Raw genomic sequence first — 57,671 nt, 5'->3', positions numbered from 1 at the left:
ATCGCCGATCCGCTTGGGGTTGGCATAGGGGGCGTGGCGCAATGTTTCCGCCATGGCCACCTCGGCCTTGTTGCCCTGCATCTTCACCGCGACTTCGAAGATCGTGTATTCGCACATCACCTTCTGTTCGTGCTGATCGACGATGAATTGCGTAACTTCGGGGCGGGCGCCCTGACGCTCGAAACGGGCGCGGAAGGCGGGCGGATAGTGCTTCATGAAGATGCCCATGTCGGGCAGGATGCCGAGGTGCTTGGTGCCAAGGCGATCGGCAACCTCGATGGTGCGCAGGATCCAGGCGTGCTCCAGATGCCACGGCGCATGAACCTCGACCCCCATATGCACATCCAGCTTTTCCGCCATGGGCACACATTTTTCGAGAATGTCGGGGCGCACGAAGATCAGGATGCGCATGTTCCTGATGCCAAGGCGGTTGCACAGGATCAGGTCGCGGTGGATGCTTTCGACCTGCTCCTCGTCCGTCATCAACCGGTCCTTGCGGCGCTTGGTGTCGAGGAACATGTCATAGCAGGTGAAATGCGCGCCGTGGCGGGCCAGCATATCGCGCCATTCGCCAACTTGGCGGTCGCTGATGTTGGGGAAGGTCGGCATATTCTGTTCGGGCAGGATTTCGATGCCCGGCGCGCCGATGCTGGCGCCAAAGGCCACGCAATCCTCGACGGTCATTTTGCCGAGGAACATCTCTTCCTGAAAGCTGTAGAGGCTGACGCCCCGTTTGATCTTCGATGTCATGATTTTACGCTCCGGTGGGGGCTTTTTCGCGCCCCGAAACAACGATCAGCACCAGAATGGCGCAGACGAGGCCAAACACCCCCGCCGCCACAAAGGCGCCCTGCATATGGCCGAAATGCTCGCGCAGCAGGCTGACCAGCAGCGGCGAGGAGAATTGGCCGAAGAAAAAGCACGCGGTCCAGATGCCCATGCCCCGCCCGCGATGGGCAAAGGGCAGATGGCTTTGCGCCCATGCCACAAGGCAGGGCACGGCCATGCCCGCGCCGGTCTGCTGAATGGCCATGCCCACGACCATGCCGCGCCAGTCATGGATCAGCCCGATGGTGACCAGCCCCGCGCCCAGCAGCGCAAAGAGCGAGAACAATTGCCAGCGCGGCCCCATCTTGCCCGTGAACCAGAACACGCCCGCGCCCACCATCACGAACAGGCTGGGGATGCTGGTCATCCGGCCGATGGCGGCGGGATCCTTCACCCCGATTTCCTGCCACACGATGCCGCCATTGATGATGAACACGTAATAAAGCGCGCTGCCCAGCAGGGTGACGCCCGCATAGGTCAGCACATTGCGCCATGGGAAAGGTTCGGCGCCTTTATCCATGCCCAGCATTTTGCGGGCGGTGGCATCACTGGCCGGTTCATAAAGAAAGGCCGCGCTGGCGAGGAAGGCGGGAAAGCCGACGGCATAGACGAGGAAGATCCCGTTCCATTGCACCGCCGTCAGATAGCCCGACAGAAAAATCACCGCGCTGCCCAGAAACGGCCCGGCAAGGCCCTGAATGGTCAGCCAGAAGCGGCGGTCCTTCTCGTCCCAATAATCACCCACCAGCGTGTTGAGCGTGGTCAGGATCGCGGCCTCGGCCACACCAAGGGCAAGGCGCGAGACATAGATCTGGTCAATCGAGTCGAGGAAGAAGGGCGCCACCCCCACAAAGCCGTAAAGCGCGGTGGACACCAGCAGCAGCCTGCGCCGCCCGAAACGGTCGACCAGCAGCCCGGCAATCAGCGCCAACAGGGCAATCGTCAGCCCCGGCGCGGAAACCATGGCGGGCACTTTGGCGATGGCGGCCGGATCGCGTGCGGCGAAATGTTCGATGATCGCGGGCACGGCCGGAAACATCGAAACGATCGCCACGATGGGCAAAAAGGCCACGGTGACCAGCGTTATGCCCTGCGCAGGACCCGCCTTGCGCGGGGCGATGGATTGGACGCTCAAGACTCTCTCCCGATTGCGGCATGACACCGGGCCGCCGCAGACTTTAATTAGAACTCTTGTTCTGAAAGTTAGAGCGGGGCGCAGCGCCTTGTCAAGATCGTCCGCCAGATTGGCTAAGCGTGGAACGCAAAATTCCGCAGGATTGGGGTGCGACTCCGGCACCGGTGGCGGTATCGGATCGGTGCATCAACAGGATCTATGAAACAGCCCATATTGCCATCAATGATTCGTTGCAAAAAAGCATCTAAGCCACCAAAATTGGCGCAAATGGGCCATTTCAGAGCAGACGCGGTGATAATCATTCTCGGCCATCTTGCATCACCGCGCTCTATTGGTTTTTCGGGCAAAATTGGCCCCACGGGGCCTCAGGCGGGCTGCGGATCGGGCGCGCCGGCGGCGCGTTTGTTGCCTGTCTGCAACGCGGCCCTTTGCGAACCATATTGACAGGGGATCGGAACGCTCATTATCTAGAACAAGAGTTTTAATTTTGCAAAAAGCCGAATGCCTCTTCGGCCATCTGGGAGAATTGCCATGAACCGCGGTCTTGCCGCAGCGCTTTGCGCATCCGTCAGCCTTTTCGCCATGCCCGCCCATGCCGCGGATCAGGCGCCCGCCGGCGATTCGGCCAAGACCGGCGGCCTTTCCGAAATCGTCGTCACCGCCAGCCGCGTGGAAACCACCTCGCAAAAGACGCCCATTGCGCTGACCGTCTATTCGGGCGCCGATCTGGCGGCCAAGGGCGTGACGAACATGCAGGCCCTGTCCAGCATCGACGCCAGCCTGAACATCACCACCAGCACGGGCGCGGCCTATGTCGCGGTGCGCGGCATCGCGTCCACCGACGTGACCGAAACCGGCGACCCTTCGGTGCCGATCGCGCGCGATGGTTTCTACACCAACCGCTCGTTCAACATTCAGTCCTCGATGTATGACGTGGCCCGCGTCGAAGTGCTCAAAGGTCCGCAAGGCACGCTCAACGGGCGCAATTCAACTGGCGGCCTTGTCTCGATCATCACCAACCGCCCGAATGCCAAGACCGGCGGCTATGTCACCCTCGGCACCGGCAATTACAATGCGTTCGACGCCGATGCGGGCGTGAACATTGCCGTTTCCGACCGGTTTCAGGTGCGCGCTTCGGGCACCTATCATTCGCATGACGGCTATCGCAACCTGACCGGCCTCTACAACGGCGCCGCGCTGCGCGGCGACGATCAGAAGGTCGGCTCGGGCCGTTTCCAGGCCGCGTGGAAGCCGGTGGACGGGCTCAAGCTCTGGGCCTCATATCAGCATGACGAGGTCGACAATGTCGGCGACGTGACGATGGATTCGGCCATCGGCGTGCGCCCCGATTTCGGCAATGCCAAGAGCTTTGCCAACACCGCCCCCTCTTCCACCAAGCTGACCGGCGACCGCGTGCGTTGGGAGGCGGTCTATGACGCGCTGCCCGCCGGGCTCTCGCTGATCTACTCGGGCGGCTATGACAAGAGCAGCTTCCGCCGCCACACCGATGCCACCGGGCCGGTCTATCCGGCCGTGCGCCAGTTCATCCAGGGCGAAGACCCCACCACCTGGAACCACGAAGTGCGCCTGTCGAACAATGCGAACAGCCGCGTGTTCTTCCAGCTTGGCTGGTTCAACTTCAAGGAAACCAATGTCATCAATTCGGGCCTGTACAATGTGCAGATGACCGGATTGTTCGCTCCGGGCGGGCCGCTCTCGGCGCTGGGCCAGCCGGGCGTCTATGGCATCAAGTTCGATTACAACATCGCCACCAAGTCGAACGCCGTCTTCGGCCAGATCGCTTATCGCGTGAATGATCAGATCAAGATCACGCTGGGCGCGCGCAACACCTGGGACAGCAAGTTCCGCACCGGCAATGCCGTGCTCTTCCTGCCCGCGTTGGGCAGCCCCTTTGCGCCGGGCCTGACGCTCACCACGCCGGGCAATGGCAACATGAGCACCAGCCAGCCGACCTATCACATCGGCGTCGACTATCAGGTCACGCCGACCAGCCTGCTCTATGCCAAGTTCGACACCGGCTATAAGGCGGGCGGGTTCAACTCGAACGGCTCGGCAGCCTCGGTGGCCTATGCGCCCGAAAAGCTCTCGGCATGGGAAATCGGCTCGAAGAACCGCTTCTTCGGCAACAATCTGCAGGTGAACGCGGCGGCCTTCTACTTCGACTATCGCGGCTATCAGGCCTCGCGCAGCACCGACGCGCTCTCGGGCGGCTCGGGCATTTTCAACGTGGGTTCGGCCAAGATCATGGGCGCCGAACTGCAGACCGTCGCGCTGGTTCAGGGCTTCCGCCTCGACAGCAACATCGCGCTGCTGCACACCGAATTCGGCAAGGGCATCACGGTGCTCGACGGCGCGGGCAACAACCGCGACATCAGCGGCCACCGCCTGCCCAACGCGCCCGATTTCGTCGCCACCTTTGGCGTGGAGCGTCCGATCGAGGCCGGTTTCGGCACGTTCACCCCGCGCATCGACGGCAAATATTCGGCCGCCTTCTACTATGACGTGTTCAACGATGCCGACACGCGTTCGGGCGCCTATGTGACGGGCAATGCCTCGATCAACTTCAAGCCCGCCAAGGGCAATTGGCAGATCGACGCCTTCATCCGCAACTTCACCGACAAGGTGGTGCTGGCCTATGGCGCGCGCAATTATGTGGCGGGCAAGAACACCTATCAGTTCCAGCCGCCGCGCACTTTTGGCGTGCGCGCCAGCCTGAAGTTCTGATGGATCGGCACTTCTGATCTCTCCGATGGCGGGGCGGGCATGCATGTCCGCCCCGCTTTCATTATTATCGATTCTGATCTATCGCCTTTCCCATAAGCAGAGGAACGGCATACCATGCGCTTCAAACAGCTCGACCTGAACCTGCTGGTCGTTTTCTCCGCCCTGATGGAAACGCGCAGCGTCACCCGTACCGCCGAACGCCTCGGCCTCACGCAACCGGCCGCCAGCGCCTCGCTGCGCCGGTTGCGCGCCTATTTCGGTGATGAACTGCTGGTGCAGGTGGGCAAAAGGATGCACCCCACGCCCTTTGCCGAGTCCCTGCACCCCCAGATCCAGCGCAGCCTGCAAAGCGTCGAACAGGCCATCGCCACCCCCGCCGGTTTCGATCCGGCCACCTCCACGCGACGGTTCCGCATCAACGCCTCGGACTATGTGATGGTCGCGGTGCTGGTCGCTCTGGCGCAGCGAGTGGCCGCCGCCGCGCCGCAAATCCAGTTGGAGGTGATGCAGCCCACCGAGCGCAATGCCGACGATCTGGAGGGCGGCAAGATCGACCTGCTGATCGCACCCGAACAATTGCTGGCTCCCTGGCATCCTTCTGAATTCCTTTATGAAGAAGAGCAGGTCGTGGTCGGCTGGGCGGGCAATCCGATCTTTGCCTCGGGGCTGAGCGCAGATGAATTCTTTGCCGCCGGCCATGTCGGCGTGGCGCTGGGCACGCGCCGCGCGGCCACCTTTGCCGACACGCAGCTTGCCCGCATGGGGCGACAGCGGCGGATCGACATCGAGGTCGCCTCCTTTGCCAGCGTGCCGTGGTTTCTGCAAAACACGATGCGGCTTGCCGTCTTGCACAAACGCCTTGTGCGCGCGATGATGCCGCAATTCGATCTGGCCTTTGCGCCCATGCCGTTCCCTTTCCCCCGCCTGCGCGAAATGGCGCAGTTTCACGAGGCGCGGCGTGATGATGCGGGGCTGGTCTGGCTGCGAGAGCAATTGCGATTGGCGGCCCAGACTACATCATAAAAAAAATTTATGGACATTGATCCAGACAATGACTTTTACAGATTGGCCCGCACACGGGTAAATATCCCCATCAACGCGCCCCACGCGGCGCATGGGGAGAGCATATGCGCCAGCACTTTGGCGCCGCGCACGAGGCGCGGCCATGAACAATCTCGACATTCTCGTCATCGGCGGCGGCATCGGCGGCCTGACCAGCGCTATTGCCCTGTGCAAGGCAGGCCATAGCGTCACCGTCATCGAACGCGACCCCAACTGGTCGGTTTACGGCGTCGGCATCATCCAGCAATCGAACGTGCTGGCCGCAGCCCAGCAACTGGGCATTCTCGAAGGCTATCTGGCCTCGGGCGTAGGCTTTGACGCGGTGGAGATCTATCTGCCGCATGGGCAAAAGATCGCGCGCATTCCCGGCCACCCGGTCGCGCCCGGCCTGCCCGCCAATATGGGCATCGGCCGCCCCGCGCTGCACAAGCTGCTGGGCGATGCGGCCAAGGATGCGGGCGCGCAGATCCATCTTGGCATCACCGCGCAGTCGATCGAAGACACCGGCGATGCCGTCAACGTCACCTTCTCGGACGGCAGCACGGGCACCTATGCCATCGTGATCGGTGCGGACGGCGTCTATTCGCAAACGCGCCAGACCATCATGCCCGACGCGCCCAAGCCGCAGTTCACCGGGCAGGCGGTGTGGCGCTACAACTTCCCGCGCCCGGCCGATCTGGACGCGCTGCATGTCTATAACGGCCCGACCGGCGTGGGCCTCGTGCCGATCAGCGAGACGCTGATGTATATGTATGTGACCACGCCCGAGCCGGACAATCCGTGGTATCCCAAGGAAGGCATCGCCGCCGTCATGCGCGGCAAGCTGGCCGGAACCGCGCCCGCCATTCAGGCGCTGGCCGAGCAGATCACCGATGACGAAGGCGTGGTCTATCGCCCGCTCGAAGGCATGATGCTCTATGGCGACTGGCACGTGGGCCGGGTCGTGCTGATCGGCGATGCCGTCCATGCCACCACGCCGCATCTGGGCCAGGGTGCGGGCATGGCGGTGGAGGACAGCATCGTGCTGGCCGATGAAATCGCCAAGGCCGCAACGCCGGAGGAAGCCTTCGCCGCCTTCCGCAATCGCCGCTTTGAACGCTGCCGGTTCATCGTCGAGAAGAGCCTCGAGATCTGCCACGGCCAGATCGGCAAAGGCCCGCCCGTCGACAATGCCAAGGCGACGCAGGAAATGTTCGCCGTCGTCTCGCAGCCCATCTGATCCAAGGAACACAAGAATGAGCCGAGTTACCGAAATCCGCTATGTGGGCTATGGCGTCACCGATCTGGACGCCGAGGCCGCCTTTTACACCGATGTCTGGGGTCTGGAGCCGGTGGCTTCGAGCGACGGAATGCGCTGGTTCAAGGCGCAGGGCCATGACGAGCATCACGTGGTCCGCCTGCGCGCAGCAGAGGAAAACCGCGTCGATGTCATCGCCCTGTCGGCCGATACGCGCGCCGATGTTGATGCCCTGGCCGCCAAGGTCGAGGCCGCAGGCGGCCAGATCGTCCACGCCCCGCGCGAGCTGACCACGCCGGGCGGCGGCTATGGCTTCCGCTTCTTCAGCCCGGACGGGCTCCAGATGGAAATCAGCGCCGATGTGGCGCGCGGCGAAAAGCGCGAGATCGCACGCTGGGAAGGCGTGCCCGTCAAGATCAGCCATATCGTGCTGCATTCGCCCAACCACAAGGCGCTGGTCGCGTGGTTCTGCGATGTGCTGGGCTTCAAGGTTTCGGACTGGCTGGGCGATTTCATGTGCTTCCTGCGCTGCAACAATGCCCATCACCGCTTTGCCATCCTGCCCGGTCCTGCCTGCCTCAACCATGTCGCCTATGACATGGAAGGCGTCGACGGCATGATGCGCGGCGGCCACCGCCTGAAGCAGAAGGGCTTTGACATCCGCTGGGGTCCGGGCCGTCATACGGCGGGCGACAACACCTTCTCTTATTTCGTCACGCCGGGCGGTTTCGTCACCGAATATACCGCCGAGCTGGAAGAAGTGGACTTCGAAACCCGCGAAGCCACCGTCTACACGCCTGCACCGATGGTCATGGACCAGTGGGGCATTGGCGTCGGCGGACCGCAGACCATGCCGCATCCCCATGAAAACGCGGGTCTCTTTGTGGCGGTCGACGCATAATGCGCGGGCGCGTCCTGCTGGCGACGGTCCTCGCTCTGGCGCCTGTCGCCGCGCAGGCGCGCCCCGCTTCAACCACCGAGCGCAATCGCGCCATCATGGCCGATTTCGCGCATAAGTTTTACGATCTGCGCGATGTGCGCGGGGCGTTCATCGATCATGTCGCCCCCGATTACATCCAGCACAACCCCGGCATCGCCGATGGCCGCGAGGCCGCCATCGCCGCCCTGGAACCGATGTTCACCCGCCCCGGCTCGCGCTTTGTCATCAAGCGCATTCTGGTCGATGGGGATCAGGCGGTGATCCACCTGCATGGTCGCACCGGGCCGGAAGGTGAAGGCGGCACGGTGGCCGATTTCTACCGGCTGAAGAATGGCCGGATCGTCGAGCATTGGGACGTCTTGCAGCCCATTCAGACCAAGACCGTCAACCCGCATCCCTATTTCTGAACGGAACCCCCATCGTGGCGCTTTATTCCCCCTTTCCCAACTATATCTGGAACCTGTCGGTCGCCATCGCTCTGGAAAGCGGCGGGCAGATCGGCGAGATCGTCGATATGTGCCAGCCGATCATCGATGCCGCCGCCGGTGGTGGCGATGCCGGAACCCCGGCCTTCATGAAGCAATGGGCCGCGATGGGCGACAGGCTGGTGGAGCTGGCCGCCGAGGATGAGGCCAAGGGCCGCGGCTTTTCGGCCAGCGCCAAGCTGGAGCGCGCCTCGCTCTATCTCTTCGTGGCCGAACGTATGCAGGGCCATGGCGCGCCGGGCCGCAAGGAAACCTATGCCAAGGCGATGGCCACTTTCGAGAAATCGACGAAGCTGGGCAAGATCAACCGTGAACGCGTGGAAATCCCGCTGAGCACCGGCACGATGCCCGCGCTTTACACCCGCGGCGAAGGCGAAGGCCCGCGCCCGGTGGTCGTCTATTGCAACGGTCTGGATAGCTGCAAGGAGCTGCTCTACTGGAGCCGCCTGCCCGAGGCGCTGGCCAAGCGCGGTATTTCAACCCTCTGCGTCGATCAGCCCGGCAGCGGGGAGGCGCTGCGCCTGCAAGGTCTGCCCGTCGATCCGCACAGCGAGAATTGGGCGAGCAAGGCGGTGGACTGGCTGGAGACCCAAAGCGACGTCGACCCCAAGCGCATCGGCATGACCGGCATTTCGCTGGGCGGCCATTTTGCCCCGCGCGCGGTGGCCTATGAACCGCGCTTTACCTCGGGCGCCTGCTGGGGCGCCAACCACAACTGGCGCGAGGTGCAGGGCAAGCGCATGAAGCGCGAGGGCGAAAACCCGGTCCCGCATTACTGGGCGCATGTGATGTGGGCCTTTGGCGCGGAAACGATGGAGGAATTCCTTCAAAAGTCCGAAGCCATGAACCTCAACGGCCATATGGGCGGGGTCAAGGTGCCCTTCCTGGTCACGCACGGCGCCGATGATCGGCAGATCAGCGTTTCCTATGCCCACGATTGCTACGATCAATTGGTCAACAGCCCCCGGCGTGAGCTAAAGATCTTTACCGCCCGCGAAGGCGGGGTGGAACATGTCGGCGCCGACAACATGGCCTATGGCCGTGATTACATCGCCGACTGGTTCGCCGAAACGCTGGGAGGGTTTACCGCATGAGCCGCCGTTTTATCGACCTGTCGATCACGCTGTGCAACGATGTGATCACCGATCCGCCGTTCCTGAAGCCGGAAATCACCTATCAGGTGCACAGCGAGACCCTGCCTGAACTGGGCCATTTCTTCCCCGGCATCACGGCCGAGCAGACCCCCGACGGGGCCGGTTTCGCCGCCGCCGAATGGGTCCGCCTGACCACGCATTCGGGGACGCATCTGGACGCGCCCTATCATTTCCATCCCACGATGGACGCGGCCAGCGGCGAGGCCAAGCGCTCGCTGACCATTGATGAAATCCCGCTGGAATGGTGTTTCCAGCGCGGGGTGAAGCTCGACTTCCGCGCGTTTCCCGATGGCTATGTCGTGACCGCGCAGGATGTTGAGGATGAGTTGAAGCGCATCGGGCATGAATTGCAGCCGCTCGACATCGTGCTGGTCAATACGGCGGCGGGCATGGCGGTGGGCAACCCCAACTATGTCAACATCGGCTGCGGCATGGGCTATGAGGCGACGATGTATCTGACCACACGCGGCGTGCGCGTAACAGGCACCGATGCGTGGAGCTGGGACGCGCCCTTTGCCCTGACGGCGGAAAAGGTGGCGCAAACCGGCGACACCTCGCTCATCTGGGAAGGGCACAAGGCCGGGCGCGATATCGGCTATTGCCATCTGGAAAAGCTGCATAATCTTGAGGCCCTGCCCCCGCATGGCTTCACCGTTTCGTGCTTCCCCCACAAGATCAAGGGCGCATCCGCAGGCTGGACCCGCGCCGTGGCCATCATCGAGGAATAATCATGCGTCTGGCAACTTTGCGCAACGGACGCCCCGATGGCGAACTGGTTGTGGTTTCCGCCGATGGCGCGCGCTATCTCTCCGCGCCGGGGTTGAATCTGATCTCGGCCATCGCCGATTGGGATGCCGCGCTGCCCATGCTGGGGCGGCTCTCGGCCCTGCTGGAAACGGGCGCGGGCGGGGTGCTGGACCCGGCGCGGATCATGGCCCCCATGCCGCGTTCGTGGCAATGGCTCGACGGTTCGGCCTTTGCCACCCATGGCGAATTGATGCAGATCGCCTTCAACTCGCCCCCGCACGATACCGATCGCCCCCTCATGTACCAGGGCGTGTCGGACCGGTTTTACGGCCCCCATGACGCCATCCCCCTGCCATCCGAGGCGGATGGGATTGATTTTGAGGGCGAGTTCGGCGTGATCGTCGATGCCGTCCCCATGGGCGTAACGCCCGAGGAGGCGGCGGGCCATATCAAGCTGCTGGTCCAGATCAACGACTGGTCCTTGCGCGCGATTGCGCCGGTGGAAATGAAAACCGGCTTCGGCTGGATTCAGGCCAAGCCGCCATGCTCGATGGCGCCCTTTGCCGTGACGCCTGACGAATTGGGCGCGGATTGGGCCAACGGGCGGATCGGCGCGGACCTCTCCGTCACATGGAACGGCGAGCGTTTCGGCCTCGTGCGCGGCGACCAGATGAGTTTTTCCTTCCCCGAACTCATCGCCCATGCCGCGCACAGCCGCGACCTTGTGGCGGGCACGATCATCGGGTCGGGCACGGTGTCGAATGCCGAATATGCCGCGCGCGGTTCGGCCTGCATTTCCGAACGCCGCGCCATCGAGATGATTGCCGACGGCAAGCCGACCACCAGCTTCATGCATTTTGGCGATACCATCCGCATGGAAGCCATCACCAGCACCGGCGCCAAACCCTTTGGCGCCATCGATCAAAAGGTCGTGAAGGCCGGTTAAGCGATAATCAGCCGCACACCCGCGCTGCGCACCATATCGGCCTGCGCGGGGGTGATGCCTTCATCGGTAATCAGCACATCCACCTCATCCAGCCCGCAGACGATCACGCCCGAGGATGAGGCGAACTTGCTGGAATCAACCAGCAGGATCACCTGTTCCGCCCGGTCCACCAACCGGCGCTCGGCGGCGACCAGAATGATGTCATGCTGCATCACGCCCTGCTGGCCCACAGCGGCGGCGCCCATGAACAATTTGGGCGCGTGGAAGCGCGGCATCGAATCCTCGCCCGCCGGAGCCAGGATGATGTTCTGTTCACGAAACACGCTGCCCGAGGGGACGAGGATGCGCGTACCCTTCTGCGGCAGCAGGCCGTTGACGATATGGAGCGAATTGGTCAGCACCTGAAGGTCGAGCCCGTCGAGATGCGGGCACATCTGGACCGTGGTGCTGCCCCCGTCGATCATGATGCCCTCGCCCGGTTCGCACAGGGCGGCGGCGGCCCGGCCAATCGCCTGCTTGGCGGCAAGGTTGATCGTGATCGACTGATCAAACGGCGTGCCCAGCAAGGCGGCGCGTGACGGCTCGCTCTCCTCGGCCTCGCTCAGCTTGGCCCCGCCATGCACGCGCTGCAACAGGCCCTCGGCCTCCATCCGCGTCAGATCGCGGCGGATCGTGGCGGGCGAGGCGTCGAGGCGGCTTTCCAGATCGCGATAGGACACGAAGCCGGATGGGGCCAGCGCTTCGAGAATCAGCCTTTCGCGTTCGGTCGCATGCATGAATTGTGTCGCCCCATCCCCGTTTCGTGTTGGCGCCAAGCGCCCGGCGCTTTTGCCCGAACCGACAGTCTATGCCGTCAAATTCGCGCAAAAGCCATCATACTATCATCCGGCGGCCAACATATTCCCGCCGCCGATCACCACGGTCGCCCCGATCAACAGACCGATCCCGCTCCACACCAGCGTGCGCGTGCGCACCGAGGTGCCCAGCCATTCCTTGAGCGCAAAGCCCCAGAGCGTGGAGAACAGGATGATGCTGGCCATATGCAGCGTCCAGCTTGAGAAGCCATATTTGCCCATCTGGCTCTCGCCCATGGTGTAGAAGAAGAACTGGCCATACCACAGCGTGCCGCCCAGCGCCGCCAGCAGCCAGTTGCGCAGCAAGGGCGCACGCGGCTGGGCCAAGTCATTGGACGCGCCGAAGAATTGCCCAAGGCTGCGGTTCTTCACAATCAGCCAGGTGCACCACAAAGCATTGGTGGTCAGCCCGCCCAGCAGCACGACGCACAGCACCGGCAGGCCCTGCGAAAGCGGATCGGTGCCGGCCGCCAGCGTCAGGTCGCGGATTGGCTGCCCCGCATCCAGACCCCATGCGAAACAACCCGACATCACGCCCGAGAAAGTCGCAATCGCCAGACCCTTTTTCAGGTCAAACTCGGCCACCGCCTCGCCCGAGGATACTTCGCGCGATTTGGCCGCGCCCCCGCGCGCCACGATGACAATGCCCACCAGCGTGATGACAATGCCCAGCAAGGTCAGTTGCCCGCTGGTCTTGGCCGCGATCTCGCCCATCGTACCGTGAAAGATCGGCGGCCCCAGCGTGCCGATCACCGTGGTCAGCCCCAGCGCCACCGCCATGCCCAGCGAGAGACCCAGATAGCGCATGGTCAGGCCAAAGGTCAGCCCGCCAAAACCCCACATCACGCCCCAGAACCAGCACCACGCCAGCGTTTCTCGCGGCGTGGCGCTCAGCACGGCCAACAGATCGTTGGTGCGCAGCGAGGCGAACAGCCACGGCGCGATCAGCCAGCTGAACAACCCGCCCGCCAGCCAGAACACTTCCCAGTTCCACGAACGGATGCGCCGATAGGGCACATAGAAACTGGCCGAGGAAAAACCCCCGATCCAGTGAAACACCACGCCCAGCGCCGGATTGGGCACCATGAGCCTCTCTCCCAACTTGTTGTTTACGCGAGAATGTCGCGGTTGATTTGTGAAATATCGGTGCAGCCCGTCAGCGCCATGGCGACGCGCATTTCGGCGGTGATGATGTCGAGCATTTTCGACACGCCCGCCTCGCCCTTTGCCGCCAAGGCATAGGACCATGCCCGGCCCAGCAGCACGCCCTTCGCGCCCAGCGCCAGCATCCGCACCACGTCCAGCCCCGAGCGCACCCCGCCATCGGCCAGCACGGTCAGATCAGCGCCCACCGCATCGGCAATCGGCGGCAAGGCGCGAGCCGAGGACAGCACGCCATCCAATTGCCGCCCGCCATGGTTGGACACGACGATGCCGTCGGCGCCCAGCTTGGCCGCTTCCCTGGCGTCTTCGGGGTCAAGGATGCCCTTGATGATCAAAGGCCCCTTCCATTCGCTGCGGATGAAATCGAGGTCGCGCCAGTTGATGCTGGGGTCGAAATTGTTACGCATCCAGGCGAAGAAATCCTCGATGCCGGTATTGCCTTTCAGCACCGGGGCGACATTGCCCAGATGGTGCGGGCGGCCCATGACGCCCACGTCCCACGCCCATTCAGGCCTGACCATCGCCTGAGCCACGCGCCACGCCGCGCCCTTCATGCCGCCGCTGCCCGCCAAACCGGTGTGGTAATCGCGGTAACGGCTGCCGGGCACGGGCATATCCACGGTGAAGACCAGCGCGCTGCATTGCGCCTCGACGGCCTGGGCCAGCAGGTCCTTCATGAAAGCGCGGTCGCGGATCATGTAGAGTTGGAACCAGAAAGGCTTGGTCGCCGCCGCCGACACTTCGGGCAGCGCGCAGGCCGAGACGGTGGAAAGCGTGAAGGGAATGTCCGCCTTGTTGGCCGCACGCACCGCCTGGGCCTCGCCCCGCCGTGCGTTCAGGCCCGCAAGGCCCACCGGGGCCAGCGCCACCGGCAAAGCCTGCTTCACCCCGAACAGGGTGGTCGACATGTCGATCTTCGACACATCGCGCAAAACCCGCTGGCGCAGCGCCAGATGGGCCAGATCCTCGGCATTCTTGCGCAAGGTCACTTCGCCATAGCTGCCCCCGTCCATATATTCGAACAGGAAGCGCGGCAGGCGGCGGCGGGCAGCTTCACGGAAATCGGCGACAGAAGCGATAATCATCAATGACTCTCCAGCCGGGCCAGCCAGCGGTTGCGATAGGTGTCGAGATCGGCGTCCAGCGGCTCGATCCTGCGCAATTCGCCCTCGGGCATCAGCGCGGGATCGATCAGGCGGATCGCGCCGAAACTGACATCATTATGCGCGCTGCCAACAAAAACCTGTGTCTTGGGGCGCAGCGCGGCCAGCGCGCGGACAAAGACCTCGGCCTCGGCAAAGCGGCCCTCGACCAGCAGGCGTTCGTCCGATCCGATCAGATCTAGCGCCTGATCCGCCACCAGCGCGGCATAGAGGCAGGCCCCGGCGCGGCGTTCGTACCAGTCGTCGGGTTGGTTGACCCAGCCGCCTTGCCCATCGGGATAAGGCCCGCAGCCGGGGGCCAGCGTGGGCATATGCATTGCACCCGACGCCAGCACGGCGGGGACAGCAGCGAGGAGCAAGGGCTGATCCGGCTTGATGTCCACCCGGCGGGTGTCGATCTCGATCAGCGCCTCGATCTCACGCCCGCCCATGAAACGCGCCGAAGGAACCGGCCGCCCATAGGCATCGACATTGACCAGACAATCGCGCGCCTCGGGCAGGTCGGCCGTGGCGATGGGCGAGGCGGGCAGGCGCATGGCAATGAACCATGTGCCGGTGGACAGGACGGTTGCCTCGTTACGGGCGATTTCCGTGAAACCACGCGCCGCCATCAGCGCTGCATTGGAATCGTGCAGGCCCGCCAAGACGCGCACCGTTTCCGGCAGTCCTGTGGCCGCGGCAAGCACCGGGCTGATCGTGCCCAGCACATCGCCAGCCTTCACGACCGGGGCGAAACGCCAGGCCCAACCCTGCCCCTTGGCCAGATCGGACCAGTCTCCCGCGTCCGGGTTCCACAGGTCGGAATGGCAGCCCAGCGAGGTGACCTCGCTGGCCGCCACGCCCGAAAGCCACCATGCCCAATATTGCGCCCATGGCACCAGCGTGGCGCGCGCCATCGCATCGGGATAGAGCTCACCAGCCCACCAGACATGGGCGCCGAAATTCAGCCCCTGTGGCAGGGCAGGCGATCCGGTCTGCGCAAAAGGCGAGCGGGCGGCGCGATAGGCGTCCATCGTGGCCTGCGGCGGGGCGGCCTCGTAATCGATGGGGGCAAAGGCCAATGCGCCATCAAGGATCGCGGCAAAGCCTGCGCCATGCCCCACCGGCACGATATATTCGACGCCGCTGTCTGCATGGCCGCGCAGCACGCCCGTGGCCCAATCGGCAATGCCCGCCGCATCAAGGCGCGCAATGCCGCCTTCCTCGCATTTCGCATTGGGGCGCACCTGACGGTCCAGCAATTGCCCCTCACGCGACCACAGGGTGATCTTCGACATCGTCTTGCCGATGTCGATCACAATGGCCCAACCTTTTGGAGCCCAACCCCGATGCTCAGAAACCTGTGTCAGAACGCTCTCCCTGTCGCGCCCGATAGCGCCTTATTCCGGTTCGCGCCGCAAGCGCGAAATCATGCTGCATGTGCGAAATTGATCGTTTGATTGATCGTTTATGATTGTTGAATATCGAATCTGATTGCCAAAGGGAAGCAGATTCGTTAGGAGGCCGATCAAACAGACCCCCATGGGAGCATATCTGCGTGACAAACTCCGCGATTCCTTTTGCCGTCCCCACCAGCCGCTGGGACGATGCCTACGCCGCCACCCTCAGCCCCGAAGAACTGCTGCTCTATCGCTCCAACCTGCTGGGCAGCGATCTGACCGTTACCAATTTCGGCGGCGGCAACACTTCGGCCAAGCTGACGGGCACCGATCCTCTCACCGGTGAAACTGTCGAAGTGCTGTGGGTTAAGGGTTCGGGTGGCGACATCGGCTCGATGAAACTCGACGGCTTTTCCACACTTTATCAGGAAAAGCTGCTGGGTCTGGAAGCGCATTACAATGGCCCGGAAGATGACGACAAGATGGTCGGCTATCTGCCCCATTGCACGTTCAACCTGAACGGCCGCGCGGCCTCGATCGACACGCCGCTGCACTCGCTGCTGCCTTTTGCCCATGTTGACCACGTTCACCCGGACGCGATCATCGCGCTGGCGGCCTCCTCGGGCGGTGAAGCAGCGACCAAGGAAATCTGGGGCGGCAAGATCGGTTGGCTGCCGTGGAAGCGTCCGGGCTATACGCTGGGCACGATGCTGCGCGATTATCAGCGCGCCAACCCCGGCGTTCAGGGCGTGATGATGGCCAGCCATGGCATCATCTGCTGGGCCCACAGCGCCAAGGAATGCTATGAGCACACCGTCAGCCTGATTGCGGACGCTGCCAAGTATCTCAATGCCAAGATGGCGGGCAAGCCTGCCTTCGGCGGTCAGGTGGTCGCCCCCAACCCCGAGCGCGCCGCCATCGCCGCCGACCTGATGCCCCGCCTGCGTGGTTTCATGACCGGTGCGCGCCGCAAGCTGGGCCATTATTCGGACGATGCCGAGGCGCTGGAATTCGTTGGTTCGGCCAAGTTTGAAGAGCTGGCGGCGCTCGGCACCTCCTGCCCCGACCACTTCCTGCGCACCAAGATCGCGCCGCTGACGCTCGATCCCGCGCGCCTGCAGGACGACGCCTATCTGGCCGAAAAGATCAGCGCCTACCGCGATTTCTATGCCGCCTATTATGAACGCTGCAAGCGCGCCAACAGCCCCGCCATGCGCGATCCCAACCCGGTCGTGGTGCTGGTGCCCGGCGTTGGCCGCATCACCTTTGCCACCGACAAGACCACCGCGCGTCTGGCCGGTGAATTTTATGGCAACGCCATCAACGTGATGCGCGGCGCCGAAGCGATTGGCGACTATATCGCTCTGGACGAGCAGGAAGCCTTCGACATCGAATACTGGCTGCTCGAAGAAGCCAAGCTGCAGCGCATGCCCGCCCCCAAGCCGCAGGTTGGCCGCGTGGCCTTTGTCACCGGCGGCGCTGGCGGGATTGGCGCGGCGACCGCTGCGCGCTTCTTGAAAGAGGGCGCCTGCGTGGTGCTGGCCGACCGTGATGCGAATGCCGTGGAAGAAGTCCGCGCCGGTTTCGCCAAGCAATATGGCAAGGACGTTGTCCGCGCCGTCACCTGCGACGTGACCGACGAAGCACAGGTCAAGGCCGCGTTCGACACCGCGGCGCGTGAATTCGGCGGGCTGGATGTGGTGGTCGCCAATGCGGGCATTGCGTCTTCGGCACCGATCGAGCAGACCACGGTCGAGCTGTGGGATCGCAACTTCGACGTGCTGGCGCAGGGTTATTTCCTGACCGCCAAGCATGCCTGGGGCCTGCTCAAGCGTATGAAGGATCTGGGCGGCACCAGCCTCGTGTTCATTGGTTCGAAGAATGCCGTGGCAGCCGCCGCCGGTGCTTCGGCCTATGCTTCGGCCAAGGCTGCTGCCAACCACCTTGGCCGCTGCCTCGCGCTGGAAGGCGCGGGCGAAGGCATCCGCGTCAACATCGTCAATCCCGATGCGGTCATCAAGGGCAGCAAGATCTGGGACGGCGACTGGCGCAAGGAGCGCGCCGCCTCGAACAAGATCGATGCTGGCGAAGAGCTGGAAGCGCATTACCGCAACCGCTCGATGCTCAAGCGCGATGTGCTGCCCGAAGACATTGCCGAAGCGGCCTATTTCCTTGGCTCGGATGCTTCGGCCAAATCGACCGGCAACATGATCAATGTGGACGCGGGCAACGTTCAGGCCTTCACGCGCTGATCGGATCTGGGAGAGGATTTATCATGAGCAATCTGCCTATTTCCGCCGACCTGATCGCGGAACACAATGCCAAGGGGCTTGAGGCCCTGCATGAGGATTACGAAGCGCTGGGCCGCAAGCTGGCCCGCACCGGCATCGACATTGACGCCATCAAGAAGCGCGTCGCCGGTTTCTCGGTAGCCGTCCCTTCGTGGGGCGCGGGGCGCGGGGGCACGCGTTTCGCCAAGTTCCCCATTCCGGGCGAGCCGACCAATATCCACGAAAAGTTGGAGGACTGCTCGGTCATCAACCAGCTTTCCACCGTGACGCCACGCGTCTCGCCCCATTTCCCGTGGGACAAGGTTGCCGACTACAAGGCCCTGCGCGAGGAAGCCTCGCAGCTCGGCCTTGGCTGGGACGCGGTGAACAGCAACACGTTTCAGGATCAGGTGGGTCAGGCCCACACCTATGCCAATGGCTCGCTCTCCTCGCAGGACGCAGGCGCGCGTCAACAGGCGGTCGACCACAACATCGAATGCATCGAAATCGGCCAGCAATTGGGCAGCAAAGACCTGACCGTCTGGGTTGGCGACGGCACCAATTTTCCGGGTCAGCAGGATTTCGCCCGCAGCCTCGACCGTTATCTCGACGCCGCATCGCAGATCTATGCCGCCCTGCCCGGCGACTGGCGGATGCTGCTCGAACACAAGATGTTTGAACCGGCCTTCTATTCGACCGTCATTTCCGACTGGGGCAGCTCGATCCTTGCGGCCCAGACGATCGGCGAGCGTTGCAAGTGCCTTGTCGACCTTGGCCACCATGCGCCCAACGTCAACATCGAACAGATCGTGGCCCGCCTCCACCGCTTCGGCAAGCTGGGCGGCTTCCACTTCAACGACAGCAAGTATGGCGACGACGATCTGGACAGCGGCTCGATCAACCCGCACCAGCTCTTCCTCGTCTTCAACGAACTGGCCGAGGCCGAAGCCAATCCGCGCGATGGGTTCAACCCGTCCTATATGATCGACCAGTCGCACAATGTGACCGATCCGATTGAATCCATGCTGTCCTCCGCTGAAGCCATCGCCGCCTGTTTTGCCAAGGCGTCGCTGGTGGACCGCGCCGCTCTCCACGGCGCGCAGGAAGCCAATGACACGATGATGGCGTTTCAGGCCCTGCGCCGCGCCTATAACGTCGATGTGGCCCCGATCCTGGCCATGGCCCGTGTGGAAGCGGGCGGCGCGATTGACGTTCTGGCCGCCTATCGCGCCAGCGGATACCGCGCCCGCAAGGCGCAGGAACGCAAACCCGTCGGCCTTGGCGCCGGGATCGTATGATCCGCGCTTTTTGCGATTGACCTGACGGCAACGCCCGTGGACTGTCTCCCATAGAGAGATGGCCGCGGGCGTTTTGCCTTATACTTTCAAAACCTTGCCTCATTATCAAACCACTTCTCGGGGGAGATGTAAAATCATGGCCACCAAGCCTTCCGTCCGCGCGCTGCGCCCTTCTGTCCGCGCACTGCGCATGGCGCTGATTGCCGCCTGCGCGCCGATTGCCCTGCCCGTTCACGCCCAGAGCACACCCGATCTGGAAACCCAGTTCCGCGATCCGCCCGCCGAGGCCCGCCCCCGCGTGTGGTGGCACTGGATGAACGGCAACATCACCAAGGACGGCATCGCCAAGGATATGGCGTGGATGAAGGCTGTCGGCATCGGCGGCCTCCAGAATTTCGACGTCAATCTCAACACGCCCCAGGTGGTGGACAAGCGCCTCGTCTATATGACGCCCGAGTGGAAAGACGCCTTCCGCTTTGCCGCGCAGGAAGCCGAGCGCAACGGGCTGGAACTGGCCATCGCCGCCTCGCCGGGCTGGAGCGAGACGGGCGGGCCTTGGGTCAAGCCTGAGGATGGGCTGAAGAAACTGGTGTGGAGCGAGACCATCGCCGCACCGGGCAAGCTGTTCAAGGGCAAGATCGCCGCCCCGCCTTCGGTCACCGGCCCCTATCAGGGCATGGCCAAGGGGCTGGCCTTTGACGATATCGCCAGCGGCCACAAGCCCGAGGCCGTGCCCGCCTATTATGGCGACGTGGCCGTGGTGGCCATGCCGGTGACCATCGCCGCCACCGCCGCGCCCAAGGCCAGCGTCGATGGTAAGCCGGTCGATGCCGCGCCGCTGTCCGATGACAACCCCAATGCCGGCCTTGCCGTGCCGCGCGGCAAGCCGAGCGCGCCGGGCAGCGTCGTTTATGCCTATGACGCGCCCCAGACGATGCGCAGCGCCACGGTCTTTGTGCCCGGCGCCAAGGTCATGTTCCGCGGCCCCACGGTCGATCCCGTGCTGGAGGCCAGCGATGACGGCCAGAACTGGCGCGGGATCACGCATTTCACCGTGAATGACGTGCCCACCACCATCAGCTTTGCCCCCGTCACGGCCAAATTCTTCCGCCTTGTGCTCAACCCTCTGACGTCGACATCCTCGAACATGGGCGCGCCTGCCGAAGGCGTGGAAATCCCCGGCCTGTTCGCCATGCTGGGCGGCGAGGACAAGCCGTGGCAATTGGGCCAGTTCAGCCTGTCGGGCGAGGCCAAGGTCAATCTGTCGGAAACCAAGTCGGGCTTTGCGCTGGCGCATGATTATTACGCGCTGACCAATCCGACCGATGGCGCGACCGGCGCTCCGGCGGCGCAGGTGGTCAATCTGACCAGCCTGATGCAGGCCGATGGCTCGCTGGAATGGAAGGCCCCCGCCCTGCCCAAGGGTCAGCAATGGCGGATCATCCGTCTGGGTTCCTCCTTGCTGGGCACGACCAACCATCCCGCCCCGCCCGAGGCCACCGGCCTTGAAGTGGACAAGTTCGATGGCGATGCGGTGGGCCGCTATATGGACCATTACCTCGGCATGTATCGCGATGCCGCCGGGGCCGACATGATGGGCGCACATGGCGTGCGGGCGATCCTGACCGATTCCATCGAGGTGGGCGCGGCCAACTGGACGCCCAAGATGCTGTTCCAGTTCAAGGCTTTGCGCGGCTATGACGCCACGCCCTGGCTGCCCGCGCTGACGGGCGCGCTGGTGGGCAGCCGTGAGGAGAGCGACAAGTTCCTCTATGACTGGCGCCGCACGCTGGGCGATCTGATGGCGTCCGAGCATTACGGCACGGTGGCCGCCAAGGCGCATGGCGCGGGGCTGAAGGTCTATGGCGAGGCGCTGGAAGATCACCGCCCGAGTCTTGGCGACGATATGTCGATGCGCACCCATGCCGATATTCCGATGGCCGCGCTTTGGACCTTTACGCAAAAGGACGGGCCCAACCCCTCCTATCTGGCCGATATGAAGGGCGCGGCGAGCGTCGCGCATATCTATGGGCAAAATCTGGTGGCCGCCGAGAGCATGACCTCGGCGCTCAACTACTGGGCGGATTCGCCGCGCACCTTGAAGCATGTGATCGACACCGAATTTGTCACGGGTGTGAACCGCCCGGTGGTCCACACCAGCGTCCACCAGCCGGTCGATGACAAGGTGCCGGGCCTCTCGCTGATGATCTTTGGCCAGTTCTTCAACCGGCACGAGGCATGGGCGCCGCTGGCCAAGACCTGGGTCGATTATCTGTCGCGCAACTCACTGATGCTGCAAAACGGGCGCAATGTGGCCGATGTCGGCTATTTCTATGGCGAGGAAGCGCCACTGACGGGCCTGTATGGCGACAAGCGCGTGGGTGATGCGCCCAGCACCCATGCCTATGATTTCGTCAATTTCGACGCTCTGGTGGGTGCGCTGAGCAATGATGGGGCTGAAATCGTCTCCAAGGGCGGGGCGCGTTACCGGGCGCTGTATCTGGGCGGGTCGTCGCGGCGGATGACGCTGGCGGCGCTGCACCGCATCGCCGCTCTGGCCGAAGGGGGCGCGACGATCATCGGTCTGGCGCCCGAGGGCACGCCCAGTCTGAGCGACAAGGACAGTGCCGATTACAAGGCGCTGGTGGCGCGGCTCTGGCCCGGCACGGGCGAGGCAGCGGTCGGCAAGGGCCGCGTGATCGCCAGCGGCGATGTCGAGGCCGCGCTGGCCAAGGCGGGCGTGGGTTCCGATTTCCGCATGGTCGGCGGGGCGGCGGATGCCGAGGTGCCCTTCCTCCACCGGCGCTGGGATGCGGGCGACAGCTACTTCCTTGTGAACCGCAAGGAACGCGACGAGACATTCGAGGCCCATTTCCGTGTCACCGGCAAGGCGCCCGAATTGTGGCATGCCGAAACCGGCACGTTCGAACCGGTCAGCTATCGCATCGTCAATGGCGAGACGGTGATCGCCATGTCGCTGGCGGGCGAGGAATCGGTGCATGTCGTGTTCCGCAAGCCCGCGCCTGCCGATGGCATGATGATCAAGAAGCTGGTGCCCGCGCCGCTGCTCACGCTGGACGGCGCATGGAATGTTGCGTTCCAGCCGGGTCGCGGGGCGCCGGCCAATGCGGTGCTGCCCAAGCTGCAGCCCCTGAATGAAAACGCCGATGCCGGGATTGCCCATTTCTCGGGCGTGGCCACCTATGCCAAGGATTTTGCCGCGCCCAAGGGGTGGGAGGCGGGGCAGCCGCTCTGGCTCAACCTCGGCGATCTGCGCGAGGTGGCGCAGGTCAGCGTCAATGGCAAGGATGTCGGCATGGTCTGGCATGCGCCCTATCGGGTGGACTTGTCGGGCGCGGTGAAGGCTGGCAAGAACCACATCGAGGTCCGCGTGGCGAACCTGTGGATCAACCGCCTGATCGGCGACAAGCAACCGGGGGCCAAGCCTGTGACCTTTACCACCATGCCCACTTATCGCGCGGATGCGCCGCTGCGCGCCTCGGGCCTGATCGGGCCTGTGGTGGTTGAGGGCCAAGTGAAGTGAACCCAGCGGCCTATATCCGCCGCGAAACCGGGGTGAGCGTGGTGATCAACACCATGCTCACGCTGGGCTTCTTTCTCGTGGCCTTTGGGCGCAGCGGAGCGCCGGTGCCGGTCTGGGGCATCGGGGCCTATGTGTTCGACTTTGTGCCGCAGGGTTTCATGATCGGGCTGATGGCCAGTCTGGTGCCGGGCGCGCTGGCGGGCAAGGCACTGCGCAGCGAGCGGGTGGCGGCGGTGGCGGCGGCCTCGCCTCTGCCCTCGGGCCTGCTGCTGCGTTCGCTCCTGATGGCGGTGGGCGGCGCGGCGGCCGGGGTGGCGATCTCTGGCGGCCTGCTTTTCGCGCTGGGGCTGGAACAATTGCCTTGGGGCGGCGCGCTGGCGGCCAAGCTGGTCTGGGCGGTGGTTCTGGCCGCGCTTGTCATGCCTGCGGGCCTGCGCGCGGCATTGGCGCGGGGCTGATCCTGCGCTAGGATTGCCTCTATGATCGACCCGCGCGCCCTTCGCACCTTTCACGAAGTATGCCGCGCGGGCTCGATCACGGGCGCGGCGCGCGCGCTCAACATTTCCCAACCCTCGGTGTCCAGCGCCATCGCCTTGCTCGAGGCGCGGCTGGGCGCGACCCTGTTTGAACGCACCCGCGCGGGCATCGTGCTGACGGCGGCGGGCCATGCGTTGCAGGCGCGTGCGCAAATGCTCGAACATCTGCTGCGCGATGCCCAGGCCGAGGTGACAGCCGCTGCCGAGGGCCTGTCCGGCCCCCTGCGCATCGGCGGCACACCGGGCGCCTTGGTAAGCCTGCTGCCCACCGCCATGGCGCGCTTTGAAAAGAGCCTCTCGCAAATCACGCTGAGCGTGCTGGAGCGCGCCGACCGCGAATTGACCGCCATGCTGCGCGAGGGCGATATCGAGGTGGCTTTCGTCACCACCGCGATGGAGGAGCCGGACGAGGATATTGCCGAGCGTACGCTGGCGCGCGATCCCTTTGCGCTGATTGTCGGGCCGGATGGCGGCGATTGGCCCAGCCCCTTTTCGCTGAAACAGGCTGACCGACTGCGCTGGGTCCTGCCAGAGGCGCAGGGCGCGTTCCGGCGTCAGGTTGATGCACTGTTCGCCGCCGCCGGGGTGCCGGTGCCGCGCGATGCGATCCGCTGCGACTCCCTGCTGACCACCAAGGCGCTGGTGCGCGATTGCCGCCGCGTAACGATCCTGCCCATGCGGGTTGCGGCCAGCGAGCTGTCGATGGGCGTGCTGCGCGCCCTGCCGATTGCCGAGGCGGCGTTTGAGCGCAGTGTGGGCGTGCGCTGGCTGAAGCAGCGCGGCATGTCGCCTTTGGCGGGCGCTTTGATCCGGCAGCTTGAGGGCGAAACCATAGTCTAAAACTATGGCAATGCCAAAATTGCATATTTTACCTGATGCAACGGCTTTGGCAAAAGAGGCTCCAAGCACACAATCGTGATAGGGAGAGTCGGGCGTGACCACGCTCTTTACCAACATCCGCATTTTCGACGGCAGCCCCAACGCATCGCGCGAAGGGCAGGTCTTGGTCGATGGCGAGCGGATCGCCAAGGTCGTCTATGCGCCTGAAACCATTGATGCGCCCGGCGCAACCATTGTCGATGGCCACGGCGGCACGCTGATGCCCGGCATGGTCGAGGCGCATGCCCACCTGACCTGGGCCTCGTCGGTCGAAAAGATCTATCACGCCTTCATCCTGCCGCCCGAAGAGCTGGAAGTGGCCGCCACGCGCAATGCGCGCGTGCTGCTCGACCATGGTTTCACCAGCGCCTATTCCGCAGGCGCGCTGGGCGATGGCATCGAGGTGCGCCTTGCCGCCGCGATCAACGCCGGTGAAACGCCGGGGCCGCGCCTCATCCCCTCCACGCTGGAACGCAGCCCCGAGGGCGCCGAGGGCGTGGACACGGGCGATGTGTTCAACGGTCGCGGGCCTGAAGCCATGCGCGCCTTTATGAAATATTGCGCGGATCAGGGCATCGGCTCGGTCAAGCTGGTGATTTCGGGCGAAGACGCCTTGAAGCCGGGCAGCCATTCCGACCTGCTCTACACGGTCGAGGAAATGGATGCCGCGCGCGAGGCCGCCAAAGAATATGGCCTCTGGATCGCCACCCACGCCTATACGGACGAGGCAGTCGATCTGGCCCTGCGCGCGGGCGCCCGGATCATCTATCACGCCAGCTATATTGGCGAACGCACGGCTGAAAAGCTGGCCGCGCACAAGGACGAAGTGTTCTACGGCCCCGGCTGCGGCGTTTCGGTGGCGGCCCTTGAAGCCAGCCCCCCGCCCCATATCGACATGAGCCACATGAAGCACAGCGCCGCCGAGCGCATGGAGCTGGAAGGCAAGCTGGTGCCTGCGCTCAAAGCCATGGGCGTGCGCACGCTGATCGGCGGGGACTATGGTTTCCCCTTTAACCCCAACGGCCGCAACGCGCGCGACCTCCAGCATTTCGTCGACTATTTCGGCTACAGCCCGGTTGAGGCGCTGGCCGCTGCCACCTCGCTGGGCGGGGAACTGATGGGGATCGACGTGGGCCGGATTCAGGAAGGCTATCTGGCCGACCTGCTGCTGGTCGATGGCGACCCCACGCAGGATGTCGCGATCCTTCAGGGCAAGGACCATTTCAAGGCAATCATGAAAGGCGGCGCCTTTCACAAGGCCCCTCTGGAAACGGTAACGGCGTAAAAAACCATGTTCGATGTTGCGATTATTGGCTGCGGGCCTGTCGGCGCGCTGGCTGCGAACCTGCTCGGCCGCGAGGGGCTCAATGTGGTGGTTCTGGAAAAGGAACTCACCCATTATCCCCTGCCGCGCGCGGTGCATCTCGACCACGAGATGATGCGCCTGTTCCAATCGGCAGGCGTGCTCGACCGCGTGCTGCCCGATATGGTGGACACCGACGGGCACCTGCATGTCGGCGCGAATGCTCAGGCGATCCGTTATATGGGCACGGTGGGGATGCCCCGCCCCTTCGGCTGGTCGAATGACTGGTTCTTCTATCAGCCCGAATTGGAAGAGCATCTGCGCGCCGGTTTTGCCGACATGGCCAATGTGGATTTCCGCAAGGGCGCAGAGTTCACCGCGCTCGATCAATCCGACGGCCCGGTGCGCATCACCTATACGCAGGACGGCGCGCAGCATCAGGTCGCGGCCCGCTGGGCAATTGCCTGCGACGGTTCGCGCAGCCCGGTGCGCAAGGCTCTGGGGATCAAGCTCGACGATCTGGACTTCGAGGAACCCTGGCTGGTGGTCGATGCCGAGGTCGATGGTCCGGTGCGCTTCCCCGCCATCGCGGGCGTGCCGCAGCAGGCCGATCTGCAGCGCCTCTCGGTGATGATGTGCGATCCCAAGCGGCCCGCCACCATCGTGCCGGGGCGCGGCAACCATCGCCGCTGGGAACTGATGCTGTTGCCCGATGAGGACGATGCCGCGATGATGGCGCCGGACAAGGTGGCCGAATTGCTGGCCCCCTATATCGGCGATGTGCCGCACAAGATCGTGCGCTCGGCCACCTATCGCTTCCACGGCCTCGTCGCGGAAAGCTGGCAGGAAGGGAATGTGTTTCTGGCGGGCGATGCCGCGCACCAGACCCCGCCCTTCTTTGGTCAGGGCATGTGCCATGGCTGCCGCGATGTTGCCAATCTCTCGTGGAAAATGGCGGCGATCATCAAGGATCACGCCTCGCCCGAGATCCTGTGCACCTATCAGCCCGAACGCGACCCGCATGTGCGCGGCGTGATCGGCGCGGCGGTGAATGTGGGCCGCTATATCTGCGAACTCGACCCCGCCAAGGCCGCCGCGCGCGATGCCGAGATGATCGCGCGGGCCGAGGCGCAAAAGGGCAAGCAGGAAACCGCCCATGACCTGATTCCGGCGATTTCGACCGGCATCATCCATCACGGCAGCGCAGGCGCGGGCGAACGCTTCATCCAGCCGGTGCTGACGGACGGGCGCAAGCTCGATGATCTGACCGGCGGTGGCTGGCGCCTGTTCACGTTGGCCGATGCGGCGGCTCTGCCCGATGGCGGCGCGGTGTCGGCCTGGCTGGCGGCGCGGGGCGCAGAGGCGGTAATGATCCGCCCCGACCATTACGTATTTGGCACGGGCACCGCCGAAGAATTGCGCAAAGCCTATGCGGCGCAAATGGGCCTATCGCTGGAGACTGCTGCATGATTACGCTGGCTCAGGCCCAAACCATCCTCTCCGCCGGATTTGCCCATGCGCGCGCCCAATCGGCCAAGCCTCTGGCGATGGTCGTGCTGGATGCGGGCGGCCACCCGGTCGCCATGGCGCGCGAGGATGGGTCAACCTTCTTCCGCGCCGATATTGCCCGCGCCAAAGCCTATGGCGCGCTGGGCATGGGCGCGGACACGGGCGTTCTGGCCGAACGCGCCAAGGGCAACCCGACCTTCTTTGGCGGGGTCGTCACCACGGTGGGCGGCGATCTGGTGTTTTCGCCGGGCGGTGTGCTGGTGCGCAGCGGCGGCGTGGTCGTGGGCGCGGTGGGCGTGTCGGGTGATACGGGCGAAGTGGACGCCGAATGCGCGAGCGCGGGCATCGCGGCCGCCGGTTTTTGAAAGGAACTCACGCGATGATGAAACTTCGCAGCATCGAATTGGCCCTGCCCAAGGCGGCCGAGGCGCATCAGTGGATGATCGACATCTGGGGCTGCGCCGATGGCGGGCGGATCGACGACACGTTCTACCTGCGCGGTTCGGGCACCTTCCCCTATCTGATGGCCATTTCGGAAAGCGCCGATAATTTCGTGCGCTCGACCACTTTCGTCTGCTCTGCGGACCGTCTGGCCCAGGTGGCGCAGGCGGCCATGACGCGTGGGTTGAACGCCGCGCCTTGCGTGAGCAGCGATCCGGGCGGCGGGCATGGCATCGTGGTCGAACTGGCCGAGGGTGAATTGCTGCGCTTTCTGGTGGACGCAACCGAAGTGGCGCCCATCGAAGGCCACTCCAAGGCAAGCCGCCGCGTGATGCCGGTCAAGCTCACCCATGTCGTGTTCAATTCCGCCGATGCCGAAGCAAGCGGCGATATCGTCGAGGAAGTCCTCGGCTTCCGCGTCTCCGACCGCACAAGGGGCATGGTCTTTGTCCGCTGCAACGAGGCGCATCATTCGACCGCCTTTGCCCGCGCCGGTTTCTCGTCGCTCAACCATGTCGCGTTTGAGATGGAAGACCTCGACGCCGTGATGCGCGGCATCGGCAATATGCGCGATCATGGCTTTGCCCCGGCATGGGGTCCGGGCCGCCATGGGCCGGGCGACAATGTCTATGCCTATTACATCGCGCCCTTTGGCCCGGTGATCGAATATTCCACCGCCGTCGAGAAGGTGGGCGAGGATTACCGGACGGGCGAGCCCGACGACTGGACCTGGCCCGAAAAGCGGATCGACCAGTGGGGCGTGTCGGACAAGGATTTTGCCGGTCTGCGCGTGGCCGAGGAAGCCTTCCGCTTCCGCCGCGAATGGCAACCGGCGCCCATCAACGAATTTTCTGGCCAAATTGCTTCTGGAGCGTAAACCCCCATGCGTTATGTGTCTTTTACCCGCCCCGACGGCAAGGCCAGCTTTGGCCGCCTTGACGGGCAAACCGTCTATGATCTGGGCGGCGCCCATGCCAGCCTGAAGGCCGCGATTGCCGCCGACGCCCTCGCCTCGCTCGCCGATGGCGAGGCCTTCGCGCTCGATGCCGTCAAGCTGCTGCCCGTGATCCCCGACCCGGACAAGATCCTCTGCGTTGGCCTCAACTATGCCACTCATGTGGCCGAAACCGGCCGCGAGCAGAAAGAGCATCCCGCGATCTTCACCCGCTATGCCGACAGCCTGATCGCCGAAGGTGACGCCATGGTGCGCCCGCCCGAGAGCGTTCGCTTCGACTATGAAGGCGAAGTGGCCATCGTCATCGGCAAGAAGGGCCGCCGCATCGCGCCCGAAAACGCCTGGGACCATATCGCGGGCTATGCGCCCTTCAACGATGGCTCGATCCGCGATTGGCAGCGCCACAATATCCAGTTCACCCCCGGCAAGACCTGGCCCGGCACCGGCGGCTTCGGCCCCGCGCTGGTCACGCCTGACGAAATCGCGGACCTTGGCGCACAGCGCGTTCAGACGCGTCTGAACGGCGAGTTGGTACAGGATCAGCCGATCAGCGACATGATCTGGGATATTCCCACGATCATCGCCTATTGCTCGACCTTCACCGACCTCAACCCCGGCGACGTCATCGCCACCGGAACGCCTGGCGGCGTGGGCGATAAGCGCAAGCCCGCGCTCTACATGAAGGCGGGCGACGTGGTGGAAATCTCGGTCGGCGTCATCGGCACGCTGACCAACCCGGTCATCGACGAAGTCTGAAACACACACATTCCGGCACCGGCGGGACAAGAATCCCGCCGGGCCACATTAGGGAGAATACCATGCGTTCCATCCATCTTCTGCTGGGCAGCGCCGCCTTTGTCGGCCTGATCGCATCCAGCCCGGCCATGGCCGAAGAGGCGGCCACCCCCGCCGCCCAATCCGCCGCCCCCGGCGAAATCGTCGTCACCGCCCAGCGCCGCGCCGAACGTCTTCAGGACGTGCCGCTGGCCGTTTCGGCCCTGAGCGCGCAGCAGATCACATCGGGCGGTTTCCAGAAGCTGTCCGACCTGCAATATCAGTTTTCCGGCCTGCAATTCGGCTCCTCGCCCAATGACAGCGGCTATCGCCTGCGCGGCGTGGGCACGGCGGGCGGCTTTTCCTCGGCCTCGGAACAGAATGTCGGCACGGTGGTCGACAATGTGATCATCCCCTTCGGCAACCCGGTCAACAGCCTTGGCGATCTGGAGCGTGTCGAAGTTCTGAAAGGCCCGCAGGGCACCCAGTTCGGCAAGAACGCTTCCTCGGGCGTGGTCAACATCACCACCGCCAAGCCCCGCTTTGACCGCGTTTCGGGCAAGGTCTTCGCTTCCTACGGCTCGCTCAACGAAGTGAACACCAACGCCCAGCTCAACCTGCCCACCAGCGAGAATTCGGCCATCGGCCTCTATGGATTCTATCGCCAGAATGACGGCTATCTCTATAACGCCACGCTGAAGAAATATTGGGGCGATGAGGCCAGCTTTGGCGGCCGCGCCAAGTTCTTCTATCAGCCGTCGGACGATTTCAGCGTCTATATCATCGGCGATTACAGCCGCACCAGCACGCGCAGCCCCGGCCAGCTCTGGACGATCAACGCCCTGCCCAGCTTTGCCAACCCGCTGATGGCGGCGCGTTTCGGCAATCTGACCGCGCTTGGCATCACGCCGGGCTTCAACAACACGCAAAGCGCGGAAAACACCGACGGCTGGACGAGCGAGCGCAATTACGGCGCCAGCATCGAGATCAACAAGAAGCTGGGCGGGCTGAACCTGACCTCGATCACCGCCTATCGCGGCTTTATCCAGGGCGCCTCGCAATTCGGCATCGACGGGTCGAGCGTGACGGTGTTTCAGGCCCAGCCCACCGCCCAGCACCAGTCCTTCCTGAGCCAGGAAATCCGCCTGACCAGCCCCTCGGGCAGCAAGCTGGAATATACCGCAGGCTTTTACGGGTCGCGGCGCAAGACCGGCAATCCGGGCGATTACAACCGTGCCCAGTTGATGCCCGCCAATCCGTTCAGCGCCTTCTATGTCAACATCTCGTCGGGCCAGGCCAACACCCAGACCCGCTCGGACTCGCTGGCCGCCTTCATCGACGGCAAGTATCATGTGACCGAGAAATTCTCGCTGCTGGGCGGTTTCCGCTATCAGTATGACTGGGTGAACGCCTCGTTCCATTCGATCATCGATCCGGCCTATGCCCCCGCCACGGTGGTCAATGGCGTGTTTGTCACCCCCTATTCTCCGGTCCCGCTGCAGACCGGCGCGACCTCAAAGGGTGGCTGGTCCGGCAAGGCGGGCGCGGAATACAAGGTTGACCGCGACCTGATGTTCTTTGGCACGATCGCGCGCGGTTATCTGGGGCCGACGGTGGCGTTCTCGGGCCTGTCAGGCACGCGCACCAATGTGAACCCGCAGACCGTGCGCGACATCACGGTCGGCTTCAAGTCGCAGCTCTTCAACCGCGCCGTGACCTTCAACGCCAGCGCCTTCTTTGACAAATACACCAACCTTCAGACCAGCGTGTTCAACGGCACCGAATTCCTGACCGAGAACGCGGGCGGGTTTGAAGCCAAGGGTTTCGAGTTTGACGCCCGCTGGCGCGTCAGCCAGGAATTCAGCCTGAATGGCGGGTTGACCTATTCGGACACGAAGTTCACCGATTATGTCACCGCGTGCCCCAATGTGGTGAAGGCCGGCTACACCTGCTACACTCAGAACGGCACCAGTCTGGTACAGGCCGCCGGTCAGCCGCTCTCGGGCGCGCCCAAGGTTTCCTTCACCTTTGGTGCGGACGTGAAGCTGCCGATCAACGATCGTCTGGCCTTCGACTGGTCGAGCAATATCTATTACCGCAGCAAGGTGCAGTATGACGTGGCCAATGCCTTGTCGTATCAGCCGGGCTATTACACGATCGGTCTGAACACCGGCATCGGCGCGGCCGATGGCGGATGGCGCGTGGGCCTGTTCGTGCGCAACCTGCTCGATCAGCGCTTCCAGGCTTCGGTGATCGGCCTGCCCTTCTCGGATCCGGGCGGCGAGGTGAACTGGCTGACGCGCGAAGGGCGCCGCACCATCGGCGTCAACGCCACGGCCAAGTTCTGATAAAACGCGCATGGGCGGCGGGGGATCGAACCCTGCCGCCCATTCTGCATGAGGTGTTTGCCATGAATCCCATCCGCCATTCCATCGCCGCCATGGGTCAGGGTCTTGGGCCATCGGTGCTCGATCAATGCCACGCCCTGTTTGACGAAGAGCAGAGCGCGCTGGCGCGGGCCGTGCCGGTGGCCGCGCGCGATCTGGCCTATGGGCCGCATGAAAGGCACCGGCTGGACCTTTACGGCGCGGCCGAGGGTGCGCCCAAGCCCGTTGTCCTGTTCGTCCATGGCGGCGGCTTCGTGCTGGGCGACAAGGGCGACACGAGTTGGGCCAATGCCGCCGTGGGCCGCATGGCGGCGCAGCGCGGCTGGATCGGAGCGGTGATGAACTATCGCCTCGCCCCCGATCACCTCTGGCCTGCGGGCAGTCAGGATGTGGCCGCCGCCGTCGATTATCTGCGCGGCGCGGTGGCCGAACATGGCGGCGATCCCGACCGGATCGTGGTCATGGGCACCTCGGCAGGCGCGGTGCACGTCAGCGGTTTTCTGAAACTTCGCCCTGACCATGGCTCGCTGGTGCGCGGGGCGGTGCTGCTTTCGGGCCTCTATGGCTTTACCCCCATCGACCCCAAGGACGAGCGCTACTACGGCAGCGACGATTATGCCGCCAAGGCGCCGCTGGATGCCGTGGTCGAAACCCAATTGCCGCTGCTGATGGCCTGCGCCCAGCATGATCCGGCACGGTTTCAGGCCGAATTCCTTGGCCTGATGCAGGCCCGCCTGGCCCGCCACGACACGATGCCGCGCGCCGTCCTGCTGCCGGGCCACAATCATTACACGATGGCGATGCACCTTGGCACCTCTGACCGGCGCCTTGAGGAAGAAATCGCCGCATTTCTGGAGGATATTCTGTGATTGATCGCCGTTCCCTGCTGGCGGGCGCCGCCGTTCTGGCCGCCGGTCCGGCTTTTGCGGCAAAGTCCAAGCCGCTGGACCCCGCCTTCCCCAAGGGCTTTTTGTGGGGCGCGGCCACTGCGGGCCATCAGGTCGAGGGCAACAACACCAATTCGGACCAGTGGCTGCTGGAAAATGTCACGCCCACCATCACCGGCGCGCCTTCGGGCGATGCGGTCAACAGTTTTGAAATGTGGCGCGAGGATCTCGATCTGGCGCGGTCCATCGGCCTCAACGCCTATCGCTTCAGCCTGGAATGGGCGCGGATCGAGCCCGAGCCAGGCATGTTCTCGCTGGCCATGCTCAACCATTACAAGGCGATCATTGAGGGATGCCGCGCGCGCGGGATGGCTCCGGTGGTGACGTTCAACCATTACACCACCCCGCGCTGGTTTGCCGCGCAGGGCGGATGGACCCATGCGCAGGCGCCCGAACTCTTCGCCAAATTCTGCGACCGGGCGATGCGGCATATGGGCGCGGGAATCGCTGTGGCGCTCACCCTCAACGAGCCCAATCTGGCCCGCCTGCTGCCTTTGGTGATGCCGCCGCAGTTCCTGGACGGGCTGCGCGCCAATCTGGCCGCCGCCGCGCGCGCAGCCAACGTGCAGCGCTTCATGGTGGCCAACACCGTGCCGCCCGAGGATGTGCCCGCCGTGACCGCCGGGATGATCCGGGGCCACCGTCTGGCCCGCGCCGCGATCAAGGCGATCCGCCCCGAACTGCCGGTCGGCTTCAGCTTTGCCATGGCCGACGATCAGGCCGCGACCAAGGATTCGATGCGCGATGCCATGCGCCAGAAGCTCTACGGCGACTGGCTGGACGTGGCGCGCGAGGATGATTTCGTGGCGATCCAGAATTACGAACGCATCCTGTGGGGCCCCAAGGGCCGCCTGCCCGCGCCCGATGGCGGTATGCGCAATTTCCGGGGGGCGGAGGTCTATCCGCCCTCGCTGGCGGGCGCGGCGCGTTATGCGCATGAGGCCACGGGCAAGCCGGTCCTCATTACCGAGCATGGCGTGGGCACGGATGACGATACGCTGCGCGTCCGCCTGATCCGCGAGGCGCTGCCGCCGCTGCGTCAGGCGATGGCCGATGGCGTGCCGGTGCTGGGCTATATCCACTGGTCGCTGATGGACAATTATGAATGGGGCGCAGGGATTGGCCATGGCGCTTTCGGCCTTGCCGCGGTTGATCCGCTCACCTTTGCGCGCAAGGCCAAGCCAAGCGCGGGCGTGCTGGGCGCGATTGCCAAGGCCAACTCGCTGTAACCTATCGGGGGATGGTTACAGACGAGAGGCGCGGGGGTCGGGGGGCCCCCGCGCCTTTTTGCATGGGCGCATCTTTTTGCATGAATTGCCCCCGGGTTTATTTGGAATTAGAATTCCATTAAAACGATCTTTGTTGACGAAAGTGACACAAACCGGAAAAGAACCGTGTCATGACCAAGGATGTTGCCCTCTCCACCGCCCTGCGCGCGCCCGTTCAGGGCCGATCCAAGGCCTCGTATGAACGCATGTTGGCCGCCGCAGAGGCGCTGATGGCGGCCGCAGGTTCGGACGAGTTCACGCTGCAGGAGGTAAGCAAGAAGGGCAAGGTTTCGATCGGCTCGATTTACAATCGATTTGAAAGCAAGGACGCCCTGCTCCATGCGGTGCAATTGCGCGTGCTCGAACGGGTCGACAGACAGATGGGCGCGATGCTGGACGAGGCGCGCAACGGGGCTAATACGCTCGACCAACTGGTGGTGGCGCTGACGCGGGCGGTGGGCGAGACGCTCAAGGAAAACGCCGATATCATGCGCCCGCTGATGCTGCGCGCGACCAATGATCCGCTGGTGGCGGCCACGGGCAAGGCGTCTTTCGTCACCACGGCCAATGCGGTCAAGGGCGCGCTGCTGCTGCATTCGGCGGAGATGAAACAGCCCGATCCGCTGCGTGCGGTCGATTCGGCCTTTCGCATCCTTTACGCCACGATTGCCCGCTATCTCGGCTTTGGCTCGGCCACCACGGCGGCGTGGGAGGGTGACTGGGATGTGCTGCTGCAGGACCTCTCGCGCATGATCGCGGCCTTTCTGGTCACCCCGCCAAGCTTTTGATCGGCCCGCTTGCAGGCGGCCCGTCTCAGGCCGCTTGACAGCTATGCCTATCCGGCGATATTTCAGAACCATCATTCTGATTTAGATCGGGAGGCAGCGCATCGCGCCCTTTCCGAATCGCTGGGAGAGGCATCTTGCAACATTTGCGGCACAAGCAGCCAAGGGCGACGCGGCGCGAGGTTCTGGCCGGGGCGGCGATTTTTGCGCTGGCCACCGGCCTGCCCATGCCCGCATCGGCGGCCGGCGAGGCGCCCTCGCCCCGGATCGCGCTGTTGCTCAAAACCGTCGCCCAGATCGTGATCCCGCGCAGCGATACGCCCGGCGCGGGCGACGTGGGCGTCGGGGCCTTTCTCCCGCTGGCCTTTGCGCATGGGCTGGAGGGCACGCGCGAACCTTGGCGCGGCGCGGCGGCGCCGGGCCTGCTGCGCGCGGATGGATCGCTGCGCCATGATCTGTGGCTGGATCAGGAACTGAACCGCCGCGCGGGCCGCGATTTCCTCGCCCTGCCCCCGGCGCAACAGGCAAAAATTGTGGCGCAGCTTGACGCCGAAGCCTTCCCCGCAGGGCCGCCGCCCTCCGCGCCCAGCCCATGGGTGGCGATCAAGGCGCTGATCCTCACCGGCTATTACACCAGCGAGGCCGGGGCATCGAAGGAATTGCAATATAACCTTATTCCGGGCCGCTGGGATGCCGACATCCCGCTTAAGCCCGGCGCGCGCGCCTATTCCAGCGACTGGACGGCGGTGGAGTTCGGATAATGGATTACGAATTTGATGCAATCGTGGTGGGCTCGGGCATCACCGGCGGCTGGGCGGCCAAGGAATTGACCGAGGCGGGTTTGAAAGTGCTGATGATCGAGCGCGGACGCGAGATCGTCCATGGCGATTACCCGCGCGAGATGAAGGCCCCATGGGAGCTGCCCTTTCGCGGGCGCGGCGATGCGCAGCGCTACAAGCGCGACCATGCAGTGCAGATGCTCAACCGCCATTTCACCGAATGGACCGAGGACCATTTCGTCAATGACCGCGAAAACCCCTATGAACTGGGGCCGGACAGCGCCTTCACATGGTTCCGCTCCTATCAGCTTGGCGGCAAATCGTTGACCTGGGGGCGCCAGTGCTATCGCTGGTCGGATTATGATTTCGAGGCCAATGCGCGCGACGGCATGGGGACGGACTGGCCGATCCGCTATGCCGATATCGCGCCGTGGTATGACAAGGTGGAGCGCTTCATCGGCGTTTCAGGGGCCTCGGAGGGTCTGCCCTCGCTGCCCGATGGCCAGTTTCAGCCGCCTTTTGCGCTCAATGCCGTCGAGAAATCGGTGCGGGAAAAGGTTTCGGCCCGATGGCCCGACCGCCGCTTGACCATCGGGCGCACCGCCAATCTGACGCAGGGCAAGGAGGAGGAAGGCCGCGCCCCCTGCCAATCGCGCGACATCTGCAACCGGGGCTGTTCGTTCGGAGCCTATTTCTCGACCCAATCCTCCACCCTGCCCGCCGCGACCAGGACCGGACGGTTGACCGTCATCACCGATGCGCAGGTGGAGAAGGTGGATTATGATCCGGCAACCAAGCGCGTGACCGGCGTGCGCTGGGTCAACACCAAGACGCGCGAGCGCAAGAGCGCCACCGCGCGGATCGTGTTCCTCAATGCCGGCGCGTTCAATTCGGTCCATCTGATGATGAATTCGGCCAGTGAGGCGATGCCCGGCGGGTTGGCCAACAGCAGCGGCGTCCTGGGCACGCATATTATGGATCATGCCAATACGCTCTCGGCCGTCGCGCTGATGCCGGGGTTCGAGGGGCGCACCTCTTTCGGCAACCGGCCCACAGGCGTGGTCATCCCGCGTTTCCGCAATCTGGACAAGGCCGATGGCGACGGCTTCACGCGGGGCTATTCGTTTCAGGGCGGCGCGCTGCAATCGGGCTGGGGGCGCGGCAAGAGGCAGGCGGGGATCGGCGCGGATTTCAAGCGCGACCTGCGCGCGCCTGGAGCATGGCGGATGGTGCTGGTCGCCTTTGCCGAGAGCCTGCCGCGCGCGTCCAACCGGCTGACCCTGTCAAAACATCTCGATCCGCTGGGCGTGCCCCAGCTTGAGATCCATTTCACCCATGGCGCGGGGGAAATGGCCGCGCTGGCCGATGCCAAGCGCGAGGCGGCCGCGATGCTGACGGCCTCGGGCGGACAGGTTTTGTTCGGCATGGACCGACCCGGGCCCGGCGGCACGGCGATCCATGAAATGGGCGGCGCGCGCATGGGCCATGATCCCAAGACCAGCGTGCTCAACAAATGGAGTCAGGCCCATGATGTGGCCAATCTGTTCGTTACCGATGGCGCGCAAATGGCGTCGAGCGCGTGCCAGAACCCCTCGCTGACTTATATGGCGCTGACGGCGCGGGCGGTCGATCATGCGGTGGGGTTGATCAAAGCGGGCGCGATTTAACGCGCCCGCCCCCATAGATCAGAAGTCTTCGTTGAGCCGCGAAAGCGCGCCTTCGAGGATCTTGGCATGTTCATGCGGGTCGCCATGCGCCAGTTGCAGGCGGCCCACCGAAACCGAGCTGTCGATCACATCCTTGCAGCGCGGATAGCGGCGTTCCTGATAGGCCAACAGGCCCGCCTCGACGCTGTCGGCGCGCGCCAGTTCCTCGGCCAGCACGATGCCGCTTTCCACCGCCATCCCCGCGCCCGAGGCAAGGTGGGGCGTGGTGGCATGGACCGCATCGCCCAGCAGCACGATGCGCCCGTCATACCACGGCTTGGGCTGAAGCACGGCGGCCAGCGGGCGATAGTTGATCCAGTCATCGCGCGTCATATTGTCGCGGATCCACCCGGCATTGCCGCCGAAATCACCCAGCAGACGTTTCAATTCGTTGAACAATTCCTCCTCATCCATGAAGCTTTCACGCGCCTCATGAGCGGTCAGCATCCACATATAGACCTGATCCGGCGCGCAGGCCGTGATGCCGCAGGGGTTGGCATGACCAAGGTAGAACTCGCCATATTCCAGGCCCGGCGGCTTGCGGATCGAGATGCGCCAGCAGCCCTGCCCGGTGGGCACGGCAGGCGCCATATGCGGGAAGGACAGCTCGCGCACACTCGAATATACGCTGTCGGAACCCACGACCAGATCGTAATGGCCGGTTGAACCATCCGAAAAAGTCACATCCACGCCATCGCCGGTATTGACCAGCGCGGAGACCGTCAGCCCCAGACGCACCGGGATCTCCAGCTCGCGCACTCGCCCCTGCATGATCCGGTGCAGCACGGGGCGCATGATGCCCCCGGTGGCGGGAAGGCCTTCCTCGATGACCGGCTCTTCCAGATCGTGCAGATGTGTGCCGTCATATTTGAAAAGGCGCGTTTTTGTGGTGATCGCCCCCTGCGCCTTGATCTGCTCCAGCAGGCCAAGGCGGCGATAGGCGCGCAAGGTCGGCCCGGTGATCGTGATCCCCGCCCCATAGACGCGCCAATGAGGGTCCAGGTCGATCAGATCGACCTTAACGCCCCGCTCCGACAGCGCGATAGCGGCAGCCATGCCGCCGATCCCGCCGCCCACGATCAGCGCCTCTTGGACGCTCTTGATGTTCTCCCGTTCCATGGTGCTGAAACTAGAGCGCGCGCGCCAACAGGCAAATCCGAACCATGGATGGATGCCTATTGATACAATCGGTGTGAGCTTGGCGCCCCCACGCGCTAGGCAAGAATGCAAGACGTGTGCAGCGTCAGGGATGAGAATAAGGGGAGGAATATGAGGACTTTTGCCAAGCATGCCGCGCGTCTGTCGATGGGGATCTCGACGTCGGTGCTGGCTCTGGCCGTAGCCGCGCCCGCCATGGCGCAGCAGGCGCCCGCCCAAACCGGCGCCAAGGATACCGCCGAAATCATCGTGACCGCGCAGAAGCGCCCGGAAAAGCTTCAGGAAATTCCCGTGGCCGCCGCCGTGCTGTCGCAGGCCGCCGTGGCGCAGGCCCATGTGGTGGATCTGTCCGACATCAACCGCGTGGTGCCCTCGGTGGAATTGAAGGGCACGTTCAACGGGCGCGTTCCCTATGGTATCCGCGGCATTTCGACCAATGCCAATGAAGGCGCGATCGGCCTGACTTCGGGCGTGTCGATTCAGGTCGATGGCGTGCCGGTGCCCGCCGACAGCTTTGCCGTCAACACGATCACCGACGTGGCGCAATTGGAAGTGCTCAAAGGTCCGCAGGCGACGCTGGGCGGGCGCACGGCCTCGGCGGGCGTCATCAACTTTGTGACCGTCGCGCCGTCCACCACGCCGCAATATGCGGTCAACGCGCTGACCACCAATGATGGCGAATGGCATATTGACGGCCGCGCCTCCGGCCCGATCACCGACAAGGTCAGCTACAGCCTGACCGGCTATTATCAGCGCACGCCCTATCCGATCACCAATGTTACCACAGGCGTCAAAAGCCGCGCGGAAAGCTATGGCACGCGCGCCAAGCTGAAGTTTGAGCTGAGCGACAATCTCGACCTGCAGGTGATGGGGCATTATGCGATGTCGAAGTCGAAGGGCGCGAATTTCATCGTACAATACTGGACGCCCGGCTCGTTCTTCTTTGCCCCGCCGGTGGGGCTGGACGCGGCCACGATGTATCCGGGCTATACCATCGGCTATGGCAACACCAAACTGTCCACCCATACCACGATGGTGTCGCGCTATGAGGACAAGGACACTTCGGCGGTCCTCAACTGGCGCCTGGGCGATCTGACGCTGACCTCGACCACCGCCTACAGCCACGAAGGCCAGTATCAGACGCAGGACACCTTCCTTGGCAATGATCCGAACTGGGCGTTGAAATTTGAAACTTTCCTCAATGCGATCGGCCAGCTCCCCTCTTCGATGGTGCTGCCCTACAGCAATCTCCAGTCGGCGCAGGGCTATGTCAGCCAGACCAGCCAGGAATTCAAACTGGCCACCGATGCCAAAAAACCGCTCTCGGCGCTGGTCGGGCTGTTCTATTCGGACATGACGGTCAACCAGTATGTGCTGCGCGCCTGGACGCTCAACCCGCTGGCCAAGACCAATATTTCGACCACCAAGAATTACTCGATCTATGGCCGCGCCACCGCCCATGTGAACGACAGGCTGACCTTTGTGGGCGGCCTGCGTTACAACTGGGACAAGATCGGCTGGAACGTCGCGCAATATTTCAACCCGGCGGCGGGCCAGTATGGCAGCGGCGGCTTTGGCCAGGGCGGCTATACGTGGAACCTGTCGGACAGCTCGGGGGCGCTGGTGGGCGATGCGGCGATCCAGTTCAAGCCGACCCGCGACATCATGACCTATGCCTCCTATACGCGCGGCTATAAGCCCAAGGCGTTCAACACGGTCCATGACTGGTCGATCGCGCCGGGCAACACCACGGCGGCGGGGCTGGCCGAAATCGCCACCTTTGCCAAGGCGGTGGCGCAGGAGCATATCGACAGCTTTGAAGTGGGCCTGAAATCGACCCTGCTCGACCGCCACCTGACCTTCAACCTGGCCGCGTTCTACACCAATTACAGCGGCTATCAGGCGCAGATCTTCGACACATCGAAACTGGTGGGCGTGCTGATCCTGGCCAATGCCGGGGCGCGGACGCAAGGCGTCGAGGCCGACCTGAATTACGTGAAGGGCAACACGCGGGCCAGCCTGTCGGCGGCGCTGATCGATGCCAAGTTCACCAATTTCAAGGGCGCGGTCTGCTGGCCCACCCAAACCACCGCGCAAGGGTGCGATGCCAGCGGCACGCAGGATCTGTCGGGCAAGCCGATGCCCGCCAGCCCCAAGCTGAAGGTCAATGCCCAGATCGTCCAGACGATCCCGTTTGAAAAGTTCAACCTGATCGCAGGCACCAACCTGTCCTATCGCTCGGGCACCTATCTCCAGGCCAACCAGAACCCGCAGACCTTCCAGAGCGCGTTCGGCCTGATGGACCTGAGCCTTGGTTTCCAGACCAAGGACGAAAAGGCCACGCTGACCTTCTTCGTCAACAATGTGACCGACAGGTTCTATCTGACCAATGCCGAGGACTTCTTTGCCGGGGCCACCACAGGCAATCTGGTGATCGGCCAGCCCGCGCGCGATTCCAGCCGCTACTTTGGCGCGCGCGTAGGGATCAATTTCTGATCCCCTACATGATCTGATACCCTTTTGCCGTGACAGCCCGCGCTGTCACGGCCCTTGTTTTGGAGCCTGCCTGATGCCAGTTATCGTCACCGGAGCCGGGGGTTTTGTCGGCCGCCAGATCGTGTCGCGCCTGTTGGCGCAGGGCCGCGAGGTGGTGGCCATGGATACGGTGGCGGAGGGGATTTCCGGCGGCGCGCGCCCGGAATTGCTAAGGGTCATTGCGGGTGATCTGGGCAATGCCGATGTGCGCGCCGAGGCGCTGTCGGGCGGGGTTTCCTCGGTGATCCATCTGGCCACGGTGCCCGGCGGTGCAGCCGAGGCTGATCCGGCCGCCTCGCGCCGGATCAACATCGACGCGATGTATGACCTTTTGCTGGAGGCGAGCGCGGCGGGCGACAAACCCCGCTTTGTCTATGCCAGCTCGATTGCCGTCTATGGCGATCCGCTGCCCGCCTATGTCGATGATGCAACGCCGCTCAGCCCCAAGATGATCTATGGCGCGCATAAGGCGATGATGGAACATGCCGTGGCCCTGTTCACCAATCGCGGCGGAATCGAGGGCGTGACCGTACGCCTGCCCGGCATTCTGGCCCGCCCCAAGGGGCCAAGCGGCATGAAGAGCGCCTTTATGTCGAACCTGTTCCATGCGCTGAAGGCGGGCGAGGAGTTTACCTGCCCCGTCTCGGCGGGCGGCACGATCTGGGCGCAGTCGGTGGCGCGCTGTGCGGATAATTTCATCCATGCGCTTTCCCTCGACACCGCGCTTTTGCCGCCCACCTATGCCGTCACCCTGCCCGCCCAGCGCGTCACGATGGGTGATCTGGCCAGGGAAATTGCGGCGCAATGCGGCGTTTCGCCCGATCTGGTGCGCTATGAACCCGATGCCGCGCTCGAAGCGGCCTTTGCGGCGCAACCGCCGCTGACCACGGCGGCGGCGGAAAAGGCGGGCTTTGCGCATGATGGCGATCTTGCTACTCTGGTTTCCAGCGCGCTCAAGACGCTGGATTAAGGAGAGCGAAGATGCGGTTCCAGCGACTGGACCTCAACCTGCTGGTGGCGCTTGACGTGCTGCTGGCGGAAAAGAGCGTGAGCCTTGCCGCCGACCGGCTGTGCCTGTCGCAATCGGCCACATCTTCGGCGCTGGGCCGTCTGCGCGATTATTTCGGCGATGAATTGCTGGTGGTCAAAGGTCGCTCGATGGTGCTGACCGCGCGGGCCGAGGAACTGATCGAGCCGGTGCGCGCGGTGCTGGACCAGATCCGCTCCACCATCGCCATCGCCCCCGAATTCGACCCGGCCACCTGTGATCGCCAGATCCGCTTCATGGCCTCGGATTATTCGACGCAGGTGCTGCTGGCGGGCGTGCTGGCGATGATTGAGGCCGAGGCGCCGCACATGCGCTTTGAAATCCAGCCGATGGGCGACAGCCCGATCGACACGCTGGAGCGCGGCCAGATCGACCTGCTCCTCACCATCGACTATGCGATCAGCTCGGACCATCCCAGCCAGGTGTTGTTCGAGGATGATTATGTCGTGGTGGGCGATGCCAGCAACCCGGCGATGGAGGGCGACATGACGCGCGAGAAATATTTCGCGCTGGGCCATGTGACGGCCCGTTTCGGCAAGAGCCGCACGCCCGCCTTCGACGACTGGTTCGTGCGGCGGCAAAAGACCCAGCGCCGGATCGAGGTGGTGGCCCCCACCTTCCTGTCGCAAACCTCGCTGGTGGTGGGAACGCGGCGGATCGCCACGATGCACCGCCGCCTTGCCTCGCAAATGGTCAAGGTCCTGCCGCTGGTGCTGCGCGAGGTGCCGTTTGATATTCCCCCGATCCGCGAGGCGATCCAATGGCATATCACCAACAACAATGACCGCGCGCTGCGCTGGGTGGTCGAGCGTCTGGCGGCCATGGCGCAGGAGGAGCGGGGCGACATCACCAATGTCGTGCCGATTGCCGAGGCCAGGCGCGACGAGATCGCCGTGCAGTTTCAGCATAACCACCCCAATATGCGGGGGGCCTGAAGTCTAATCCTCTTCGCGCGCGTCAAAACCGGCGCGCGCAATACGGATCGCCTCGGATTGGGCATTGACCCAGTCGATCAAATGGCGCGCCTGAACCGATAATTCGCGCCCCAGCGGGGTCAGCCTATAGGATACGCGCGGCGGCACATGGTCGGTGGCGGTGCGCAGCACAAAGCCGTCGCGTTCAAGGCTGCGCAGTTTCAGCGTCAGCACCCGCTGCGAAATCGCCTGTTCGGACGAGAGCCGCGCCAGCGCCCGCCGCAGGTCCGCATGGCGCCATTCCCCCATCGCCAGCACGATCAGCACCAGCGTGGACCAGCGATCCCCCAGCCGCGCCATCACCTCGCGCACGGGGGCCTCGCGGTCATGGCCATAGCGCGCCATTTCGGCCGCCAGCGCCGCCATGCCGCGTTCCAGATCATCGGGTAATGCCACAATCCCCACCCTGTGCTGGGCACAAAAAAGTGCCTTCTTCCGCTTTGCGCGATGGGCAGTAACACCAGCATCCGATAGGATAAACAAGAGGGAGAAGGTGCCCATGGCTCATGATGCCATCAGGCTGGACGGTAAGATCGCCATCATCACCGGCGGCGCAGGCGGGATCGGCGCGGCCACCGCGCAATTGATGACCCTACGCGGGGCAAGGGTCGCCATTGCCGATATCGACATGCCGCACGCGCAGGCCGTGGCGGCCGAGATTCCTGATGCCTTCGCGCTGCATCTCGACCTTGAGGACGAGGCCAGCATCGAGGCGATGGTGGCCCGGACCGTCGCCCATTTCGGGCGGCTGGATATTCTGCACAACAATGCGGCCCTGCTCGGCCCCGATATTGCGCAGCAGGATGGCAATATCGAGCATATGGCAACGGCCCTGTGGGACCGGACCTATCGCGTCAATGTGCGCGGGACGATGATCGCCTGCCGCGCCGCTTTGCCGCATCTGCGCGAGAGCAAAGGCAATATCGTCAACACGGTCAGCAGTCTCGCGCTGCAGGGCCATATGATTCAGGCCGCCTATAGCTCGTCGAAGGCCGCGATCATCCAGATGACTCGCGCGATTGCCGCATCGCATGGCCGCGCGGGCGTGCGATGCAACGCCGTAGCGCCGGGCATGACCATGACCCCCGCGCTGAAGGAAGCCTTTCCTGCCGCCCTGCATCAGGTGGTGGAGGATGAAACCCTGCGCGATCAATTGGGCGACCCGCAGGATATTGCCGAGGCGGTGGCCTTTTTGGCCAGCGACGCGGCGCGCAACATCACCGGCGCCTGCGTGGAATGCGATGGCGGCGGCACATCCCACGTCCCCGGCCTCGGCGGATTTCGCGCATTTTTCGAAGGACACGCATCATGAGCCAGTATGACATCGTCGTGATGGGCGGCGGCCATAATGGCCTGACCGCAGCGGCCTATATGGCCAAGGCCGGAAAACGCGTGCTGGTGCTGGAACGCAAACCCCATTTCGGCGGCGGCGTTTCCACGCGCGAGTTGATCCGGCCCGGATATTGGCATGATGAGCATTCCAATGTGCATATCATGATTCAGGGCAACCCGATGCTGCGCGAGGACGAGCTGGGGCTGCTGTCGAAATTCGGGCTGGAATATATCTATCCCGACCTGCCCCATGCCTCAATCTGGGAGGATGGCACGGTGGTCCGTTCGTGGAAGGATCTGGACCGCACCTGCGAGGAAATCGCCGCCTTCAGCCCGCGCGACGCCGAAGCCTATCGCAAATTCGCCCGCGCCAGCATGGACGCGATCCCGATGTTTATGAGCGGGCTTTATGCGCCGCCCTTCCCCATGGGCGCCTTCGTGGCGATGATGGACCAGTCGGACGAGGGCCGCTTCCTGCTGGACGTGATGAGCCGGTCCGCGCTCGACGTGGTGGAGCAATATTTCGAGAGCGATCTGCTCAAGCTCCACATCTTGCGCATGGTGACCGAAAACCTGCAAATGCCCGATGAACTGGGCACCGGCATGGGCGCGTTCCTGATGCCGGGGATCATCCATACCTATGGCTGCTCGATGCCCAAGGGTGGGTCGGGGCAATTGTCCAAGGCCTTGGTGCGCGCCATCGAGCATTTCGGCGGCGAGGTCCGTTGCAATGCCGAGGTGACGCGCGTGATTGTCTCGGGCGGCAAGGCGGGGGGTCTGGAGCTGACCACGGGCGAGACATTTATGGCCAGGGATGGCGTGATCGGCGCGATCCACCCGCATGTGCTGCGCAAATTCGTGGGCGAAACGCCGGAGCCGGTCTTGCAGCGCGCCGAGCGCGTCACGCAATCGACCTTCTCGATCAACCTGATGCATCTGACGCTGAAGGAGCGTTTGAAGCTGAAGGTGGGCAATGAAACCAACGCGATGATGACCGAGCTGATGGATTTCTACACCATCCGCGACATGCTGCTGGAATATGACAAGCTGCGCCGGGGCGAGGTTTCGCACCGCCTGATCGCGGGCGGCGACAACACGATCTTTGACCCCAGCCGCGCGCCGGAAGGGGCGGGCGTGTTCTATGGCGTCAATTTCGCGCCCTATAATCTCTATCCCGACGGGCCGGGTTCTTGGGACGCGCGCAAGGAAGAATTCGCCGACCGGGCGCTCGAACAATATCGCAAGTTCTATTCAAATCTCACCGATGACAACATCACCGGCCGCCTTATCCGCTCGCCCATCGACCATGAGCGCGACAGCCCTGCCAGCTTCATCAAGGGCGACATCCATGGCTGCGCGCCCTTCATGTATCAATCGGTGGCCCATCGCCCCACGCCCGATCTGGGATCGTTCCGCGTGCCGGGCATCGATGGCCTCTATCTGGTCGGCCCCTTCATGCATCCGGGCGGGGGGGTCTTCGGCGCCGGGCGCGCCACCGCGATCCAGATGATGGACGATATGGACATCGATTATGACAAGGTCTGTGCCAAGGACATTGGGGGAGCGGTGTAATGGCCGAGAAGAAGATTGCGCCGATGAAGGTGCTCGACGCCAACAATAAGGAACTGATGGCCGTGCGCCGGATCGAGCGTGACGGCAATGATCTGGTCATTCGCGGCAAGATCTTTGGCGCCATGCCGATGGTGGCGAAACTGACGCCGGAACAGGCGCGGGCCGGATTGAAGCTGCTGGATGCCAAAACCATCTGGTTTTTGATTACCCTGCTGCTGCGCAAGTGAAACCTGCCTCAATTCGATTTCATCAATAGGTAAATCCCATTCAATCCATGAAATCGGATTGATCCAGATCAAGAAGCCAAAGCCGCTCGCGCATCATCCTTGCCCCTAGAGAGCAAAGGGAGATGCGCGAAATGGCGATCACAGGCATAAGGCGGCTGGTGTTTCTGGTGGATGATCTGGCCACCACCAGCCGGTTTTTCACCGATTACGGGCTGCGGCCCCTCGAACAGGACGCCACCAGCGCAAGGTTCGAAACGATGAACGGCGCGCAGGTCCGCCTGCTGCTGCGCGGGCATGAGGATCTGCCCAAAGGCGGCGCGCAGACCGGCATCGGCGTCCACGAATGCGTGTGGAGCGTGGACAGCGCCGAGGCCATGGCGCGCATGAGCGCCGACCTGTCGCGCGATCATGAATTGCGCGTCGATGCCGAGGGCATCACCCATTTCATCACGCCCTTTGGCCAGGCCATCGGCCTTCAGGTCTGGCAACCCCGCGCCGTCCATGGCGCGCCCAGCCCCAGCAACACGCCCGGCACTGTGGGCCGCCTCAACCAGCCGCGCAAATGGCTGGCCCGCGCCGTGCCCAAGCGTATCCACCACACCGTCTGGACCTTCCCCGATGTGCAGGAGGCGATGGAATACTACCGCGACCGCCTCGGCTTTCGCCTGACCGATGTGCAAAAGGGCTTTGGCGTCTATATGCGCGCCGATGGGGCCTATGAGCATCACAATATCTTTCTGGCCAATGCCCATGCGCGGATGCCCGGTTTCGACGGCACGCTGAAATTCCACCACGCCAATTTCGAATGCGAGGACATTGACGAGATCATGGTGGGCAAGAACCACCTCGACCGTCTGGGCTACAGCTTTGCGGGCGGATGGGGTCTTGGCCGCCACCGACTGACCAGCGCGGCGTTTCTGTATCTGGCGGTGCCCGAACTGGGCGGCGACATGGAATATGGCGCCGATTGCGACTGTGTGGACGACAGTTGGAAGGTGCGCGTGTGGGACGGCGCCTTTGGCACGCTGATCTATATGCACGACCTGCCCCATTGGTTGCAGGAAGAGCCGGTCTGGGACGTGGCCTATGCGCGTGAGGACCAGCTTCGTTACCTGCCCGCCGATCCGAAACCGGTTCCGGCCCAAGCTGCTGAATAAGGGAGAGAGATTATGACGATTTGCATCATCGGCGGCGGGGTGGCGGGCCTTGCTCTGGCCATCGGCCTGCATCAGCGCGGCGTGGCCTGCGAAGTGGTCGAGCGGGACAAGGACTGGCAGGTCTATCACGTAGGCATCATCGTGCAGGCCAATTTCGTGCGGGCCCTCAACGCGCTGGGCGTGGGCGATGCGGCGGTGAAGGCGGGCTATGCCTATCGCGGGGCGCGCTTCGTGGACGTTAACGGCAACACGATTGCCGAATTGCCGGGCGATACGGCGGTTGACGGCCTGCCCTCCGATCTGGGCCTGACGCGGCCCGCGCTGCACAAGGTCTTGACCGACAAGGTCAAGGAACTGGGCATTCCGGTGCGTCTGGGCGTCACCTTCACCGCGATGGAGGATTATGGCGACCATGTGGAACTGGGCTTTTCCGATGGCACGTCCGGTTCGTATGATCTAGTCGTGGGCGCGGATGGCAATTATTCGGCCGTGCGCAAGGCGATCTTTCCCGAAGCCACCCCCAAATTCACCGGGCAAGGCGTGTGGCGCTACAACGTGCCGCGCCCCGAGGGCCTCGAATGGAGCGATATCTACATCGGAAACGGCCACAACGGCTTCAACGGCAAGGCCGGCTATTGCCCGCTGACGCCCGATGAAATGTATATTTTCGCCGTGATCGAGGAAAAGGGCAACCCGCGCTTTGCCCCCGAAACGCTTGCCCATGAAATGCACGCCCGCCTTGCCGGTTATGGCGGCATTCTGGGCGAGGCGGCCAAGACGATCACCGATCCTGCGCTGGTGGTCTATCGCCCGCTGGAGGCCTGCATCATGCCCGATCCGTGGCACAAGGGCCGCGTGGTGCTGATTGGCGATGCCGCCCATTCAGCCACGCCCCATCTGGGCCAGGGCGCGGCCATGGCGGTCGAGGATGCGGTGGTTCTGGCCGAAGAACTTGGGCGCGGGGATATCGAAACCGCGCTGCGCGCCTTTATGGAGCGGCGGTTTGAACGGGCCAAGCTGGTCGGCACATCCTCGATCCAGTTGGGCGAATGGGAAATGCACCCCGAAAGCGCGGGCGATCCGGTCGAAGTGACCGACCGCATCCGCAAGAAGCTGGCCGAGCCGGTTTAACGAAACCGATAGCACCGATCCGATGCAATGCGTTTCTCCCCAAGGTTGCGCCCCATCATAAGGGCGCAAACTTTGGGGAGATTTGTATGAGCATTCTGGGCGTTGAATCCGTCCTGTTCGGCGTCGATGATCTGGCGCAGAACGCCAAGTTCTGGAGTGATTTCGGCCTGCCGGTGGAAAGCATCACCGAAAATGAAGCCGTGTTCCGCCTTGCCTCGGGCAGCCGGGTGATCCTGTTGCCCCATGGCGACGCGCGCCTGCCCAGCCCCGATCCCTTCCCCGGCAATGGGGTCAAGGAAACGGTCTGGGGCGTCGATACGGCCGAAAACCTTGAAAAGATCGCGGCCAGTCTGGCAAGCGAAGTGGCGATTACGCGCGATGATGACGGCACCGTCCATTGCGTCTGCCCCGATGGCCAGCCCATCGCCATCCGCGTCTGGGCCAAGCGGGCGTTCCATTCCGAAGCCAGCCCGGTCAACACGCCCACCTCCTATCCGCGTTTCAACCAGCACCGCATCTGGCGCCAGCGGGCGATCCCCAAGACGATCAACCATGTGGTGTTCTTCTCGCCCGATTATGTGGGGTCGTTTGAATTTTACGAACGCCACCTCGGCTTTCGCTATGTCGATCACAGCAAGGGCGTCGGCATCTTCTCGCGCGCGGGCGGCACGTTCGAGCATCACTCGATCTTCTGGGTCAATTGCGACCTGCCCTTTGCCCCCGACAATTTCAAATTCATGCATATCGCCTTTGGCATGGACGACATTGACGAAGTGATGCTAGGCGCGAACCTGATGGCCGAAAAGGGCTGGAAGAACGAGAGCATGAACTCGTCAGGCGGCATCTCGCGCCACCGGATTTCCTCCGCGATCTATTACTACTGCGATATCCCCGGCAAGGGCGGCGAGGCCGAATATCACGCCGACACCGATTATCTGGACGACAATTGGGTGCCGCGCGCTTGGGACTTCCGCTTTGGCTCACTGCTCTGGGCCAATAATGCCCCGCCGATCTTCCGCGGGCCGGACATTCCGTGGGATATGCGGTTCGATGCCGATCGGCGCAGTTTCGAACCCTATCGCAAAGCGGCTCCGGGCAAGCAGGCGGTTGAGGGAGCCTTGGCCGAGATTACCGAAGAGGATGAGCATGGGATTTAAGGGGGAAGGAGTTTAGATGCGAGGGACTCGTCCCTCGCGCTCCCGTTACTGTCTGCGTTTGCGTTATGGGTTCGGCGTTTTGTGTCGGACGCGATGTTTGAATGATAAAGCCTGCGGCGCCTTTTACGCTGCTTCGCCGCGCCGCAGGCTTTCCCATAGAAAAAGCGCCCCGCTTGCAAACGAGGCGCTTTCATTAACGGGATTGCAAAGGGCCCCCGCCCTTTGCCCGCCGGAGGCAAACCTTACTTAACCCCCGCCTCCCCAATCACCGTCTCCACATGCACCACCTTGGGCGGCTCAACGAAAAACGGCCCGGCCAACGCGCGCCACTTGGCAAAATTCTCGGTCGCGCGGAAATCGACGGTATGGGCCTCCACCGACACCCAGCCGACGAGCAGGTGATAGACGCCCGGCTCCTCGACCACACGCTGCAGGGCAAAGCCGGTGCAGCCCGGATCGGCGCGGAAATGCGGCTCGGCCTGGGCCACGGCGGCTTCGAAATCGGCGGCGCGGGCCGGATCGATGGTGATGCGGGCGATTTCGAAGGTCATCAGTTCGGCTCCTCGACAAATTCGATCAGATTGCCCGCGCAGTCGCGGATAAAGCATCCTTTGCCAAAGTTTTCGCGCACGACAAAGGCAATATCGACTTGCTTTTGCTCCATTTCGCTTAAGAATTCCTCTAGATCCTCGACCCGAAAGGCCACATGCTTGTTGCCATGGGTGCGCAGATCGGCGGGCGGATGGCGGCGATCCTCGGGCAGAGCGGCAGCGCCCTCCACCTCGAAGATCTCGAAACGCAGCGGGCCTTTGCAGAGCATCGCGGTGTGGCTTTTGGCGGCCTCAATATAAAACCGCTTTTCCACCTCAAAGCCCAGCACGCGGCCGTACCAGTCAATCGCCTCCTGCAACGAGGGCACCGAAACGCCCCCGTGGTGGAAGGTAAATTCAGCCATCAAGCCATCTCCGCAAAGGTCTGCGCGCACCAATCCGCAATGTAATCACGCATCCCGGTGCCATTGTCGGCGCCGCAATGCTCGACCTCGAAATCCGCCTTGGTGAACATGCGCAAGGTCCGCTTGGGGCTGTTCACCGCCTGATCGTAGGACAGATGGGCGTTGAAGGCCGGGATCTGGCGGTCATTCTCGCCATGGGTGATGAGGAAAGGCACCTTGATCTTTTCGACCTGCCCATTGAGCGTGATCTGGTCGGCATAATCGAGGAACGCGTCGCGATCATCCATGCCGAAGACCCACAGCACATGGTCCCAGTAATGCGGCACGGGGTTTTCGCCCTCATTGGCCACACGCTGGCGCTGACGCTCGCCCCAAACGTGGTTGGCGCCCATCACGGCGCACAGGGCATAGCGCGGATCATTGGCGGCAATGCGCGGCGCATGATAGCCGCCGAAGGACAGGCCGAAAATGCCGATCTTGTCGTGGACCACATCGCTACGCGTCAGCAGATAGTCAAACGCAGGCGACCCCCAACGCTCGGCATCATAGACGGCGGGCAGATTGCGCTTGCGGATTGCCTCGCCGGTGCCGGGCTGGTCAAGGAACAGCGTGTTCATACCCCGCTCCAGATTGGACAGCCCATGCCCCGCCATATTGACCTGTTCCTTCATGGAATCGAGGCCATTGACCGAAACCAGCGTGGGGCGCGGCGTGCCCGATCCGTCATGGACAAAGATCGCGGTATAGCTGCTGCCCTCATAGGGGATCTCAACCTTGTCCACATGCAGCCCGCGCAATTGCGAACCCTTGTGATACAGTTCCAGCCCGCGATCATAGGCCGCCCAGCGGGGCGCATAATCGCGGCTCTGCATCCGTTCGGCCGCCAGATAATAGCCCGAGGCGCGCAGATATTTGGTGCCCGCCGAGAGCGCATAGCCATTGGCCAGATCATCGTCGGCATTGTTCGTCACCTGATCGGCCACTGCAATCCAGCTGTCGAACAGCAGCGCAGACCCTGCATCGGCCCCGGCCTTGGACGCCTCGCGCACCGGGCGACAGGCTTCGTCAATCTCGCCATGATTGCCGCCGCAGACCAGCGCCAGATTCGTGGCCAGATTCCACACGTAATTTCCGGGAAAGGGTTCAAACATCTGTATTTCCTTTAATCCGCAGTCCAACCGCCATCGACGATGAGGCTGGTTCCGGTGATGAGGGCCGAAGCGTCGCTGGCGAGGAAAAGCACCGGCCCCATGAGGTCCTCGACTTGCCCCAACCGGCCCAGTTTGATCTTGGCCAGGACGCTGTCGAGGAAGGCCTTGTCCTCGAAGAAGGGCCTGGTCATCGGGGTTTCGATGAAGGTGGGCGCGATGGTGTTGCTGCGGATGCAATGAGGCGCAAGGTCGAGGGCGAAGGCTTTGTTCATGCCCTCAATCGCCCATTTCGACGCGCAGTAGAGCGAGCGGCGCGGGCCGCCGACATGGCCCATTTGCGAACCCATATGGATCAGAGATCCCGCCACTCCATCGCGCAACATAGCCTTGACCGCGTGCTGTGCCACAAAGAAGGCCGACTTCACATTGAGGTCGAGAACGGCGTCATAGTCCTCCTCGCTCACCTCCCACAGCGCCTTGGGCCGGTTCGTCCCCGCATTGTTGACCAGCACGTGAAACGCCGGACGCGCGGCGAAGAAGGCCTCCACCGCGCGCAGGTCGCTCACATCCAGCACCGCCGCCTCGGCCAAACCGCCAGTCTCACGGATCGCGGCGGCGCCCGCCTCGATCTCACCCAGCGTGCGCGCGGCCAGCGTCACATGCGCGCCCGCTTGCGCCAGCCCGGCGGCGGCGGCAAGGCCAATGCCCCGCCCCGCCCCCGTCACCAGCGCCCGCCGACCGTCCATCCGGAAGCTGGGGGTCTGGGGCAGGCTCATGCTTTCGTAAGTTCGCTGGGCACGGCCTGACCGGCATAGGGCACATCGCGATTGCCGAAACGGCGCACGCGGATGTTGGCCTGCTCACCATGCCCGGCAAAGCCTTCCAATGCGCAGAGCCGGCTGCAATATTCGCCGATCAGCGCCGAGGCATCATCGCTGGTCACGCGCTGATAGGTGCAGGTTTTCAGGAACTTGCCGACCCACAGCCCGCCTGTGTAGCGCGCCGATTTCTTGGTCGGCAGCGTGTGATTGGTGCCGATCACCTTGTCGCCAAACGACACATTCGTGCGGTTGCCAAGGAAGAGCGCGCCGTAATTGGTCATGTTTTTCAGGAAGTAATCGGGATCCTGCGTCATCACCTGCACATGCTCGCTGGCGATGTCATCGGCGATCCGCACCATCTCCTCATAGCTTTCGGCCACGATCACCTCGCCAAAGGTTTCCCACGCCTTGCGGGCATGGTCGGCGGTGGGCAGGATTTCCAGCAGGCGCTCGATTTCCTTCATCGTCGCGCGGGCGAAGGCTTCGCTGTTGGTCAGCAGCACGCCGGGGCTGTCCGGGCCATGCTCGACCTGGCCCAGAATGTCGGTCGCGGCCATTTCGGGGTCGCAGCCGATTTCGTCGGCGATGATCAGCGTTTCGGTCGGCCCGGCAAACAGGTCGATGCCCACGCGGCCGAACAATTGCCGCTTGGCCTCGGCCACGAAGGCATTGCCGGGACCGACGAGAATATCAACCGGATCAATCGTCTGCGTGCCGATGGCCATCGCGCCGATCGCCTGAATCCCGCCCAGCGCATAGATCGCATCGGCGCCCGCCAGAGCTTGGGCCGCCACAATCGCGCGGGCGGGCTTGCCCTGAAACGGCGGGGCGCAGGTGATGACGCGCGGCACGCCCGCCACCTTGGCGGTGATGACCGACATATGCGCGCTGGCCAGCAGCGGATATTTGCCGCCCGGCACATAGCAACCCGCATTCTGGATCGGCAGGTTCTTATGCCCCAGCACCACGCCGGGCATGGTTTCCACCTCAACGTCGGTCATGCTGGCGCGCTGGATCTGCGCGAAATTCTTGACCTGCGCCTGCGCAAATTCGATATCCTTGCGCTCCTGCGTGCTCAGGCTGTCGACCGCCGCGTCGATCTCGGACTGGCTCAGCCGGTAATCTTCCCGGTCCCAACCGTCGAACTTGATCGACATATCCCGCACCGCCGCATCGCCGCGCTTCTCAATATCGCCCAGCGCCGCCTCGACAATATCGCGAACCTTGCGATCCGACGCCGCCTTCTCTTCCGCAGCCGCGCCGCGCTTCAGCCAGATGGCCATGCCAAAATCTCCCCATAAAAGGCTGTTTGGCTGTCATCTGACACGCGCCCCGCCACCCGACCATCGCATGTTATCGATGGTTTGCTATCGACCAAATGCCGTTGCCGCCTCGCGCCCGCGCGCTAGATTCCACGCCAGATGATAAATTCCGGGAGATATATGCAATGCGTCTGGCCACGCTGAATAATGGCACAAAGGATGGGCGGCTGATCGTGATCTCGCCCTCGGCCACACATTACGCGCCCGCCCCCATCGAAACGATGCAGGCGGCGCTGGAGGATTGGGACAATGCCAAAACCGCATTGGCCGCGATTACCAATTTCCCCGAGATCCTCGATGTGGATCAGCTGCTCGCTCCCTTGCCGCGCGCATGGCAATGGCTCGACGGCTCGGTCTATCCCAGCCATGGCGCGTTGATGGACAAGGTGCTGGGCATTACGCCGGAAAAGCCCAATGCGCCGCTCATGTATCAGGGCGTGTCGGACACGTTCTATGCCCCGCGCGCCGAAGTGCCGATGGCCGATGAGGCGCTGGGCATCGATTTCGAGGGCGAATTCGGCATTATCACCACCGCCGTCCCGATGGGCACGCCCGCCGCCAAGGCCGGTGATCACATCGCGCTGGTGGTACAGATCAATGACTGGTCGCTGCGCAAACTGGCCGGGCCGGAAATGAAGACCGGCTTTGGCTGGATTCAGGCCAAGCCCCCCTGCGGCATGGCCCCCTTTGCCGTCACGCCCGATGAATTGGGCGAATATTGGCGCAATTTCCGCCCCGCGCTGCATCTCAACGTACAATGGAACGGCGCGCAATTCGGCCATGCCTATGGCGAGCCGATGGCCTATGGTTTCGACGATCTGGTCGCCCATGGCGCGCGCACGCGCAATCTGGTGGCAGGCACGGTGATCGGTTCGGGCACCGTCTCGAACGAGAATTTCCGCGAGGTCGGCTCTTCCTGCATCGCCGAGCGGCGCGGGATCGAGATCGTCGATGAAGGCGCGCCCCGCACCGAATTCATGACCTATGGCGACAGCGTGCGCATGGAGGCGCAATTGCCCGACGGACGCGCGCCCTTTGGCGTGCTGGAGCAGAAAGTGGTGCGCGCGTGAGCATCAAGCTCGCCATCCTGCCCCGCACGCGCGCGGGTCTGAGCCGCGAAGGGTTGCAGGCCTATCTGGCCCATTCCCATGGCCCGCTGGTCATGGCCCATGGCGAGGTCAGCGGCATGTTTGCCGGCTACGTCCATCACTATGCGCAGGATGAGCCCTCGCCGCTGGGCGCAGCTTTGGCGGATCGCGATGCGCTGACCATCATCCGTTTCGCCCGTATCGAGGATATGGCCGCTTCCAAGGCCTCGCCCGCCTATGCGCAGATCGTCGGGCCGGACGAAGACAATTTCCGCAATCCGGTAGGGTCGCTGGCCATGCTGCTGTCCGAAACCACCGTTCTTGCCGGGCCGGAAGATGTTGCGCGCAAGCTCTTCATCTTTCGCCACGGCGCCGATGCGCGGGATGCGCAAGGTTGGGCCGAAGCATTGGCCCCCATCCTTGCCGCGCAGGGCGTGGACGGACCGATTGCGGCATGGCGCATCAATACAGTTGCCCGCACATTGGAAGGCCCGGCTCCCGCGGAATTGTTTGACGAAGTTTCGCTGCGCGGCCCTATTCCGGCTGATCTGGCCAATGCCCTGACCGCTGCGGCGCAGACCTATTTTGCCGATGCCCCGGCATCGGTTCTGGTCACCAGCCCCAGGATTTTTGTTTCCAGCCAAAAGGATTGAAACCATGGAAATGTCCGATTCCGGCCTGCCGCCGATCCAGCGCGTGGTCACCGGCCACGATGAAAACGGCCGCGCCATCTTCAAATCCGAAGATGTGACCCCCACCAGGATGATCCCCAGCGGCGACGCCAGCTTCCTGACCATCTGGACCACCGAAACGGTCCCGGCCGACCTCAATGACGAACGCGACGGGCGCGACCTGCCCACCGGCCTGACGCTGGAACGCGGCAGCGTGATCCGCATCACCGATATGCTGCCCGGCAAGGAAAGCCCGTTTCACCGCACCAACAGCGTCGATTACGGCATCGTGCTGAAGGGCGAGATCGAGCTGGAACTGGACGACGGGCGCAAAAAGACCATCCGCGAAGGCGGCATCATCGTTCAGCGCGGCACCAACCACCTGTGGCGCAACACCACCGATCAGGTCTGCCGCATCGCCTTCATCCTGATCGAGGCTCCCGCCTACAAGCATAACGGCGTGCCGCTGGACGAGGCCAAGCCCGAGCAGGTCGATCCCGCCTATGGGGAAATGGGCGAATGAAATATGCGCTGGGCGCGGTCGCTCTGCTGATCGCGGGCGCAGCGGTGGCTATGCCTTTCCACGAAATCCCGGCGGGGCCGCGCGCCCTGCCGGGGGATCGGCTGCCGCCCTTTGCGATGCTGACCGATGGGGGCGAACTGCCGCTCGATCCCCCGCCTCTGCCGCCCGGCACACATCTGCCTGCGCCCGGCGATCCGCCCGAAAGCACCGCCCCCGCGCCCAGCCTGAAACAGGCCACGCGCATGGCACAGGCCGCGCTGGATGATTGCACGCGGCGCGGTTTTCGCGTGGGCGTGGCGGTGGTGGACAGCGCGGGCGAGGCGCGCGCGATGCTGACCGCCGATGGCGCGGATGGCAGCCATGTGTTTGTGGCCATGCGCAAGGCGGCGGTCGCGCTGGCCTTCGGCTCGACCAGCGGCGAGGCCCATGAGGCGCTGCGCCATGATCCTGCTTTAAAAGCCAAAGTCACCCCGGCAATGTTCGTCGAAGGCGGCGCGGTGCCGATCCACGCGAATGGCCGGATCATCGGCGCGATTGCCGTGAGCGGCGCGGCGGGCATTCCGGTGGGCCATCAGGATGAAGTCTGCGCAGCGGCGGGGTTGAAGCTATGATGTTCGATCTGACCGGCAAGGTGGCGATTGTCACCGGCTCCACGCGCGGCATCGGCCGCGCGATTGCGCAGGCGATGATGGACGCCGGGGCGCGCGTGGTGATCTCCAGCGAGGACGAGGCCGACACCGCCCGCGCGGCGGCGGAGATGGGGGCGCTTGGCATCGCGTGCGATGTTGCCGATGATGCGGCGCTGGGCGCGCTGGTCGATGGCACGGTGGCGGCGCTGGGCGGGATCGATATTGTCGTGTGCAACGCCGGGATCACCGGGCGGCCCGGTCCTTTCTCCTCCGTCGACATGGAGGATTACGCCCGCGTGATGGCGATCAACCTGCGCTCTCAGGTCGTGCTGTGCAATCTGGCCTTTCCGCATCTGCGCGCGCGGAGCGGCAATGCGGTGCTGATCGCCAGCCTGTCGGGTCTGCGCGGCAATGGGGCGATCAATGCCTATGCGCTGGCCAAGGCGGGCGTGGCGCAGCTTGCGCGCAATCTGGCGGTGGAATGGGGGCCGCATGGGGGGCGGGCCAATGCGATTTCGCCCGGTTTCATCGCCACCGAACTCTCCGCGCCCTTGCTGGCCAACGAGGCATTCATGACCCGCCGCATGGGCATGACCCCGCTGCGCCGCCCCGGCAAGCCCGAAGAAGTGGCGGGCGCAGCGGTGTTTCTGTCCAGCGCGGCGGGCGGTTTTGTCACCGGCCACAATCTGGTGGTGGATGGCGGAACGCTGATTACGGACGGGAGTTGATCGCTCCCGTCACCAGGCCGTCGCGCCCGCATCCACCGCGATATTCGCGCCCGTCACATAGCGCGCCTCATCGCTGGCCAGCCATGTCGCGGCATGGGCAATGTCCTGCGGCTCGCCAAGGATCTTGACCATATTCTTGGCCAGTACTTTCTCGCGCAGGGCAGGTTCGCTCTCCATATGCGCGTGCGTGGCGGCGGTAAGGATGAAGCCCGGCGCGATCGTATTGGCGCGGATGCCATGGGGGGCACCCTCCATCGCCAGCTGGCGCGTCA

52 protein-coding genes (2 of these 52 running past the window's edge) are annotated in these 57,671 nt (G+C 63.7%); 38 read left to right on the top strand and 14 right to left on the bottom strand.

Features of this window, described 5'->3' with window-relative positions:
- On the bottom strand, positions 1–750 hold the 5' portion of the coding sequence (locus FHW92_RS16705; RefSeq protein WP_246870210.1) for a TIM barrel protein. 246 nt of this gene lie to the left of the window's left edge; 750 of the gene's 996 nt are visible here — the first part of the coding sequence; its start codon is at positions 748–750; its stop codon lies beyond the left edge, outside the window.
- Between the two features lie 4 nt (positions 751–754).
- On the bottom strand, positions 755–1,963 hold the full coding sequence (locus FHW92_RS16700; RefSeq protein ID WP_168604398.1) for an MFS transporter: 1,209 nt from the start codon (positions 1,961–1,963) through the stop codon (positions 755–757).
- A gap of 531 nt (positions 1,964–2,494) precedes the next feature.
- Between FHW92_RS16700 and FHW92_RS16695 the strand changes: the two genes are divergently transcribed.
- The 8 genes from FHW92_RS16695 to FHW92_RS16660 all read left to right on the top strand — a co-directional run bounded on the left by FHW92_RS16695 (position 2,495) and on the right by FHW92_RS16660 (position 11,279).
- Positions 2,495–4,708 (top strand): TonB-dependent receptor, encoded by a 2,214-nt coding sequence (locus FHW92_RS16695; RefSeq protein ID WP_168604397.1) that lies wholly within the window; start codon positions 2,495–2,497, stop codon positions 4,706–4,708.
- 114 nt (positions 4,709–4,822) lie between these two features.
- On the top strand, positions 4,823–5,731 hold the full coding sequence (locus FHW92_RS16690; RefSeq protein WP_168604396.1) for a LysR family transcriptional regulator: 909 nt from the start codon (positions 4,823–4,825) through the stop codon (positions 5,729–5,731).
- Positions 5,732–5,873: 142 nt separating this feature from the next.
- The gene (locus tag FHW92_RS16685) at positions 5,874–6,989 is read left to right on the top strand and encodes an FAD-dependent oxidoreductase (RefSeq protein ID WP_168604395.1); all 1,116 of its coding nucleotides are present in this window, start codon (positions 5,874–5,876) and stop codon (positions 6,987–6,989) included.
- A gap of 16 nt (positions 6,990–7,005) precedes the next feature.
- Positions 7,006–7,908, top strand: coding sequence for a VOC family protein (locus FHW92_RS16680; RefSeq protein ID WP_168604394.1), 903 nt, complete (start codon positions 7,006–7,008; stop codon positions 7,906–7,908).
- Complete coding sequence (locus FHW92_RS16675; RefSeq protein ID WP_168604393.1) at positions 7,908–8,354, top strand: nuclear transport factor 2 family protein; 447 nt, start codon at positions 7,908–7,910, stop codon at positions 8,352–8,354. Before FHW92_RS16680 ends, FHW92_RS16675 begins: the two co-directional genes overlap by 1 nt.
- Positions 8,355–8,368: 14 nt before the next feature.
- A complete protein-coding gene (locus FHW92_RS16670; RefSeq protein WP_168604392.1) occupies positions 8,369–9,526 on the top strand; it encodes an alpha/beta fold hydrolase in 1,158 nt (385 codons plus the stop codon).
- A complete protein-coding gene (locus FHW92_RS16665; RefSeq protein WP_168604391.1) occupies positions 9,523–10,314 on the top strand; it encodes a cyclase family protein in 792 nt (263 codons plus the stop codon). Before FHW92_RS16670 ends, FHW92_RS16665 begins: the two co-directional genes overlap by 4 nt.
- Positions 10,315–10,316: 2 nt before the next feature.
- Positions 10,317–11,279 carry a fumarylacetoacetate hydrolase family protein gene (locus FHW92_RS16660; RefSeq protein ID WP_168604390.1) on the top strand — a complete coding sequence of 321 codons (963 nt, stop codon included), beginning with the start codon at positions 10,317–10,319 and terminating at the stop codon, positions 11,277–11,279.
- Here the strand turns inward: FHW92_RS16660 and FHW92_RS16655 are convergent.
- The 4 genes from FHW92_RS16655 to FHW92_RS16640 form a co-directional block, all read right to left on the bottom strand.
- The gene (locus FHW92_RS16655; protein ID WP_168604389.1) at positions 11,276–12,055 is read right to left on the bottom strand and encodes a DeoR/GlpR family DNA-binding transcription regulator; all 780 of its coding nucleotides are present in this window, start codon (positions 12,053–12,055) and stop codon (positions 11,276–11,278) included. The genes FHW92_RS16660 and FHW92_RS16655 overlap by 4 nt on opposite strands.
- A gap of 105 nt (positions 12,056–12,160) precedes the next feature.
- A complete protein-coding gene (rhaT, locus tag FHW92_RS16650; RefSeq protein ID WP_168604388.1) occupies positions 12,161–13,219 on the bottom strand; it encodes an L-rhamnose/proton symporter RhaT in 1,059 nt (352 codons plus the stop codon).
- A 23-nt stretch (positions 13,220–13,242) separates the two neighbouring features.
- Positions 13,243–14,382 carry an FMN-dependent L-lactate dehydrogenase LldD gene (lldD, locus tag FHW92_RS16645; RefSeq protein WP_168604387.1) on the bottom strand — a complete coding sequence of 380 codons (1,140 nt, stop codon included), beginning with the start codon at positions 14,380–14,382 and terminating at the stop codon, positions 13,243–13,245.
- Positions 14,382–15,758, bottom strand: coding sequence for an FGGY family carbohydrate kinase (locus FHW92_RS16640; RefSeq protein ID WP_349237701.1), 1,377 nt, complete (start codon positions 15,756–15,758; stop codon positions 14,382–14,384). Before FHW92_RS16640 ends, lldD begins: the two co-directional genes overlap by 1 nt.
- A gap of 239 nt (positions 15,759–15,997) precedes the next feature.
- Here FHW92_RS16640 and FHW92_RS16635 point away from each other — a divergent pair, with 239 nt between their 5' ends.
- The 16 genes from FHW92_RS16635 (at position 15,998) to FHW92_RS16560 (ending at position 37,181) form a co-directional block, all read left to right on the top strand.
- Positions 15,998–18,091 carry a bifunctional rhamnulose-1-phosphate aldolase/short-chain dehydrogenase gene (locus tag FHW92_RS16635; protein ID WP_349237700.1) on the top strand — a complete coding sequence of 698 codons (2,094 nt, stop codon included), beginning with the start codon at positions 15,998–16,000 and terminating at the stop codon, positions 18,089–18,091.
- 23 nt (positions 18,092–18,114) lie between these two features.
- Complete coding sequence (gene rhaI, locus FHW92_RS16630; protein ID WP_168604386.1) at positions 18,115–19,407, top strand: L-rhamnose catabolism isomerase; 1,293 nt, start codon at positions 18,115–18,117, stop codon at positions 19,405–19,407.
- Positions 19,408–19,543: 136 nt separating this feature from the next.
- Entirely contained in the window at positions 19,544–22,951 is a 3,408-nt protein-coding gene (locus tag FHW92_RS16625; protein ID WP_168604385.1) for a glycosyl hydrolase, read from the top strand.
- Positions 22,948–23,409 carry a hypothetical protein gene (locus tag FHW92_RS16620; protein WP_168604384.1) on the top strand — a complete coding sequence of 154 codons (462 nt, stop codon included), beginning with the start codon at positions 22,948–22,950 and terminating at the stop codon, positions 23,407–23,409. Before FHW92_RS16625 ends, FHW92_RS16620 begins: the two co-directional genes overlap by 4 nt.
- Positions 23,410–23,430: 21 nt before the next feature.
- Complete coding sequence (locus FHW92_RS16615; RefSeq protein WP_168604383.1) at positions 23,431–24,327, top strand: LysR family transcriptional regulator; 897 nt, start codon at positions 23,431–23,433, stop codon at positions 24,325–24,327.
- 94 nt (positions 24,328–24,421) lie between these two features.
- Positions 24,422–25,651 carry an amidohydrolase family protein gene (locus FHW92_RS16610; RefSeq protein WP_168604382.1) on the top strand — a complete coding sequence of 410 codons (1,230 nt, stop codon included), beginning with the start codon at positions 24,422–24,424 and terminating at the stop codon, positions 25,649–25,651.
- A gap of 6 nt (positions 25,652–25,657) precedes the next feature.
- Complete coding sequence (locus tag FHW92_RS16605) at positions 25,658–27,139, top strand: bifunctional 3-(3-hydroxy-phenyl)propionate/3-hydroxycinnamic acid hydroxylase (RefSeq protein WP_168604381.1); 1,482 nt, start codon at positions 25,658–25,660, stop codon at positions 27,137–27,139.
- Complete coding sequence (locus FHW92_RS16600; RefSeq protein ID WP_168604380.1) at positions 27,136–27,543, top strand: heme-binding protein; 408 nt, start codon at positions 27,136–27,138, stop codon at positions 27,541–27,543. Before FHW92_RS16605 ends, FHW92_RS16600 begins: the two co-directional genes overlap by 4 nt.
- A gap of 17 nt (positions 27,544–27,560) precedes the next feature.
- On the top strand, positions 27,561–28,496 hold the full coding sequence (locus tag FHW92_RS16595) for a VOC family protein (RefSeq protein ID WP_168604436.1): 936 nt from the start codon (positions 27,561–27,563) through the stop codon (positions 28,494–28,496).
- A 6-nt stretch (positions 28,497–28,502) separates the two neighbouring features.
- A complete protein-coding gene (locus FHW92_RS16590; RefSeq protein WP_168604379.1) occupies positions 28,503–29,330 on the top strand; it encodes a fumarylacetoacetate hydrolase family protein in 828 nt (275 codons plus the stop codon).
- A gap of 62 nt (positions 29,331–29,392) precedes the next feature.
- A complete protein-coding gene (locus tag FHW92_RS16585; protein ID WP_246870209.1) occupies positions 29,393–31,696 on the top strand; it encodes a TonB-dependent receptor in 2,304 nt (767 codons plus the stop codon).
- Between the two features lie 62 nt (positions 31,697–31,758).
- Positions 31,759–32,604, top strand: coding sequence for an alpha/beta hydrolase (locus tag FHW92_RS16580; protein ID WP_168604378.1), 846 nt, complete (start codon positions 31,759–31,761; stop codon positions 32,602–32,604).
- On the top strand, positions 32,601–33,911 hold the full coding sequence (locus FHW92_RS16575) for a family 1 glycosylhydrolase (protein ID WP_168604377.1): 1,311 nt from the start codon (positions 32,601–32,603) through the stop codon (positions 33,909–33,911). Before FHW92_RS16580 ends, FHW92_RS16575 begins: the two co-directional genes overlap by 4 nt.
- Positions 33,912–34,081: 170 nt before the next feature.
- A complete protein-coding gene (locus tag FHW92_RS16570; RefSeq protein ID WP_168604376.1) occupies positions 34,082–34,738 on the top strand; it encodes a TetR/AcrR family transcriptional regulator in 657 nt (218 codons plus the stop codon).
- A gap of 134 nt (positions 34,739–34,872) precedes the next feature.
- Positions 34,873–35,496 (top strand): gluconate 2-dehydrogenase subunit 3 family protein, encoded by a 624-nt coding sequence (locus FHW92_RS16565; protein WP_246870208.1) that lies wholly within the window; start codon positions 34,873–34,875, stop codon positions 35,494–35,496.
- Positions 35,496–37,181, top strand: a complete 1,686-nt coding sequence (locus FHW92_RS16560; protein WP_168604375.1) for a GMC family oxidoreductase — start codon at positions 35,496–35,498, stop codon at positions 37,179–37,181. The genes FHW92_RS16565 and FHW92_RS16560 overlap by 1 nt, the downstream gene beginning before the upstream one ends.
- Before the next feature lie 18 nt (positions 37,182–37,199).
- Here the strand turns inward: FHW92_RS16560 and FHW92_RS16555 are convergent, their stop codons facing one another.
- Positions 37,200–38,339, bottom strand: coding sequence for an FAD-dependent monooxygenase (locus tag FHW92_RS16555; RefSeq protein WP_168604374.1), 1,140 nt, complete (start codon positions 38,337–38,339; stop codon positions 37,200–37,202).
- Positions 38,340–38,489: 150 nt separating this feature from the next.
- Between FHW92_RS16555 and FHW92_RS16550 the strand changes: the two genes are divergently transcribed.
- The 3 genes from FHW92_RS16550 (at position 38,490) to FHW92_RS16540 (ending at position 42,896) form a co-directional block, all read left to right on the top strand.
- Positions 38,490–40,874 (top strand): TonB-dependent receptor, encoded by a 2,385-nt coding sequence (locus FHW92_RS16550; RefSeq protein ID WP_168604373.1) that lies wholly within the window; start codon positions 38,490–38,492, stop codon positions 40,872–40,874.
- A 73-nt stretch (positions 40,875–40,947) separates the two neighbouring features.
- A complete protein-coding gene (locus FHW92_RS16545) occupies positions 40,948–41,883 on the top strand; it encodes an NAD-dependent epimerase/dehydratase family protein (RefSeq protein ID WP_168604372.1) in 936 nt (311 codons plus the stop codon).
- An 11-nt stretch (positions 41,884–41,894) separates the two neighbouring features.
- Positions 41,895–42,896 (top strand): LysR family transcriptional regulator, encoded by a 1,002-nt coding sequence (locus tag FHW92_RS16540; RefSeq protein ID WP_168604371.1) that lies wholly within the window; start codon positions 41,895–41,897, stop codon positions 42,894–42,896.
- A gap of 3 nt (positions 42,897–42,899) precedes the next feature.
- Here the strand turns inward: FHW92_RS16540 and FHW92_RS16535 are convergent, their stop codons facing one another.
- The gene (locus tag FHW92_RS16535; RefSeq protein WP_349237699.1) at positions 42,900–43,331 is read right to left on the bottom strand and encodes a helix-turn-helix domain-containing protein; all 432 of its coding nucleotides are present in this window, start codon (positions 43,329–43,331) and stop codon (positions 42,900–42,902) included.
- A 103-nt stretch (positions 43,332–43,434) separates the two neighbouring features.
- On the opposite strand from FHW92_RS16535, the gene FHW92_RS16530 reads away from it, so the two are divergent.
- From FHW92_RS16530 to FHW92_RS16505, 6 genes are all read left to right on the top strand, one after another.
- Positions 43,435–44,247 (top strand): SDR family oxidoreductase, encoded by an 813-nt coding sequence (locus tag FHW92_RS16530; RefSeq protein ID WP_168604370.1) that lies wholly within the window; start codon positions 43,435–43,437, stop codon positions 44,245–44,247.
- On the top strand, positions 44,244–45,839 hold the full coding sequence (locus FHW92_RS16525) for an NAD(P)/FAD-dependent oxidoreductase (protein WP_246870207.1): 1,596 nt from the start codon (positions 44,244–44,246) through the stop codon (positions 45,837–45,839). The genes FHW92_RS16530 and FHW92_RS16525 overlap by 4 nt, the downstream gene beginning before the upstream one ends.
- A complete protein-coding gene (locus tag FHW92_RS16520; RefSeq protein ID WP_168604368.1) occupies positions 45,839–46,066 on the top strand; it encodes a hypothetical protein in 228 nt (75 codons plus the stop codon). The genes FHW92_RS16525 and FHW92_RS16520 overlap by 1 nt, the downstream gene beginning before the upstream one ends.
- A gap of 131 nt (positions 46,067–46,197) precedes the next feature.
- Positions 46,198–47,223 carry a VOC family protein gene (locus tag FHW92_RS16515; protein ID WP_168604367.1) on the top strand — a complete coding sequence of 342 codons (1,026 nt, stop codon included), beginning with the start codon at positions 46,198–46,200 and terminating at the stop codon, positions 47,221–47,223.
- Between the two features lie 12 nt (positions 47,224–47,235).
- Positions 47,236–48,354 carry an FAD-dependent oxidoreductase gene (locus tag FHW92_RS16510; RefSeq protein ID WP_168604366.1) on the top strand — a complete coding sequence of 373 codons (1,119 nt, stop codon included), beginning with the start codon at positions 47,236–47,238 and terminating at the stop codon, positions 48,352–48,354.
- 86 nt (positions 48,355–48,440) lie between these two features.
- Positions 48,441–49,511 (top strand): VOC family protein, encoded by a 1,071-nt coding sequence (locus FHW92_RS16505; RefSeq protein ID WP_168604365.1) that lies wholly within the window; start codon positions 48,441–48,443, stop codon positions 49,509–49,511.
- A gap of 242 nt (positions 49,512–49,753) precedes the next feature.
- On the opposite strand, the gene FHW92_RS16500 is transcribed toward FHW92_RS16505, so the two are convergent.
- From FHW92_RS16500 to hisD, 5 genes are read right to left on the bottom strand one after another with little or no spacing between them, the layout of a single operon-like run.
- A complete protein-coding gene (locus FHW92_RS16500; protein WP_168604364.1) occupies positions 49,754–50,062 on the bottom strand; it encodes an antibiotic biosynthesis monooxygenase in 309 nt (102 codons plus the stop codon).
- Positions 50,062–50,466, bottom strand: a complete 405-nt coding sequence (locus FHW92_RS16495; protein ID WP_168604363.1) for a VOC family protein — start codon at positions 50,464–50,466, stop codon at positions 50,062–50,064. The genes FHW92_RS16500 and FHW92_RS16495 overlap by 1 nt, the downstream gene beginning before the upstream one ends.
- A complete protein-coding gene (locus tag FHW92_RS16490; protein WP_168604362.1) occupies positions 50,466–51,617 on the bottom strand; it encodes an alpha/beta hydrolase in 1,152 nt (383 codons plus the stop codon). The genes FHW92_RS16495 and FHW92_RS16490 overlap by 1 nt, the downstream gene beginning before the upstream one ends.
- An 11-nt stretch (positions 51,618–51,628) precedes the next feature.
- Positions 51,629–52,393, bottom strand: coding sequence for an SDR family NAD(P)-dependent oxidoreductase (locus tag FHW92_RS16485; protein WP_168604361.1), 765 nt, complete (start codon positions 52,391–52,393; stop codon positions 51,629–51,631).
- Positions 52,390–53,721, bottom strand: a complete 1,332-nt coding sequence (gene hisD, locus FHW92_RS16480; protein WP_168604360.1) for a histidinol dehydrogenase — start codon at positions 53,719–53,721, stop codon at positions 52,390–52,392. The genes FHW92_RS16485 and hisD overlap by 4 nt, the downstream gene beginning before the upstream one ends.
- Before the next feature lie 164 nt (positions 53,722–53,885).
- Between hisD and FHW92_RS16475 the strand changes: the two genes are divergently transcribed.
- From FHW92_RS16475 to FHW92_RS16455, 5 genes are read left to right on the top strand one after another with little or no spacing between them, the layout of a single operon-like run.
- Complete coding sequence (locus tag FHW92_RS16475; protein ID WP_168604359.1) at positions 53,886–54,830, top strand: fumarylacetoacetate hydrolase family protein; 945 nt, start codon at positions 53,886–53,888, stop codon at positions 54,828–54,830.
- Positions 54,827–55,501, top strand: coding sequence for an EthD domain-containing protein (locus FHW92_RS16470; RefSeq protein WP_168604358.1), 675 nt, complete (start codon positions 54,827–54,829; stop codon positions 55,499–55,501). The genes FHW92_RS16475 and FHW92_RS16470 overlap by 4 nt, the downstream gene beginning before the upstream one ends.
- A gap of 4 nt (positions 55,502–55,505) precedes the next feature.
- Complete coding sequence (locus FHW92_RS16465; protein WP_210428544.1) at positions 55,506–56,042, top strand: cupin domain-containing protein; 537 nt, start codon at positions 55,506–55,508, stop codon at positions 56,040–56,042.
- Positions 56,039–56,653: a heme-binding protein gene (locus FHW92_RS16460; RefSeq protein ID WP_168604357.1), complete on the top strand. Its 615-nt coding sequence runs from the start codon at positions 56,039–56,041 to the stop codon at positions 56,651–56,653. The genes FHW92_RS16465 and FHW92_RS16460 overlap by 4 nt, the downstream gene beginning before the upstream one ends.
- Positions 56,650–57,399, top strand: coding sequence for an SDR family oxidoreductase (locus tag FHW92_RS16455; protein WP_168604356.1), 750 nt, complete (start codon positions 56,650–56,652; stop codon positions 57,397–57,399). The genes FHW92_RS16460 and FHW92_RS16455 overlap by 4 nt, the downstream gene beginning before the upstream one ends.
- Positions 57,400–57,408: 9 nt before the next feature.
- Here the strand turns inward: FHW92_RS16455 and FHW92_RS16450 are convergent, their stop codons facing one another.
- A protein-coding gene (locus FHW92_RS16450) for an SDR family NAD(P)-dependent oxidoreductase (protein WP_168604355.1) crosses the window boundary here: on the bottom strand, positions 57,409–57,671 show its 3' end. It continues 451 nt past the right edge of the window; the window shows 263 of its 714 coding nt (coding positions 452–714); the start codon falls outside the window, past its right edge — the gene reads right to left on this strand; its stop codon occupies positions 57,409–57,411.

It is taken from the genome of Novosphingobium sp. SG707, from assembly GCF_012275515.1.
Taxonomy (GTDB): Bacteria; Pseudomonadota; Alphaproteobacteria; order Sphingomonadales; family Sphingomonadaceae; genus Novosphingobium.
Note: the sequence above shows the minus strand (reverse complement) of the source record. Positions and strands in the feature narration are given on the sequence as shown.

Excerpts from the sequence above, each read along its gene's own strand:
- FHW92_RS16695 (WP_168604397.1), top strand. The coding sequence starts at position 2,495 with ATGAACCGCGGTCTTGCCGCAGCGCTTTGCGCATCCGTCAGCCTTTTC.
- FHW92_RS16690 (WP_168604396.1), top strand. The coding sequence starts at position 4,823 with ATGCGCTTCAAACAGCTCGACCTGAACCTGCTGGTCGTTTTCTCCGCC.
- FHW92_RS16685 (WP_168604395.1), top strand. The coding sequence starts at position 5,874 with ATGAACAATCTCGACATTCTCGTCATCGGCGGCGGCATCGGCGGCCTG.
- FHW92_RS16680 (WP_168604394.1), top strand. The coding sequence starts at position 7,006 with ATGAGCCGAGTTACCGAAATCCGCTATGTGGGCTATGGCGTCACCGAT.
- FHW92_RS16675 (WP_168604393.1), top strand. The coding sequence starts at position 7,908 with ATGCGCGGGCGCGTCCTGCTGGCGACGGTCCTCGCTCTGGCGCCTGTC.
- FHW92_RS16665 (WP_168604391.1), top strand. The coding sequence starts at position 9,523 with ATGAGCCGCCGTTTTATCGACCTGTCGATCACGCTGTGCAACGATGTG.
- FHW92_RS16660 (WP_168604390.1), top strand. The coding sequence starts at position 10,317 with ATGCGTCTGGCAACTTTGCGCAACGGACGCCCCGATGGCGAACTGGTT.
- FHW92_RS16655 (WP_168604389.1), bottom strand. The coding sequence starts at position 12,055 with ATGCATGCGACCGAACGCGAAAGGCTGATTCTCGAAGCGCTGGCCCCA.
- rhaT (WP_168604388.1), bottom strand. The coding sequence starts at position 13,219 with ATGGTGCCCAATCCGGCGCTGGGCGTGGTGTTTCACTGGATCGGGGGT.
- lldD (WP_168604387.1), bottom strand. The coding sequence starts at position 14,382 with ATGATTATCGCTTCTGTCGCCGATTTCCGTGAAGCTGCCCGCCGCCGC.
- rhaI (WP_168604386.1), top strand. The coding sequence starts at position 18,115 with ATGAGCAATCTGCCTATTTCCGCCGACCTGATCGCGGAACACAATGCC.
- FHW92_RS16625 (WP_168604385.1), top strand. The coding sequence starts at position 19,544 with ATGGCCACCAAGCCTTCCGTCCGCGCGCTGCGCCCTTCTGTCCGCGCA.
- FHW92_RS16615 (WP_168604383.1), top strand. The coding sequence starts at position 23,431 with ATGATCGACCCGCGCGCCCTTCGCACCTTTCACGAAGTATGCCGCGCG.
- FHW92_RS16605 (WP_168604381.1), top strand. The coding sequence starts at position 25,658 with ATGTTCGATGTTGCGATTATTGGCTGCGGGCCTGTCGGCGCGCTGGCT.
- FHW92_RS16600 (WP_168604380.1), top strand. The coding sequence starts at position 27,136 with ATGATTACGCTGGCTCAGGCCCAAACCATCCTCTCCGCCGGATTTGCC.
- FHW92_RS16595 (WP_168604436.1), top strand. The coding sequence starts at position 27,561 with ATGAAACTTCGCAGCATCGAATTGGCCCTGCCCAAGGCGGCCGAGGCG.
- FHW92_RS16590 (WP_168604379.1), top strand. The coding sequence starts at position 28,503 with ATGCGTTATGTGTCTTTTACCCGCCCCGACGGCAAGGCCAGCTTTGGC.
- FHW92_RS16585 (WP_246870209.1), top strand. The coding sequence starts at position 29,393 with ATGCGTTCCATCCATCTTCTGCTGGGCAGCGCCGCCTTTGTCGGCCTG.
- FHW92_RS16580 (WP_168604378.1), top strand. The coding sequence starts at position 31,759 with ATGAATCCCATCCGCCATTCCATCGCCGCCATGGGTCAGGGTCTTGGG.
- FHW92_RS16570 (WP_168604376.1), top strand. The coding sequence starts at position 34,082 with ATGACCAAGGATGTTGCCCTCTCCACCGCCCTGCGCGCGCCCGTTCAG.
- FHW92_RS16560 (WP_168604375.1), top strand. The coding sequence starts at position 35,496 with ATGGATTACGAATTTGATGCAATCGTGGTGGGCTCGGGCATCACCGGC.
- FHW92_RS16555 (WP_168604374.1), bottom strand. The coding sequence starts at position 38,339 with ATGGAACGGGAGAACATCAAGAGCGTCCAAGAGGCGCTGATCGTGGGC.
- FHW92_RS16550 (WP_168604373.1), top strand. The coding sequence starts at position 38,490 with ATGAGGACTTTTGCCAAGCATGCCGCGCGTCTGTCGATGGGGATCTCG.
- FHW92_RS16545 (WP_168604372.1), top strand. The coding sequence starts at position 40,948 with ATGCCAGTTATCGTCACCGGAGCCGGGGGTTTTGTCGGCCGCCAGATC.
- FHW92_RS16540 (WP_168604371.1), top strand. The coding sequence starts at position 41,895 with ATGCGGTTCCAGCGACTGGACCTCAACCTGCTGGTGGCGCTTGACGTG.
- FHW92_RS16530 (WP_168604370.1), top strand. The coding sequence starts at position 43,435 with ATGGCTCATGATGCCATCAGGCTGGACGGTAAGATCGCCATCATCACC.
- FHW92_RS16525 (WP_246870207.1), top strand. The coding sequence starts at position 44,244 with ATGAGCCAGTATGACATCGTCGTGATGGGCGGCGGCCATAATGGCCTG.
- FHW92_RS16520 (WP_168604368.1), top strand. The coding sequence starts at position 45,839 with ATGGCCGAGAAGAAGATTGCGCCGATGAAGGTGCTCGACGCCAACAAT.
- FHW92_RS16515 (WP_168604367.1), top strand. The coding sequence starts at position 46,198 with ATGGCGATCACAGGCATAAGGCGGCTGGTGTTTCTGGTGGATGATCTG.
- FHW92_RS16510 (WP_168604366.1), top strand. The coding sequence starts at position 47,236 with ATGACGATTTGCATCATCGGCGGCGGGGTGGCGGGCCTTGCTCTGGCC.
- FHW92_RS16505 (WP_168604365.1), top strand. The coding sequence starts at position 48,441 with ATGAGCATTCTGGGCGTTGAATCCGTCCTGTTCGGCGTCGATGATCTG.
- FHW92_RS16500 (WP_168604364.1), bottom strand. The coding sequence starts at position 50,062 with ATGACCTTCGAAATCGCCCGCATCACCATCGATCCGGCCCGCGCCGCC.
- FHW92_RS16495 (WP_168604363.1), bottom strand. The coding sequence starts at position 50,466 with ATGGCTGAATTTACCTTCCACCACGGGGGCGTTTCGGTGCCCTCGTTG.
- FHW92_RS16490 (WP_168604362.1), bottom strand. The coding sequence starts at position 51,617 with ATGTTTGAACCCTTTCCCGGAAATTACGTGTGGAATCTGGCCACGAAT.
- FHW92_RS16485 (WP_168604361.1), bottom strand. The coding sequence starts at position 52,393 with ATGAGCCTGCCCCAGACCCCCAGCTTCCGGATGGACGGTCGGCGGGCG.
- hisD (WP_168604360.1), bottom strand. The coding sequence starts at position 53,721 with ATGGCCATCTGGCTGAAGCGCGGCGCGGCTGCGGAAGAGAAGGCGGCG.
- FHW92_RS16475 (WP_168604359.1), top strand. The coding sequence starts at position 53,886 with ATGCGTCTGGCCACGCTGAATAATGGCACAAAGGATGGGCGGCTGATC.
- FHW92_RS16465 (WP_210428544.1), top strand. The coding sequence starts at position 55,506 with ATGGAAATGTCCGATTCCGGCCTGCCGCCGATCCAGCGCGTGGTCACC.
- FHW92_RS16460 (WP_168604357.1), top strand. The coding sequence starts at position 56,039 with ATGAAATATGCGCTGGGCGCGGTCGCTCTGCTGATCGCGGGCGCAGCG.
- FHW92_RS16455 (WP_168604356.1), top strand. The coding sequence starts at position 56,650 with ATGATGTTCGATCTGACCGGCAAGGTGGCGATTGTCACCGGCTCCACG.